This is a genomic window from Phenylobacterium sp. (assembly GCF_037189685.1).
In the GTDB taxonomy this organism is placed as follows: Bacteria; Pseudomonadota; Alphaproteobacteria; order Caulobacterales; family Caulobacteraceae; genus Phenylobacterium.
In genome coordinates this window covers 1-49,047 of the sequence record NZ_JBBCIT010000042.1, presented here as the reverse complement: position 1 = coordinate 49,047, position 49,047 = coordinate 1, and the positions used below count along the sequence as shown (strand labels likewise).

The 49,047-nt window shown below is 70.5% G+C and carries 34 protein-coding genes and 3 riboswitches; of the genes, 15 read left to right on the top strand and 19 right to left on the bottom strand.

Annotated features, from left to right (window positions below):
* The coding region (gene gdhA / locus WG212_RS21235; RefSeq protein ID WP_337189114.1) for an NADP-specific glutamate dehydrogenase at window positions 1-1,057 on the bottom strand (1,057 nt) is incomplete at its 3' end.
* A 176-nt stretch (window positions 1,058-1,233) separates the two neighbouring features.
* Between gdhA and WG212_RS21230 the strand changes: the two genes are divergently transcribed.
* The 4 genes from WG212_RS21230 to WG212_RS21215 are packed head-to-tail and all read left to right on the top strand — an operon-like array spanning window position 1,234 to window position 7,097.
* Complete coding sequence (locus tag WG212_RS21230; protein ID WP_337189113.1) at window positions 1,234-2,883, top strand: acetolactate synthase large subunit; 1,650 nt, start codon at window positions 1,234-1,236, stop codon at window positions 2,881-2,883.
* A gap of 25 nt (window positions 2,884-2,908) precedes the next feature.
* Entirely contained in the window at window positions 2,909-4,345 is a 1,437-nt protein-coding gene (locus WG212_RS21225) for an aldehyde dehydrogenase family protein (RefSeq protein ID WP_337189112.1), read from the top strand.
* Window positions 4,346-4,397: 52 nt separating this feature from the next.
* Window positions 4,398-5,231: a phosphodiesterase gene (locus WG212_RS21220; protein ID WP_337189111.1), complete on the top strand. Its 834-nt coding sequence runs from the start codon at window positions 4,398-4,400 to the stop codon at window positions 5,229-5,231.
* 3 nt (window positions 5,232-5,234) lie between these two features.
* On the top strand, window positions 5,235-7,097 hold the full coding sequence (locus WG212_RS21215) for an adenylate/guanylate cyclase domain-containing protein (RefSeq protein WP_337189110.1): 1,863 nt from the start codon (window positions 5,235-5,237) through the stop codon (window positions 7,095-7,097).
* Between the two features lie 135 nt (window positions 7,098-7,232).
* On the opposite strand, the gene WG212_RS21210 is transcribed toward WG212_RS21215, so the two are convergent.
* The 5 genes from WG212_RS21210 to WG212_RS21190 form a co-directional block, all read right to left on the bottom strand.
* Window positions 7,233-7,712: a GNAT family N-acetyltransferase gene (locus WG212_RS21210; protein WP_337189109.1), complete on the bottom strand. Its 480-nt coding sequence runs from the start codon at window positions 7,710-7,712 to the stop codon at window positions 7,233-7,235.
* 129 nt (window positions 7,713-7,841) lie between these two features.
* Window positions 7,842-11,786, bottom strand: coding sequence for a hypothetical protein (locus WG212_RS21205; protein ID WP_337189108.1), 3,945 nt, complete (start codon window positions 11,784-11,786; stop codon window positions 7,842-7,844).
* Between the two features lie 37 nt (window positions 11,787-11,823).
* Window positions 11,824-13,821 carry a hypothetical protein gene (locus WG212_RS21200; RefSeq protein WP_337189107.1) on the bottom strand — a complete coding sequence of 666 codons (1,998 nt, stop codon included), beginning with the start codon at window positions 13,819-13,821 and terminating at the stop codon, window positions 11,824-11,826.
* 2 nt (window positions 13,822-13,823) lie between these two features.
* Window positions 13,824-15,776 carry a heme-binding protein gene (locus WG212_RS21195; protein WP_337189106.1) on the bottom strand — a complete coding sequence of 651 codons (1,953 nt, stop codon included), beginning with the start codon at window positions 15,774-15,776 and terminating at the stop codon, window positions 13,824-13,826.
* On the bottom strand, window positions 15,773-17,077 hold the full coding sequence (locus tag WG212_RS21190) for a multiheme c-type cytochrome (protein ID WP_337189105.1): 1,305 nt from the start codon (window positions 17,075-17,077) through the stop codon (window positions 15,773-15,775). Before WG212_RS21190 ends, WG212_RS21195 begins: the two co-directional genes overlap by 4 nt.
* 278 nt (window positions 17,078-17,355) lie before the next feature.
* On the opposite strand from WG212_RS21190, the gene WG212_RS21185 reads away from it, so the two are divergent.
* The 8 genes from WG212_RS21185 (at window position 17,356) to WG212_RS21150 (ending at window position 30,728) form a co-directional block, all read left to right on the top strand.
* Window positions 17,356-19,098 (top strand): ShlB/FhaC/HecB family hemolysin secretion/activation protein, encoded by a 1,743-nt coding sequence (locus WG212_RS21185; RefSeq protein ID WP_337189104.1) that lies wholly within the window; start codon window positions 17,356-17,358, stop codon window positions 19,096-19,098.
* A gap of 17 nt (window positions 19,099-19,115) precedes the next feature.
* Window positions 19,116-22,844, top strand: coding sequence for a filamentous hemagglutinin N-terminal domain-containing protein (locus WG212_RS21180; protein WP_337189103.1), 3,729 nt, complete (start codon window positions 19,116-19,118; stop codon window positions 22,842-22,844).
* Window positions 22,841-26,023 (top strand): CHAT domain-containing protein, encoded by a 3,183-nt coding sequence (locus WG212_RS21175; RefSeq protein ID WP_337189102.1) that lies wholly within the window; start codon window positions 22,841-22,843, stop codon window positions 26,021-26,023. Before WG212_RS21180 ends, WG212_RS21175 begins: the two co-directional genes overlap by 4 nt.
* 39 nt (window positions 26,024-26,062) lie before the next feature.
* Window positions 26,063-27,718 carry a glycosyltransferase family 4 protein gene (locus tag WG212_RS21170; RefSeq protein WP_337189101.1) on the top strand — a complete coding sequence of 552 codons (1,656 nt, stop codon included), beginning with the start codon at window positions 26,063-26,065 and terminating at the stop codon, window positions 27,716-27,718.
* Between the two features lie 100 nt (window positions 27,719-27,818).
* The gene (locus WG212_RS21165; RefSeq protein ID WP_337189100.1) at window positions 27,819-28,271 is read left to right on the top strand and encodes a hypothetical protein; all 453 of its coding nucleotides are present in this window, start codon (window positions 27,819-27,821) and stop codon (window positions 28,269-28,271) included.
* 201 nt (window positions 28,272-28,472) lie between these two features.
* Window positions 28,473-29,936, top strand: coding sequence for a pilus assembly protein N-terminal domain-containing protein (locus WG212_RS21160; RefSeq protein ID WP_337189099.1), 1,464 nt, complete (start codon window positions 28,473-28,475; stop codon window positions 29,934-29,936).
* Window positions 29,937-29,998: 62 nt separating this feature from the next.
* Window positions 29,999-30,364 (top strand): hypothetical protein, encoded by a 366-nt coding sequence (locus WG212_RS21155; RefSeq protein ID WP_337189098.1) that lies wholly within the window; start codon window positions 29,999-30,001, stop codon window positions 30,362-30,364.
* Window positions 30,365-30,482: 118 nt separating this feature from the next.
* Window positions 30,483-30,728 (top strand): hypothetical protein, encoded by a 246-nt coding sequence (locus WG212_RS21150; RefSeq protein ID WP_337189097.1) that lies wholly within the window; start codon window positions 30,483-30,485, stop codon window positions 30,726-30,728.
* 62 nt (window positions 30,729-30,790) lie between these two features.
* On the opposite strand, the gene WG212_RS21145 is transcribed toward WG212_RS21150, so the two are convergent.
* From WG212_RS21145 to WG212_RS21135, 3 genes are read right to left on the bottom strand one after another with little or no spacing between them, the layout of a single operon-like run.
* Window positions 30,791-32,977, bottom strand: a complete 2,187-nt coding sequence (locus WG212_RS21145) for a TonB-dependent receptor (RefSeq protein ID WP_337189096.1) — start codon at window positions 32,975-32,977, stop codon at window positions 30,791-30,793.
* A 25-nt stretch (window positions 32,978-33,002) separates the two neighbouring features.
* The gene (locus WG212_RS21140) at window positions 33,003-33,185 is read right to left on the bottom strand and encodes a hypothetical protein (RefSeq protein ID WP_337189095.1); all 183 of its coding nucleotides are present in this window, start codon (window positions 33,183-33,185) and stop codon (window positions 33,003-33,005) included.
* Window positions 33,182-34,348, bottom strand: coding sequence for a PepSY-associated TM helix domain-containing protein (locus tag WG212_RS21135; protein ID WP_337189094.1), 1,167 nt, complete (start codon window positions 34,346-34,348; stop codon window positions 33,182-33,184). Before WG212_RS21135 ends, WG212_RS21140 begins: the two co-directional genes overlap by 4 nt.
* A gap of 269 nt (window positions 34,349-34,617) precedes the next feature.
* Between WG212_RS21135 and WG212_RS21130 the strand changes: the two genes are divergently transcribed.
* On the top strand, window positions 34,618-36,435 hold the full coding sequence (locus WG212_RS21130; protein ID WP_337189093.1) for an NAD(P)/FAD-dependent oxidoreductase: 1,818 nt from the start codon (window positions 34,618-34,620) through the stop codon (window positions 36,433-36,435).
* 222 nt (window positions 36,436-36,657) lie between these two features.
* On the opposite strand, the gene WG212_RS21125 is transcribed toward WG212_RS21130, so the two are convergent.
* The 10 genes from WG212_RS21125 to cobD form a co-directional block, all read right to left on the bottom strand.
* Window positions 36,658-38,619, bottom strand: a complete 1,962-nt coding sequence (locus WG212_RS21125; RefSeq protein ID WP_337189092.1) for a TonB-dependent receptor — start codon at window positions 38,617-38,619, stop codon at window positions 36,658-36,660.
* Between the two features lie 125 nt (window positions 38,620-38,744).
* Window positions 38,745-38,936, bottom strand: a riboswitch (cobalamin riboswitch).
* Window positions 38,935-39,474 carry a hypothetical protein gene (locus tag WG212_RS21120; protein ID WP_337189091.1) on the bottom strand — a complete coding sequence of 180 codons (540 nt, stop codon included), beginning with the start codon at window positions 39,472-39,474 and terminating at the stop codon, window positions 38,935-38,937. Its footprint overlaps the riboswitch before it by 2 nt.
* Entirely contained in the window at window positions 39,465-40,211 is a 747-nt protein-coding gene (gene cobS, locus WG212_RS21115) for an adenosylcobinamide-GDP ribazoletransferase (protein WP_337189090.1), read from the bottom strand. The genes WG212_RS21120 and cobS overlap by 10 nt, the downstream gene beginning before the upstream one ends.
* Window positions 40,212-40,228: 17 nt before the next feature.
* Complete coding sequence (gene cobT, locus WG212_RS21110) at window positions 40,229-41,257, bottom strand: nicotinate-nucleotide--dimethylbenzimidazole phosphoribosyltransferase (protein WP_337189089.1); 1,029 nt, start codon at window positions 41,255-41,257, stop codon at window positions 40,229-40,231.
* Complete coding sequence (locus WG212_RS21105) at window positions 41,254-42,732, bottom strand: cobyric acid synthase (RefSeq protein ID WP_337189088.1); 1,479 nt, start codon at window positions 42,730-42,732, stop codon at window positions 41,254-41,256. Before WG212_RS21105 ends, cobT begins: the two co-directional genes overlap by 4 nt.
* Window positions 42,720-43,667, bottom strand: a complete 948-nt coding sequence (cbiB, locus tag WG212_RS21100) for an adenosylcobinamide-phosphate synthase CbiB (RefSeq protein WP_337189087.1) — start codon at window positions 43,665-43,667, stop codon at window positions 42,720-42,722. The genes WG212_RS21105 and cbiB overlap by 13 nt, the downstream gene beginning before the upstream one ends.
* Entirely contained in the window at window positions 43,657-44,430 is a 774-nt protein-coding gene (locus tag WG212_RS21095) for an ABC transporter ATP-binding protein (protein ID WP_337189086.1), read from the bottom strand. Before WG212_RS21095 ends, cbiB begins: the two co-directional genes overlap by 11 nt.
* A complete protein-coding gene (locus WG212_RS21090; RefSeq protein WP_337189085.1) occupies window positions 44,427-45,413 on the bottom strand; it encodes an iron ABC transporter permease in 987 nt (328 codons plus the stop codon). Before WG212_RS21090 ends, WG212_RS21095 begins: the two co-directional genes overlap by 4 nt.
* Window positions 45,410-46,276 carry an ABC transporter substrate-binding protein gene (locus WG212_RS21085; protein ID WP_337189084.1) on the bottom strand — a complete coding sequence of 289 codons (867 nt, stop codon included), beginning with the start codon at window positions 46,274-46,276 and terminating at the stop codon, window positions 45,410-45,412. Before WG212_RS21085 ends, WG212_RS21090 begins: the two co-directional genes overlap by 4 nt.
* Window positions 46,273-47,361 carry a threonine-phosphate decarboxylase CobD gene (cobD, locus tag WG212_RS21080; RefSeq protein ID WP_337189083.1) on the bottom strand — a complete coding sequence of 363 codons (1,089 nt, stop codon included), beginning with the start codon at window positions 47,359-47,361 and terminating at the stop codon, window positions 46,273-46,275. Before cobD ends, WG212_RS21085 begins: the two co-directional genes overlap by 4 nt.
* 133 nt (window positions 47,362-47,494) lie before the next feature.
* Window positions 47,495-47,700, bottom strand: a riboswitch (cobalamin riboswitch).
* 5 nt (window positions 47,701-47,705) lie between these two features.
* On the opposite strand from cobD, the gene cobU reads away from it, so the two are divergent.
* Entirely contained in the window at window positions 47,706-48,257 is a 552-nt protein-coding gene (gene cobU, locus WG212_RS21075) for a bifunctional adenosylcobinamide kinase/adenosylcobinamide-phosphate guanylyltransferase (protein WP_337189082.1), read from the top strand.
* Window positions 48,258-48,324: 67 nt separating this feature from the next.
* Window positions 48,325-48,520: riboswitch (cobalamin riboswitch) on the top strand.
* 92 nt (window positions 48,521-48,612) lie between these two features.
* A partial coding sequence (locus tag WG212_RS21070; protein ID WP_337189081.1) for a GTP-binding protein occupies window positions 48,613-49,047 on the top strand: 435 nt, incomplete at its 3' end.

The window sequence follows — 49,047 nt, the reverse complement described above, 5'->3', positions numbered from 1 at the left end:
AGGGCATGTTGGCGCCCTCGCCCACCGCTTTGACGCCATTCTTGATCAGTTCGCGGGCGTCTTTTCCCGTCAGCTCATTTTGCGTCGCGGACGGCATCGCGATGTCGCAAGGCACGCTCCACACCGAGCCTTCCGGGATGTGGCGCGCGCCCTGGCCTTTCAAACGCGCATATTCGGAAATGCGCTCACGACCCACTTCCTTGATCTCTTTCACGAGGTCGATGTCGATGCCCTTCTCGTCCACGATGTAGCCGTTCGAATCGGAGCACGCGACGATTGTCGCCCCCAACTGACGCAGCTTATCCATCGTGTAGATCGCGACATTGCCGGAACCGGAAACGACCGCTTTCTGGCCGCTCAGCGAAAGCACATTTGTCGCCAGCATGCATTCCACGAAATACACCGCGCCGTAGCCGGTGGCTTCCTTGCGCGCGCGCGAGCCTCCGTACACGAGACCCTTCCCCGTCAGCACGCCCGCTTCGTATCTGTTCGTCAGGCGCTTGTATTGACCGAACATGAAGCCGATCTCGCGGCCGCCCACGCCGATGTCGCCCGCCGGGACGTCCACGTCGGCGCCCACGTGCCGGTAGAGTTCGACCATCAGGCTCTGGCAGAAGCGCATGACCTCGTTGTCGGACTTGCCCTTGGGGTTGAAGTTCGAGCCGCCCTTGCCGCCGCCCATCGGCAGGCCGGTCAAGGCGTTCTTGAACGTCTGCTCGAACGCCAAGAACTTCAGCACGCTTTCCGTCACCGAGGGATGGAACCGGATCCCGCCCTTGTAGGGCCCGATGGCGTTGTTGTTCTGCACCCGCCAGGCCCGCTGGACCCGGATGTTGCCCTTGTCGTCTTCCCAGCACACGCGGAAGCTGATCACCCGGTCGGGTTCGGCGATCCGGCGCAGGATCTGGGCCTTGTGGTACTGCTCCTTGTCCTGGATGAAATCGAAGATGTCCTCGGCCACTTCCTGGACCGCCTGGACGAACTCGGGCTGACCCGGGTTTCGCCGCTTCACCCCTTCGATGAAGCCGCCCAGATCGACGTGATCGCTTACCGCCATTTCCTGTCCCCCATTGCCTGCAGATCAGGCCCCGCACTCGCCTGCCGGGCGAAACCTTAGCTGCGAATCCGGTACGGGCCAGGGGCAATTGCGGACGCAACTGAGGTTGCGCGCTTTCGCCCTTCACAACGCGCTGGAATTTGCGACAACTCGCGGGTGGGATGGGGGATTGTGATATGTCGACCAAGGCTTCTGATCTGTTTGTCCAGTGCCTCGAGGAAGAAGGCGTCGAATACGTCTTCGGTGTTCCGGGCGAGGAGAATCTGGACTTCCTGGACAGCCTGTCCCGTTCCACGAAGATCAAGCTGATCCTGACGCGCCACGAACAGGGCGCGGGTTTCATGGCCGCCACCTTCGGACGCCACACCGGCAAGGCGGGCGTCTGCGTCGCCACCCTGGGCCCGGGGGCCACGAACTTCGTCACCGCCTCGGCCTACGCCCAGCTCGGCGGCATGCCGATGATGATGATCACCGGCCAGAAGCCCATCAAGAAGTCCAAGCAGGGCCGGTTCCAGATCCTCGACGTGGTCGACATGATGAAGCCGATCACGAAGTACACGCATCAGCTCGCCAGCGCCGACAACATCCCCAGCCGCATCCGCGAGGCCTTCCGCCTCGCGCAGGAGGAGAAACCGGGCGCCGTCCACCTCGAGTTCCCCGAGGACATCGCCGACGAGCACACCGACTCCACCCCCCTGCCCAAGAGCAACGCCCGCCGCCCCGTGGCCGACGAAAAGGCCGTTCGCGCGGCCGCCAAGCGGATCGAACAGGCCAAGTCGCCCATCCTGGTCATCGGCGCGGGCGCCAACCGCACCATGACCAGCCGGATGCTGACCCAGTTCATCGCGAAGACCGGCATCCCCTTCGTCTCCACCCAGCTCGGCAAGGGCGTGGTGGACGAGACCAACCCGAAGTTCGTGGGCTGCGCCGCCCTGTCGGCCGGTGACTTCGTCCACCGCGCGATCGGCGCGGCCGACCTGATCATCAACATCGGCCACGACGTGATCGAGAAGCCGCCGTTCTTCATGCAGCGCGGCGGCGCCGAGGTGATCCACATCAACTTCCGCTCGGCCGAGGTCGATCCGGTCTACTTCCCGCAGTACGAGGTGATCGGCGACATCGGCAACGCCATCTGGCAGCTCAAGGAAGACATCCTGCCGTCGTCGAACTGGGACTTTTCGGCCATGCTGTCGGCCCACGCCGCCGAAGCCGAGCATGCCGCCAAGTACGAAAACGACATGCGCTTCCCGATCTATCCGCAGTATCTGGTGAAGCAGATCCGCGACGCGATGCCGTCCGACGGCATCATCTGTCTCGACAACGGGGTCTACAAGATCTGGTTCGCCCGGAACTATCCGGCGCGGGCGCCCAACACCGTGCTGCTCGACAACGCCCTGGCCACGATGGGCGCGGGCCTGCCCTCGGCCATGGCCTCCAACATGGTCTATCCGGACCGCAAGGTCATGGCGATCTGCGGCGACGGCGGCTTCATGATGAACAGCCAGGAGATGGAGACGGCGGTCCGGCTGAAACTCAACATCACCGTCCTGATCCTGAACGACAACAGCTACGGCATGATCCGCTGGAAGCAGGCCAACATGGGCTTCAAGGACTGGGGCCTGACCTATGGCAACCCGGACTTCGTGGAGTACGCCAAGAGCTACGGCGCCAACGGCTACCGGGTCGAGAGCGCCTCGCATCTGCCCGAGCTGCTGAAGCAGTGCCTGAACACGCCGGGGGTGAACCTCATCGACTGCCCCGTCGACTACTCGGACAACGACCTCATCCTGAACCGTCAGATCAAGGAACTGAGCGCGGCGCTCTGAACGCGGCCGAGGAAGGACGAAGCACATGGCGGCCGCCCTCAGGGACTCGTATCCGCTCTATCTCGCCAACGAGGCCCAGACCCCGAACCTCGACCTCGAGGTGACGGACAAATACACCGGCAAGGTGGCCACCCGGGTGGCCCTGGCCGACGCGCGGACCATCGACGCCGGCATCGCCGCGACGGTGGAGGCGGCCGAGCCGATGGCCCGGATGCCAGCCTATGCGCGCCAGGAGGTGCTGGCCCACTGCGTCAAACGCTTCCAGGAACGGTTCGACGAACTGGCCCATGCGCTCTGCATCGAGGCGGGCAAACCGATCCGGGACGCCCGCGGCGAGGTCTCGCGGCTGATCGACACCTTCCGCATCGCCGCCGAAGAGAGCGTGCGGATGACGGGCGAGGTCCAGCCGCTGGACATCAGCCCGCGCGCCAAGGGCTACCAGGGCATGTGGAAGCGCGTGCCGATCGGCCCCTGCTCGTTCATCAGCCCGTTCAACTTCCCGCTCAACCTGGCGGCGCACAAGATCGCCCCGGCGCTGGCCGTCGGCTGCCCGTTCGTGATGAAGCCGGCCTCGCGCACGCCGCTGGGCGCCATCATCATCGGCGAGGTCCTGGCCGAGACCGACCTGCCGAAGGGCGCCTTCTCGATCCTGCCGGCCCAGCGCGACGGCGCCGACCTGTTCACCACCGACGAACGGCTCAAGCTGCTGTCGTTCACCGGCTCACCGGGCGTCGGCTGGGACCTGAAGGCCAAGGCCGGCAAGAAGAAGGTGGTGCTGGAACTGGGCGGCAACGCCGCGGTCATCGTCGACGCCGACGCCGACCTGGACGACGCCGTCGAGCGGATCATCTTCGGCGCCTTCTACCAGTCGGGCCAGTCGTGCATCGGCGTGCAGCGGATCATCATCCACGCCGACATCTACGATGAGCTCAAGGACCGCCTGGTGGCCAGGACCCGGACCCTGATCGCCGGAGACCCGCGCGAGGAGGCCACGTTCGTCGGTCCGATGATCGACGAGAAGGAGGCGCGCCGCCTCGACGGCTGGATCCAGGAGGCCGTGGGCGGCGGCGCTGCGCTGCTCTGCGGCGGCAAGCGCGACGGCGCGATGCTGGAGGCCACGCTGCTGGAGGGGGTCGACCGCACGGCGGCGCTCTATGCCGAGGAAGCCTTCGGACCGGTGGCGATCCTGTCCAGGTTCACCGACTTCAAGGACGCGATCGCCGAGGTCAACGATTCCAAGTTCGGCCTCCAGACGGGCGTCTTCACGCGCGATCTCTACAAGATGCTCGAAGCATGGGACCATCTCGACGTGGGAGGAGTCGTGATCGGCGACGTGCCCAGCTATCGGGTCGACAACATGCCGTATGGCGGGGTGAAGGATTCCGGCCTGGGCCGCGAGGGCGTACGCTTCGCGATGGAGGACATGACGGAAATTCGCAATCTCGTCATCCGTCGCCGCTGAGCTTGCGTACTTACCACGGGACGATGCGTGCGCTGCTTGGGGAGGCGGCTTGGTGTTGACGATCGCACAGATCACCGACCTCCACGTCACGACGGGGAAGGATCCGCTGAATCAACAGCGGAACGAGGAGCGCCTTCGTCAGGTGATGCGGACGATCCACGAACTGCGGCCGCGACCCGTGGCCATTGTCGCGAGCGGCGACCTGGTCGATCGCGGCGAGCCCGAAGAATATCTCGAACTGCAGCGCCTGATGTCCGACTGCGAGATTCCGATCTACTACGCCGTCGGAAACCACGACAATCGCGAAGCCTTCCTGTCGGTCTTCGGCGGACCGGGCGCCCAGACAGACCCGAACGGCTTCGTCCAGTACGCCGTCGATTTCGGCCCCATGCGGCTGGTGGTCTGCGACACCCTGGACGGCCCCAACGACGGGGAATACTGCGCAGATCGCGCGGCGTGGCTGGCCGCCACCCTGGACGCCGAACCCGACAAGCCGACCGCCGTCATCCTCCATCACCCGCCGATCCCCAGCGGAATCCAGTGGATGGATCCCGATCCGGATTCGCCCTGGATCGGTCGGCTCGCCAGCGTGCTCAAGGGCCGCGACCAGGTGCAGACGATCATGTGCGGCCACATCCACCGGGCGTTCAACGGCGTGTTCGCCGGCCATGTGCTGTCGGCGGCGCCGGCCACCTCGATCCAGCTCACGCTCGACCTCACCGAGGTCGACGTGCATGTGCCGGACGGCCGCGAAATCCTGGTCGAGGAGCCGCCGGCCTTCGCGCTGCTGATGTGCCAGCACGGCAGCCTGACCACTCACATCTGCCAGGCGGGTGACTATACGCCGGCCGTGACCTACAACTTCCCCTTCCGGAAGCTGGCCTGACCGATGGCGGTCTCGGGCAAGCGCCGGGGCCTGATCGGCGGCCTGCTCGGGGCCGTCCAGGCGCTGCGCGAGCGCAGCGGCAAGGGGCTCGCGGACGTCGCCGTCGTCCTGATCGTCTCGGTCCTCGCCGCCGCCGCGGCGCTCGGCCTGAACCGCACCACGCCGATCCGGTTCGTCGAGAACCTGACCTACGACCTGCGGCTGGCGATGGGCGCGCCACCGGCCCAGCCCGATTTCGTGATCATCAAGGTGGACGACGAGGCGCTGAACGCCATGCGCGAAGCCTCGCCCTGCCACTGCCTGTCGCCGATCGACAAGGTCTGGCTGGGGGAACTCCTGGCCGCCCTCGATTCCAAGGGCGTGAAGGCGATCGCCGTCGACTACCTCCTCGACACCTGGGATTCCCCCGAGGAGTTCGCGGCCTTCCAGGAGACGATCGCCGGCACGACAGCGCCGATCGTGGCGGCGGTGGACCCGCAGCTCAAGCCGGGCGTCGACTTCCCGGTGGCGCCAAAGCTCCATTACGCCGACGCGCGCGCGCTGATGCGCGTGGACTACGACGACGTCGTTCGCCGATACGATCCACATCCGGGCCACAACCTGGCCCTCGCCACCCAGACCGGCGTGGTCGGCGCGGGTCTAAAGCCGCCGAAGGGTGATTTCGCCATCCGCTACCGGCGCCCCGATCCCAAGGTGTCGGCCGAGAACACCGGCGCCATCGCCCCGGCCTATTCCGCCGCCTTCGTCTCCTTCCTTCCCGAGGCCTTCTTCAAGGACAAGATCGCCTTCATCGGCCGCGTGACGCGGTCGGCGTCGGCCGATTCCGACACCCTCAAGGAAGACATGCACACCACGCCCCTGCGCTTCCTGCGCGGCCACTATGACGGCACGCCGGGTGTCGAGGTGCATGTCCACGCCCTGTCGCAGATGCTGGCGGGCGACCGGGTGCGTACGCCGGGACATGTCCTGGACGCGCTGATCGTCCTCGCGGCCGCTCTCGGGGGCGCCCTCCTCGGCCGCTCCACCCAGAGGTGGTGGATCTCGGTCGGCATCGTGCTGCTGGCCATCGTGGGCGGCGCGGCCCTGGCGTTCGGGCTCTACAACTACGCCGCGATGATGATCCCGATGACGGCGCCGTCGCTCAGCTTCGCCTTCGGCTTCTTCGTGCTCAGCCGGCTGGCGGCCGCCGAGCTTCAGACCCAGCGGGCCTTCTACTCCTCCACCCTCGAACGCTATCTCGCGCCTCAGGTGATCGACCGGATGGTTGACGGCCAGGAGCAGGTGAAGATCGGCGCCGAGGAGCGCGAGATCACCGTCATGATCTCGGACCTGGAGAACTTCTCGAACCTGGTGGCCAGCCTGCCGCTCGAGACCTTCTCCGAGGTCATCAACGAGTACTTCGACGGGGTGATCGACATCCTGTGGAAGCATGAGGCCATGATCGACAAGATGACCGGCGACGGCATCATCGCGATCTTCGGCGCCCCCGTGCCGTCCGACGACCACGCCGACCGCGCCATCGCCTGCGCCCGCGAGATCGACGTCTACGCCCTGGAGATCCGCGAGCGGATGATCGCGCGGGGCATCCGGTTCGGCTACACCCGCATGGGGCTGTCCTCGGGCGTGGGCCTGGTGGGCAATTTCGGCGGCGAACGCCGGTTCAACTACACGGCCTATGGCGAGGTGGTGGTGATCGCCGCACGTCTGGAGGCCGCCAACAAGACCTTCGGCACCCGCATCCTCTTCAGTTCCGACACCCTCAAGCTGGCGAAGAACGACATCCCCATCGAGACCGTCGGCGAGATCGACCTGAAGGGCGTGCCCGTGCCGATCCCGGCCTACACCACCCCGACCGGCGAGGGGTGACCGGCGCCCACCTGGAGGCTTGCGACGGCGCAAGCGGACATCCTTGCAGACCCGCCGGCCAGGACGACGTGGCGGGAATCCGGCCGGACCGGGGCCGCACAAGGCGTGCGGGAGCGGCAAAGCGTTCTCGGCCTCTCATGCCTCGTCCGGACCTTGCCCGATCTTCCGGCTCATCCACCGCGCGTCGGCCCCATAGGAGGCGACCTTCCCGGCGAGAGCCTGCGAGACGGGCTCCTCGCGGAACCCGAGTGAGCGCCAGTAGCGCCCCGCACCCTCGACGGCGATCAGTTCCGCCGTCGGGAGGCCGTCGCGCGCCGCACGCTCGAAGGCGTGCGACACCAGCTTTTCCCCGATCTTCAAGCCACGCCCCGCAGACGAGACGGCCAGATCCTGGATGTACAGGACCTCGCTGGCGGCGTCGGCCAGGACCGAGCCCAGAGCCGGCGGCGCCTGGGCGAGCCATCCGTGGGCGACCAGATAGGCGACGAGCTGGCCGCCGCGTGTCGCCGCCAGGCAATACGAGCCCGAGAGCTTGAGACGACTGGCGAACATCGCCTCGCCCTCGCGGAGAGACGGCGGATAGGCTTCGGCCTCGATCCGGAGCATGTCCGCCATGTCTGCGAGCGCCAACGGGCGGATCGAGAGGCCTGTGGACGGGTGAGTCATCTCCAGGCGGACCTCAAGCCATCGAAGATGGGCGCGTCAACCGTCTCCACGACGCCACCAGCCGAGCCCGATGGTCAGCTACCGCGTCGCCTGTTGCAACGGGCGCGGCCCCAGCCAGGCCGTCATGTCGACGGTGTCGTTCACCCGATAGGGCCGGCCCCAGCGGTCGGTGAAGAAGCGCTCCATCTCGGCCCGGTTGAAGGGCCGCGAGCCCAGGCGGCCGAAGATCGCCATCTGGTAGCCGCTCTCGTCCACAGCCCGGTCGCGGTCCAGGCCCTTGGAGAGGGCCAGCGCCGGCGACGGCGTCCTGCGCCAGGCGATCAGCTCGGGCTTCGGCGCCGGCGAGAAGCCGTAGAAGTTGGGCTGGCTGGACGGACTGGTGAGCTGGAGCACCTTCATGCCGTTCCGGCCGTCGGCGACGTAGGCGAACAGCGAGGCGTTGGTCGAGGCGACCACCACGTCCTGCGCGTCGTTCAACGCGCCCTGCGCGTCGTACTTCTGATAGAGGCGCGGCCGCTCGGGGTTCTTCACGTCCACGATCACCAGGCCGTCACGTCCCGCCGCGACATAGGCGTAGGTCCGCGCCACATAGACCCGGCGCGCATCGACCAGCGGCGTCGTGGCGCCCTCCACCAGCCGGGGTTGATCCAAGCGGGTGACGTCGAGCGCTTCCAGGCCGCGGGCCGTGGTGACCCAGAGGTAGCGGAACTGGAGCGCCGAAGCGCGCACGTCAGGCAAGGTCACCGTCGTGACGTGACGCGGCTTGAGCGGATCGTTCAGGTCCACCACCACCAGGCCGGCCTCGGCGGCGATATAGGCATAGTGGCCGCCCAGCGTGACGTGCCGGGCGCCCTTCAGCACATTGCCGGGGTTCCAGGTGACGTCGCGCTTCAGCCGGTTGTTGCGCGGCTCCCCGTCGGCCAGCGTGTCGACGTTCACGAGGATCAGGCCCTCCTCGGAATCCGTGACCACGGCGTAGGAGTACAGCGGGTGGAACTTCTGCTCCTGGTTGGCGTCCAGGAGGCTGATGTCGGCGCCCGTCGCCAGGTCCTTCACCATCATCGCCTGCATCGCCTGGTTCCGCAGCGGAGCGATCGGCTGGTTGGTGGCCAGCGCCATGCAGGTGGCGTTCTTCGACGGCACCTGGGTGTCGTGGCCCAGGGGCGAGAACGGCGCCGAAATCACCCGCTGGGAGACGCCCTTGTTGGAGATGCTGGCCACGTCGAGAACGCGGAAGCCGCCCTTCCCTTCGGCCAGGAACATGTACTCGCCGCGAAGCTGGAGGCAGCTGGCCGCGCCCGACGTCCGGTGGTGGACGTTGGCGATCTCCTCGATGCTCTCCTCCTCGCCGCCCGACAGGCCCTTGGCGAACGCCTTCCCGCGCACCCAGTCCTTGAGCTCGCGTTTGTTCCCGTCGACGTGGGCCTTGTAGAAGTCGGGGTAGGCGTAGCGGTGCAGGTAGCTGCCGAACACCGCCTGCGGCTCGCTCCATTCCGAGACCCGCACCGCCTCGATCCCGCCCTCCAGGCCGACCCAGGCGTTCTGGCCGATGAAGTTCACGAAGTTGGTCCCCAACAGCAGGAGTTGGGCCATGATCGCGTTGTTGTCGTTCGCCGCCGAGACGTGGCAGTCGCTGCAGGTCTTGGTCTCGGCGGTGCGGACCGTGTGGGGGAAGTGCGGCGCGAACGCCTGGCTGGAGAAGCCCGACGCGGCGATCGGCGGCTGCTGGACGTAGATCCGCTCGCGGTTGACGTTGGTCGAAGACAGCACCAGGGCCGAGGACGAACGGATCGGCGCGATGGTCGAGCCCTTCGTCGTCTGGTGCTTGCCGAGCTGGTACATGTCGTCGCGCGCGACCTGGGGATTGTACGTCGCGTAGTTGCGGGTCTGCTCGCCTTCGTACTTGTGGCTGGTCGTCTTCCAGTTCGCCTCGATCGGCAGGTGGCAGCCCGCGCACGCCGTGGTCCACGAGGTGTGGCAGGCGAAGCACTCCATCTCCTCGTCGTTGTGGGCCAGGTCGCCCTTGGCCACGCCCGGCCCCCACGAGAACGGGCGCCCGTCCTGGCCGATCCTCGACATCAGCTTGGCGCGGGCCGACTTGGCGTTGAAGTCGGGCGAGGTGCTGTCGACCGTGTCCTTGGTCAGCTTGACCTGCCACTCCAGCTTGGGGTCCAGCAGCGAGCGCTGGATCAGAACCTGACGGCCGTCGCGCTCGAGCCATTCGAACCGGCGCTGGCCGTCGGGGTTCCGCAGGAGGCTGAGGTCGTTGCCGTTGGGATCGGCGGCCGGACCCGAAGTTCGCAGCGTCGGATAGGCCTGCGACGTGCCGTGGCAGTCCTTGCAGCGGATCTCCACCGCATTGGCCACCTCGCCATAGATCAGGCCGGTGCCGTGGCTGTCGTTCGAGAAGTGGCAGTCGGCGCACTGCATCCCCTTCTCGGCGTGGATGTCCATCATGTGGACCGCCTTGCCGGGGGCGTTCTGGCCCACGGGCGTGAAGTCGGGCGCGCCTTCCCGGTGGAACTTCTCGGGATCGTCGTTCGCGATGATCGCGCCGTCCTTGTCCAGCAGATTGCCGTCGCGATCGCGCTTGAAGATGGCGCGGAAATTCCAGCCGTGGCCGTGATAGTCGGCGAACTGGGTGTCCTTCAGCTTACGATTCAGGCCGAAGACGTTGCGCAGGAAGTCGAGGTCGGCCCACTTGCCCCGCGGCGCGGCGCCCTCGGGGTTGCGGTCCAGCACCTTCCGCATCTCGGCGCTGGTCGGATACGCCTGCTTCTCGGGCCACATGTGCGGCGCGTCGGCCTCGTAGTCCCACATGGTGTAGCCAAGGTAGGTGTTCACGAACATGTTCGGCTGGTGCATGTGGCAGTTCATGCACTGGGCCGTGGGGATCGCCCGGGTGAACACGTGCTTGATCGGGTGGCCCGGCTCGCCCTTCGGGATCGTCGGGTCGGCCTGGTGGCTCTCGCCGTCGCGGCCGTACTGGGCCCAGGTCAGGCTGGCGTGCGGCTGGCGGTTGTTGGCGTAGACCACATGGCACGAGGCGCAACCCGACGAGCGGTAGTCGCCCGGCTGGTCGTTGGTGCCCAGGAACCAGGTGAAGGGGTCGTTCAGGCGCGTCTTGTGGATGTTGAGCAGCGGGATCGCCGCGCGCAGGCCGGTGCCGGGGCCGCGGTTCGACTGGCGGATGTCGGGCCGGCCCGGCTCCTCCAGGCGCTGGATCTGCCCCAGCGAATTGGGCAGGCCGACCTCGGCGAACTGGCTGTTGATGTTGCGGCCGCCGCGCTCGAACACGCGGAACACGTCGCCCGGCGGCGTCACCTGCCAGGTCGGCGCGGGATAGAGGGTCGGCAGGGCGCCGCGCTGGGCCTGCTCGCGCGTCACCGTGCCGGGCGGATTCCCGGGCGAGAGCAGGCGGGCCGGCTCGCCGTGATGGGTGTAGGCCTCGCCCAGGAGGTAGTTCTTGAAGGGCAGGATGCCGTTGTTGTAGGACGCGCCGCCGAAGAACATGGCCCCGGTGGCCATCAGCGACCGCTCGGCCCGCTCGATCACTTCCATGTGGCAGGCGCCGCAGGCCTGGCGCGCCACGCGGTAGTCCGAGGGGTTCACGAAACGCACGAACTCGGGCGCTTCCTTGTTGAGCAGGGTGTAGCTGGCCTTCGGATTGGCCGAGCTGGGGAAATGCCAGCTCTGCGGATACTTCGGCAGGACGTGCGCCTTGTCGCGCAGGGCGACGTACTGGGGCGCGGTCTTCTCCAGACCCGCGGGCGCGATGACCTTGGCGTCGCCGCCATGGCACGACACGCAGCCCAGCTTCACGGCCGGCGACAGGTGCATGGTCTTGGCGTCGCTGTCGGTGTGGCACGAGACGCAGCCCTGGCTGTCGGCGTCCACTTCCGAATCGGTCATCGAGAACTTGGCCGCTGGCGCGGTCACGTATGTGCGCTTGACCGGCTTTTCGCCTTCCGCGGCCTTGAGGGACAGGGGCGCGAGCATGGTCAGCGCGACGAACGCTCCCACCCTCAACCATTTCGCCCCATTTTTCAGCATCTTGGCCCTAGTAATTCAGAATCACGTTCAGAAGGACGGAATAGTATCGCTTGTTCCGCTCGCTGTTGGCGAACAGGTCTTCGAAGCCCTTGCCCGGATCGAAGACGGCCGCCGAGGCCCGCACCACGATGTTCTGGGTCATCTTCGGCCGCCAGATGGTGGAGACGGAAGCATCCCAGCCCAGGGACTTCGGGATCGAGCCTTCCTGGCGCAGGGCCTGGACGATGGCGGTGTCGGCCATCGCCAGATGGTTCACGTTGGTGGTCAGCCGGAACTCCGGGGTCAGGTCGAAGTCTGCGCCGCCGCCCAGCAGGACGGTGCCCGGATTGCTGAAGTTCGACTGTCCCTCTTCCTTCGAGGATCGCAGGCTGTTCAGCACGCCGTTGCGGCCGTTGACGCCGATCACCCGGCCGCCGCCCGCAAAGGGTATGGTCTGCCGGATCCAGTAGCTCGTGTCGGACCCCGCGAACTGCGGATTCTCGAAGATGGCGTCGAAGCCCTTCTCGCGGTCGTCATACGGGTCGCCGTCGCCGGAGGCGTAGAGGCCCTGCAGCCGGAAGCGCGCCCACGAGAAATCGATCGAAGGTTCCGCGGCCACGAAGTAGCTGCGGATCTTGGCCTTGCGCCCGGTGAAGATGTTGTTCCGGCTCTCGCCGAACGCGTAGTAGGCCGAGGCCGTCAGGTTGATCCGGCCGATCCGGCCGTCGGCGTTGTAGCCCAGATAGGTGACGTCGTACTCGCGGCCGCGCAGGTCGCCGATCAGCGCCGGCCGGACCGGAAAGCCGTTCTCGTCGATCTGGATGTCGTTGGCCTCGCGGTTGCGGTTGTGGATCACCGTCACCTGCGAGGTCAGGCCGGGAAACGGCAGGTCCTGCCGGTACAGGTTGGCGATGGCGACATAGTCGTCACGCGGCGTCTGGGTGAGGTCGTTCAGGCCCGAGTTCGTGTCCTTCTCGACCCGTTGGAACAGGGCCAGGTTGTACTGGAACCGGTTGTTGTCGCGGTTGCCGAACAGGCGGACGCCGAGCTGGTTGTCCTGGAACAGGAAGCCGCGGAAGTCGCTGGAGAACGGCTGGATGCCGATCCGGATCGAGTCGAAGTCGTAGCGGTCCGAGACGTTCGTCAGGTGCTTGTCGACGAACAGCTCCTGCACGCCGATGAAGGCGTCGCTGCGGTGCGACTTCTTGCTGGGCTCGACGTGCAGCACCCGGCGCTCGGGCACGTCGACGTAGTTGTACTGCCCGGCCAGGGCGATGCGGAACTCCAAGTCCGGCGGCTTGTAGGCGGTCGATCCCTGGATCAGCGCGGCGCCGACGATGAAGGTCTGGGCCAGGACGAGGCTGGTGTCCTTGCCGAACACGTCGATGCTGCCCGGCCGCTCGGTCGTCTGCACCCCCACGGGAATGGGGAAGCTGCGCGGCTCCACGACCGTGTCGGAGATGCCGGTCAGGGCGAAGAACCAGTCGTGGGTCCCCTTGATGGGGATGTCGCCCTTCAGGAAGTTCTGGTTGTAGGGATCCCACCAGCGCGGCTTGGTCACCCCCAGGGCGCCGGCCAGCCGCCAGCGATCGGGGATGGGCAGTTCGTCGCGCGGAAACGCCTCGGGCGGCGGCGCCCGGACACCGCCCGGATTGTCCTGCGTGATCGGAGCGGGATAGGTCTGGATCCGGCCGGGCCGACGGCGGCCGTCCAGCGGCGCGGCGTCGGGCGGAGCTGCTTCGACGGGATTTGCTCCGGCCAGGGCCTCGGATTGCGCCGGCGCGGCGGCGGACGGCGCCTGGGCCGCGGCGTCCCGCGCGTTGAGATCGACCGACGCCGCCGCAAGCTCGACGACCGGCGCCTGCGCCAGGATGTCGTCGATGGTCAGAGGCGCCGCGGCCTCCGCGTCCCCGATCGAGACCGACGCGAGGATGTCGTCGATGGTCTGCGGCCCCGCCGGCGCGGCCTGGGCCTGGCCCGCGAGGGTCGCGACGGCGGTCAGGGCGAGGAACGGGACCGAGCGCATGCCTATTTCCCCTGGCACACGTTCTGTTCGGAGGTGTCGAGGAAGGGCGCGAACGGACAGCTCACATAGCGAAGGCGCGCCGCCGCCGGCTGGCCGACCACCAGATTGTCGGCGCGGACGGCCGTGGGCGCATTGCCCAGCCCGCCCCCCGCCCGGGCCGAGCCGTTGTGCGCGCCCAGGAAGGCGATCATGTCGTCCTGATCGATGCCGTCGCCCGATACGCCGATGGCGCCGACCAGCCGGTCGCCACGGTAGATCGGGACGCCGCCCGGAAAGATCTGGATGCCGTTCTGCAGCCGGTTCTGGCCGGGCGCCACGTCCGGCAGGAACGTGCAGCGCTGAGGCGTGTCGGTCGCGCTGGCGCCGCCCAGGAAGCCCAGGTGCTGGACCACGTTGCCGATGATCAACGCCGATTGCAGGCCCGTCGACAGAGGGCTCCATTGGCTGATGGGACGTGAGAACGGGCCGTTCGGACGCCCCACCTCGCCATCGGGATAGTAGGGCCGCGCCAGATTGCCGATCGTGCGCGCCGCGATCGCCGTGCGGCCCGTGAGTGCGGCGGGATCGTTCAGGAAGTCGCGGGTGCGCTGGACATAGCCCTGCACGTCTGCGCTGGGGTCCGCGCCGAGTTGCGCCGCAGCGAAGGTCCCCGAGAAGAAGTTCGCCGAGCGGGCCTTCTGAGCCGAGACGTCGATGCCGAACACGGGCGCGTCGGGGGAACGGACGACGCCGAGGATCTGGCCCCGGCTGTCCACCAGGGTGATCGAGACCTGGGCGCGGCTGTCCAGCGGGCGCCGGATCTGGGCCCGCGCCCGGCTCATGATCGTGAACGCTTCTTCCAGGATGGCCCGAGCCTCGGTGGCCGAGATCGACGTCACGCCGTCGGCCGAGTCGGTGCCCCCCCGGATCGGGAACCGCCCCTGCCCCGCGCCGTCGGTCATGACCATGGCGCCGGCGATGGAGAATTCCGCGGTCGTCGCCAGCCGCAGGCCGGAAGCTTCGGTCCCGTAGGTCTGGCCGGCCAGAGCGCCGCCGCCGGCGTAGTAGCCGGTCACCGGCGTGAACACGCCTGTCCCGGCCGGCAGGCTGGCGAAGGCCGGCGCGCTGGACGGCGTCGTCCGCAGCGTGCCGGCGCTGGCGTCACTGAACCGCAGCGACGTGCCGTCCACCGTCACCCGCTCGGCCCGGATGTCTTCGGCCGCGGCGAAGCCCGTGGCGGCAGCGAAGGCGATGGCCTCCTCCGCGTCGTCGTCTATGTCCAGGATATTGCGGTCGAAGCCGTAGTCGCCGTCGGCCATGACGCCCACCCCGCCGACCAGCACCCCGCCCTTGTAGAGGGGGAAGCCGCCGGGGTCTGCGGACAGCCCCAGAGGCGACCGCCGCGGCCCGGTCACCGCCGTGGCGGTGCGCGTCGTGACGTCGGAACAGGGCAGCGACGAGAACTGCACGCCGAACAGCGGCCCGCTCTCCAGGCCCACCGTGGTCGGCGCAGGCGGGAAGTGCTCCTGCACGATCTGGCTGGCGGTGCGGGTGGAGAAGGCGTTGCCGCCCGACGAGAGATAGGCCCCGGTGATCGCCTTGGCGATGGCCGCCCCGGCGGCGGGCACGACCGCACCTTGCGCGTCGAGATTGGTTCCGGACGGTCCCGGCCGCAGCGTGGCCGTATCCCGCGCCCCGGTCATGGAATAGACCGCCAGGACGTTGCCGACGCGGTCGGTGACCGCGATGACGGCCGGAAGGTTGCGCGCCCGCGCCTCCGCGATGGCCTGGGCCAGAACCTGCTGGACGTCGGCCGCCGTCAGGGCCTGAGCGGCCGGCAGATTGTAGAGCGGCGCGCTCGGCGGCGGATTGCTGGGCGGCGGGGTCGTCCCGCCGTCGCTGCTTCCTCCGCCGCCGCCTCCGCAGGCGGTCAGCGCCAACGCGGCCGAGAACACGGCCCAACGACGTACGCTCATCTGAGCGACCTCGCACCCTGGGCGACCTGGGTCAGCGCGGCGCGGAAGGCCTCAGGTCGATAGCTGTTGGGATCGCGGACCTGGGCATAGGCCCGGTCCAGGCTGGGTCGGATGCGGGCCACGGCGGCGCGGTCGGCCTGTCCCGAGGCCACCAGGGCGTTCAGCAGCGTGTCCGCCGCCATCACCGCCTGGGCGCTGCCGGCGTAGTCGGTGTACCTGCGCGCCAGTTCGCCCGCGAGAACCGTGTCGACGATGGCCAGCGTCTCCGACCGCGAGAACGCCCGCGCGGCGAAGGCGTCGGAGAGCGCACGCGACGTGGCCGCGAGCTTCGCCGCCGCCCGCAGGGATTCGGCCCGATCGCGGGTGATCGCCGTATGGAACGCCCGGGAATCCGCCTCCAGCCGCGCTGCGAGGCTCGGCGCCACGACCTTCGCCGCGGCGGCCAGCATGATCATGTTCTCGTCGTTGAACGGCGGCGCGCCCGACGGGATCGGCCGGCCGGGATTGGCCTGCCACTGGGGCCGCGCCTTGGGATCGTCCGAAATCTGGCGATGGCAGCTGTGGCAGTCGAAGAAGAGGAGCTCGGGGAACGCGCCGCGGTTACGGCCCGGCTCGCTGTAGAGCGTCAGCGCGCGCTCCAGCGCCATGGCCTGGCCAACGGCCCAGGTCTTCACGCCGCCAGCGTATCCCTTGCGCGCCACATAGTCGGCGTCGACGTCCCAATGCTGCTGGAGGGTCGAGAACAGGTCGAGTTCGAACGCCACCCGCGGGTGGCCGGCGGCCATGATCTCGTGGCTGACGAACTGTCCCGGCTTCGAACCGCTGAAGTGGCAGTCGAGGCAGACGCCGGCGCGGACCTTGGGATTCTCCAGGGCCTTCATCCCGCGCGCGACATTGTCCGCATGCGTTCCGCCCACCGCGCGGTGGCTGGCCAGCCAGTTGCGCGAGCCGCCGTGGCAGGCCTCGCACCCGACGCCGTCGGAAAGCTGGAAGCGTGCGCCCCGCAGACCGGGGGGCGCCGGGTCGGCGTGGCAGCCCAGGCACTGATTCGCCACGCCCTCGGGCCCCAGGCCCATCTTGCGGATGATCGCCTGCCCGCGGGCTTCGTAGAGCACGCGGTAGGCGCGGCTGTGGGCGCCGGCGACGCTGGAGGGGTCCTGCCAGGTGATGAGCTCGTTCTGGCGGACGTTCACGCCCGAATCGACCTGGCGGCTGTGGCAGGTCGAGCCGGCGCAGGACGCCACGCCTTCATGCACCGCAGCCGCCGCCGAACCGGGCGCCGCCGTGGCGTTACGCGTCATTCCTACGCCGAGAACACACGCAGCCAGGGCTGCGGCGACGCAAAGCGCGCCGATAACTCGCGACGCTCGTGCTCCCCCCATAGGCTCTCCCCCGGCGCACTCGGTGCAGTCTTAGCCGTCTCGCTTCTGCTTCGGTAGCCTGAATAAGGCGCATTCCGGCCAAAAGACTCGGCCGGCGCCCGCTTCTGCAGCGTCGTCGCTTGTCGGGAGTCGGCGCTTAACAACATGTTACGCGGGGGGTAAGACAACCCGACACTGTACTGTGGGGGGAGTGGGGTATGGCTGAGGCTCGCGGAGCTTTGCGGCGCGCCGGCCTTGCGCCGCGAATCGGTCTTCTCGCCCTCGCCACCACGGCGCTCACGCCGCCCGCGTTCGCTCAGGCGCAACCCCCGCAGGATGTCACCGCCCCGGGCGTGACGGCCGCCGAACTCGATCCTTCCACCCGCATCTCCCGGCCACCGCCGCCGCGCGCGGGCAGCGCCTTCGCGCCCGAGCCGCCCGGGCCCTGCCCGCTCGAATCCTCGGACGTCCAGGTGACCCTCAACGCGGTGACCTTCCGGGGCGCCACGGCCCTCGGTGACGACGAACTGCGCGGCGCCTACGCCGAGTATCTCGGCCGGAGCCAGCCGGTCTCGGTCGTCTGCGCCATCCGCGACCGCGCCGCGCGGATCATCTTCGATCGCGGCGTCCTGGCGCGGGTCGAGATCCCGGAACAGCGGATCAGCGGCGGCGCGCTGGTGCTGGAGGTGATCGAGGCCCACGTGGTCAACGTCCGCGTCCGCGGCGACGTCGGCCCCGTACAGGAAACCATCGAGCGCTACGCCGAGAAGCTCCGCGGGATGAAGCCGTTCGACATGGCCCGGGCCCAGCGCTACCTGCTCCTCGCCTCCGACACGCCGGGGGTGCGGGTTCGCGCCGCGATACGGCCCTCCTCCAGTCCGGAACGGGGCGCGGTGGACATCGATCTCACCGTTGCGCGCGAACAGCCCACCGTGTTCGGCAATGTCCAGAACACGGGGTCGAAGGCGGTCGGGCGCTGGGGCGGCCTGCTCCGCGCGGAGTTCGCCGGCTTTACCCCATACGGCGAGAGCACGGCGCTGACCGTCTTCCATACGCTCGACTCGAAGGAGCAGTGGCTGGTCCAGCTCGCCGAGACCGCGCGGTTCGGCTCCGAGGGCCTGGTGGGCCGCGCGTCCGTCACCTACGGCCAGAGCGAACCCGGCGGCGCGCTCGCGCCCGTCGATCTCCAGAGCAAGTCCCTCGTGGGCAATATCGAGACGGCCTATCCGCTGCTGCGCTCGCGCAACCGGAACCTGTACCTGACCGGCGGCCTGGACGTCGTCGATCAGAAGACGGACTTCGGCGGCGTGGCGCGACTGAGCCACGACCAGCTCAGGGTGGTCTACACGCGCGCCGACGGCGACTATCGGACCGAACTTTCAGGGCGCCCGCTGCTGCTGCGCGGAGGCGTGGCGCTTCGCAAGGGCCTCTCGATCCTCGGCGGCAGCGACAGCGGCGATCCTCTGCTCAGCCGCTTCGCGGGCAAGCCCGACGCCTGGGTGCTGAAAGTCCAGGGCGGCGCCGACATCGTCCTGGGCGAGCGGCTCACGGGCATGTTCCGGGGCCAGGCCCAGTATTCCGACGACGTGCTCGTGCCATACGAGCAGATCTCGGTGGGCGGGCTGACGGTCGGTCGCGGCTACGATCCGGCGGCTGCGCTGGGCGACAAGGGCCTCTCCGGGGCGTTCGAGCTGCGCTACGGCCCCCACCAGTTTCACCCGAAGGTGCAGGCGGCGCCCTATGCCTTCTTCGACGTGGGCCATGTGGTCAACAACAAGACCTCGCTCACCTTGGCCGAAAAGGATCGCACGCTGACGTCCGTGGGCGTCGGGGCGATCTTCCGACTGTTCAACCGCGCCAACCTCGAAGTGACGTACGCCCACCCGCTGGACGCCACCCGGCCGGGTGGCCCGCGCCGCGGCGATCGTGTCCTGATCCAGCTCACGGCGAGCCTGCTATGACGCGCAGGGGAGTAACGATGCCGACGACGTCCCGATCCGCCGCATCGTCGGCCCGACGCCGTTTTCTCCTGGCGCGCACGGCGCTGTGCGGCGTCCTCGCCAGCGCCCACTCCCTCATGCCGACGCCGTCGGCGGCGCTGCCGGTCGGCGGCCTGCCCCAGGTCAATCCGGGCGGCGGCCTGCCGACGATCGTCACGGGGGACACGCGGATCGACGTCACGCTGAACGCGCCGCGCACCGTGTTGAGCTGGAGCAGTTTCGACGTCTTCCCGAACGAGACCGTCAGCTTCAACTTCGCGTCGCGTGACGGCATCGTCCTCAACCGGATCACCGGGTTGGCGGCCTCGAAGATCGAAGGCGTGGTCGAGGGCCGCGTCGGCGGCGCCTATGGCGGCAACATCTGGTTCGCCTCCCAGAGCAGCATCATCTTCGGCCGCGGCGCCCAGATCGACGCCGGCAGCATCCTGGTCTCGCTCGGCACGCCCGACACCTCGGCGTTCCTCGACCCGTCCAACACCCTGTTCTCGTTCAAGGGCAGCGATGTCCTGCCCGGGGCGAGGTTGTGGGTCCTCTCGGACGCCAGGGTCACGGCGCACGGGGGCGTGGCGGCCTTCACAGGCCCGACCATCGTCACGCGCGCCAACGCTCTGGTGTCGGCTCCGGACGGCAGCGTGCTCTATGGCGCGGCCGACAGCTACCAGCTCCGACTCGCGCCGGGCGCGGGCGGCGATTTCGACCTGGTCGACTTCATCGTGCCGAGCGCCGGCGACGGCTCGAACGACCGCCTTCTGATCGACCTGGCCGGCGCCACACGCGCCAACGCCGTCTTCGTCGCCGCGGTCAATCCCACGACGGCGACCAAGGCCGTGGTGAACCTCGAAGGCATGATCACCGCGACGGCCGCGAAGGCCGAGGGCGGCGATATCGTGCTTTCCGGCGGCGGCGGCATCGCCAACCGCCTGCCGGGAGAGAGCCTCGCCGGCGTCGGCGAGACCGAGATCTTCCTGAACCAGGCCAGCGCGTCGCGCGACCTGAACATCCGCAATGTGGGCCCGGTCAGCCCGCGGCCCTGGCTGCGTCCCCTGGAAGAGCTCAAGGACCCCACGACCCTGAGGGAGGACACCGATCCCGACTTCTGCGAGTTGCGCGGAGACTGCCCGGGCAACGGGTTCGGCAACGGCAACGGCTTCGGCAACGGGTTTGACAGCGGAGCGCCGCTCGACGCGGTCGTCCTCGACAGCGCCCTGGTCGCCGCCCTGTTCGACCCCACGGCGATCTCCGCCATCTCGACCGGCCGTGACGCGCGGATCGCCGCCACCGCCAGCATCGAGCTCGGCCGGATCACCGCCAATCGGGATGTCTCGATCACCGGCGCCTCGGTGGACGCCAACGGGCTCGTCGCCGCCGGCGCGCTCAACGTCGTCTCGACCGAAGGCGACGTGCTCCTGGCCGGTGTCGGCGTCACGCGCGAGGGCGCCATATCGGCCAAGACCGATGTCCAGATCGGCGCCGTGACGGCGCCGCAGAGCCTGAACGTGACGGCGGGGCGCGACATCGTCCTCGGCGAAGGCGACTCGACCGTCTCGGGCCTCATCTCGCTCAACGCGCCGCAGAACGTCACCGTGAACCTGGCTTCGGCGCGGATCGACAGCATCACGGCAGGCGCCAACGTCAACCTGCGGGGCGGCGCCCTCGAGGTGAACACCATCACGGCGCCGAGGGTGAACGGCCAGGCCGAGAGCCTGAAGCTGGGGACGGTGACGACGTCGGGCGACCTCTACATCGTGTCCGCCAACGGCGACGCCGCGGTGGGGTCCGCCACCGCCGGCGACGACATCTACATCCTCGCCACCAACGGTACGGCCTCGCTGGGCGAAGCCACCCTGACCGGCGCCGCGCCCGACGAAGTGGGCGTCGGGTTCGTGGGCAATCCCGATACGGCCGGGAACGGTCGGGTGGTCCACGTCGAATCGTCGAACCTGGACGCCCGGCTGGGGCTGGGGACCGGCGGCGTCACCGGAGCCACGGCGGTCACGGTCAGGGCCGGCCAGGACGCGATCGTGGAGGTGGTGCGCGAAACCCCCGGCCTCGTCTCGGTCGTCGCGGCCCGCGACGCCACCCTGCGGGCGCCGACCGTCCGGCTCGACTCGGTGACGGCGGGGCGCGACCTCTCGCTCGGCAGCACCACGGGCGACTTCGAGCTGACGACGGCGCTTTCGGCGGTCCGCAACATCTCGGTGAGCGCCGCGGGCGCGCTGCGCCTGGGCGACGTGCGCGCCGACTCGGGCTCGGTCACGCTCACGGGCGCCAGCGTGACGGCGGGCGCCGTCTCGGCCAGCGAGGACCTGACGCTGCGCGCGCTCAGCGGGGGCGTGACGACGACCAGCTACCGCACCGGCCGCGACCTGATCCTGCAGGGTGCGACACTGTCGCTCGGCTCGGCTATTGCGCCGGTAGCACGAGATCTTTCAATTACTTCCCTCGGTAATTTCACCTCGACAACACCCCTCTCCGCAGGACGCGACGTCACGATCGACGTGGCCGGCAAGGCGACCCTGGCGCAGACGACCGCCGCCGGGGTAGTCCGCATCGCCGTGGGCGACCTCGACCTGACGGGCCTCGTCACCGCCCCGCGAATCCAGATCGAATCCCGAAGCGGCGCGATCACGGTGGGCGGAGCCGCGGGCGGCGCCGGCGGCTTCGTGCTGGACAACAACGACTTCGGCCAGTTGCGCGCCTCCGACGAGGTGAGGGTCTATGCCGGCCTGACGACCGGCGGCTCGCGGGGCGACCTCACCCTGCTGGACCTGACGGTCAGTCCTTCGGCGACGCCCAGGGTGACCTTCCTGGTCGGCTCGTCGAACGTCGCCCGCGTGAACGGACTGGCCGCACCCTCGTCCAACGGCGGCGTGCTGCGGATCGGCGATGCGGTAGACCTCAACTGGCGCCCGGATTCCATCCTGATCACAGGAGGGCTGGGCGCCGCGACCTATCAGGGCGGGAACTACACCAACATCCGCGCCTTCGACGAGGTGCGGCTGGCGGCCCGCGAAGACATCCTGATGGGGTCGCCGCGCTTCATCTCCCTCATCCAGAGGACGCCGGTCGAGGGGATCGATCTCGCCGCGGGCATGCCCGCCGGGGTGGCGCCGCAAGGCGCCGAGCTGCTCAAGGTGTACGTCTCCGCCGGCCGCCTCGAAGTCTCGGCCGAGAACAAGGTCGTCCAGCAGAACGCCGCCCCCTCGGGCACGGCCCAGTCCGTCGGCCTCTTCTTCACGGGCCAGTTCCGCCCGGCCCTGATCATCGATCCGCCCAAGGTGGTGGAGCTGTGGGGGGCGTTCGCCGGCCCCGACGGCAGGACGCTCACCGGGCCGGATGCGAACGACGCCCTGACCTTCGTGGTCCTGGACGCATCCGGCGTCGAGATCTCGAAGCCCGATGGCGCAGCCTACCGCTTCAACAGCTGCGATGTGGGCACATCGATGTGCCCCCTGCTCGCTTCGGGCGGATCGGGCGACGGCGGCTCGGGCGTCAGCGACGGTATCCTGAGGATTCGGGACGCCCTGTCCGGAGACAACGATCTCTCGGCCGAGGGCCTGCTGGACGCCCTCTCCTCCGAGAACCTGATCAACCCGCCAGTCATCCTGGGCGTGGCGTCGCCCAGCCCGGACGAGATCGTGACCGACCCCGTGACGACGGGCGCGGGCAGCGAAGAAATCTGGCGCAAGCGTAGGCAGAAGAAATGACCGGCAAGAGCTTCGCCCCAACTCCGACGGCTCTGGCCGCGTCGACCCTCGTGGGAGCTGTCCTGGGCGCCGTCGCCATAGTCGCGATCCTGCCGGCGCCGGCCAAGGCGCAGACGCGGGCCGACCTGATCCCGTTGGGCCAGAGCGCCGCCAGCGGCGCCGTCTGCCAGGCGGTCCGCGACTATGACGATCCGTCCGTCCAGGCGGCCGGGCGGCGCACCTGGAACATCCGGTGCCGCGGGTGGGAAGGCAGCCTGGGTCGCCTTTACGTCATGCCTCGCGCCGACGACGTCCAGGTGGTGGAATCGGCGCTGGCCACGCGGGCGTCCTGCGAAGCCGGGAAGAGCGAGGAACTGGCCGGCCTGGGCGCCGTCACGCGCCGGGCCTGTCGCAGCGTCGCCGGCCAGGCGCCGTATCTCGCCTATGCGTCCGAGCGGCGCGGTGGCTACTACGCCGCGGAAGGCCCCGCCCAGATCGCCGACATCCTGGAGACCGGCCTGAAGGTCGTCGCCGGCGCCATCAGGCCCCCCGCCGCCTCCGACGTGCAGACCTCGGCCGCCAGCGCCGAGATCGCGGCCGACTTCGGCGGCGCCACCGGCGGCCTCGCCCGCTCGCAGGCCGCGGCCGCCGCCGATCCCTCACGCCTCAGGGCGCGCGCGTACGTCCAGAACAACGAATGGCGGTTCGAGCAGGCCGAGACGGACTTCCAGGCCCTCGTCGCCGACGCCCAGGCCCGCCGGGCGCCCCCGGCCGAACAGGCCGAGGCGCTGCTCAACCTGGCGCTGAACGTGTCCAACAATGGCCGCTTCGCCGAGGCCGACCGTCACTTCCGCGAAGCCGAGCCGCTGGTCGCCGCCGCCAACGATCCCTTCCTGTCCTCCCAGGCCAGGACCTACCGCGCCCTGCACCTGCGCAACGCGGGCCGATTCGCGCAGGCCGTGGAGGCCGGCCAGGCCGCCCTGAACGCAAACCAGGCTGTGCGCGCGGCCCAGGGGCTGGGTCCCACGGGCCCGACGGCGACGCGCGAGGCCGGCGGCGATGTGGCCATCGGCGCCGAACTGTCCCAGGCTCTGAACCGTCGCCCGGCAGGCCGCGATATCCTGGGGGGCAGCCGCGTCTCCCTGTCCGACCGTCTCGCCGTACAGGACGCCCAGGCGCTGGAAGTGGTGGGATCTTCCCTGGCCGCCCAGGGCGATGGCGCCGGCGCCCGCGCCGCGCTCAATCGCGCCTCCGCCCTCCTCACGGGCGCCGAGGCCAGCGGCGCGCTCAACATCTGGCTTCGCGCGCGGATCGAGGCCGATCTCGCCGAGCTCGACCTGGACGACGGCCAGCCCGGCCGCGCCGTGGCCCGCTATCAGGGCGCCATCCGGACGGTCAGGCTCCGGCACGCCGCAACCGCCGCCGAGGGCGGCCTGCTCCTGGACCTGGGTCGCGCCCAGATCGCCGCTGGCCAGGAAGACGCCGCCCTCGCCTCATACGCCCGCGCATTCGAGCTGTTCCAGCAGCAGCGCGGCGCCCTGGGCGCTTCGGCCGATGACGCGGCACCCTATTTCGACCTGCTGCTGCGCCGCATCAGATCCGACCCCGCCCGGTCGGACGACTACAAGGCCCGTTTCTTCAACGCCGCGTCCAGCGTGGTTTCGAACGCCACGGCCCAGACCGTCTCCAAGCTCGCGGCCCGCGTCGCCTCGGGCGACAGCGCCGTCACGGGCCTGGTCCGGGCCCTGGAGGACACACGACGCGAGCTCCGCGTCGTCGAGGCCCAGATCGCCGGCCTCCAGCCGGGGGATGCGACCGGCCGCGACCGAGCCGACCTGGAAAGCCGCCTCTCGTCGCTCCAGCAGCAGGCCGACGCCCTGGAAGCTCAGCTCCTGGCCGCCAACCCGCGCTACGCCCAGCTCGTGTCGTCCCAGGCCGCCCTGCCCGACCTCCAGAAGGCGCTGGGGGATCAGGAGGTGTACGTCAAGATCCTGCTGCTCGACGATCGCGGCTATGGGCTGCTCGTTTCTCCTACAAAAGCAGAACCTTACGCGATCGACTTCAATCGGGGGACGGCCGGCGCCTCGGTGCGCCGCCTGCGCGCCCCGTTCGAGGCCGAGGACACCCTGCCGCCATTCGATGTCGCCGAGGCCTACAGGTTGTTCCAGGGACTGTTCGGCCCCGTGGCGACTGATGTCATGGCGGCGCGCCACCTGATCTACGAGCCCGACGGCGCGCTGATCGCGTTGCCGGTGGCGGCTCTCGTGACGTCCGACCCGGCCGCCGTGGCGGCCACGCCCGGACGGAACGGCGAACCCGACTATCGCAAGGTGGCGTGGCTCGGCGCGAAGGTGGACTCCGCCCTGGTCCTCTCGGCGGCCAGCTTCATGCAGTCGCGCGCGTTCGCGCCCTCGCAGGCCAAGCAGAGCTTCCTGGGCTTCGCGGATCCGTTGACGCCGGGCCGCGCCGACACCCGCGCCTACTCCTCCGTCGTGCGCCGGGGCGTCAGCCTGCGCACCGAGCGCGACATCTCCGACATCTGCGAAAACACGCGTCTGGCGCTGTTGCAGATGCCGCCGCTGCCCGACACGGCCGACGAGGTTCGCGCGGTGAGCGCCAGCATCGGCGGAGCCAGCGACGCGCACGTCGTCGTCGGCGGCGCCTTCACCGACGATTCCCTGAGGGCGCGGAACGACCTCTCCGACTACAAGGTGCTGTACTTCGCCACCCACGGCCTGCTTCCTCAGCCCTCAGCCTGCCTGCCGGAACCTGCGCTCATGACCTCGGTCGGATCGGGCGATTCGGACGGGCTGCTCGACACCAGCGAAATCCTGGATCTGAAGCTGGACGCCGACCTCGTGGTGCTGTCGGCCTGCGACACCGGCGGCGCGGGCGCCGACCCGTCCGCCACGGGCCTGCAGGGCGGCGGCGAGGCGCTGGGCGGGCTCACCCGCGCCGTGATCTACGCCGGCGGCCGCTCGCTGATCGTCTCGCACTGGTCGGTGGACTCGGTGGCCACCGTGAAGCTGATGACGGGCATGTTCTCGGCCGAGGCGACATCACAGGCCCAGGCGCTCACCCGTTCCCAGCTCACGCTGCAGCAGGACCCGGAATTCTCGCACCCCTACTATTGGGCCCCCTTCACGATCGTGGGCGACGGCTCCCGTCCGCTACCCGCGGCCGGCGGGTCTGCGGACTGAGTCCCTGGCGCCGGCAGGCGCCGGGGCCGTGAGCGCGGCATGACGAACGCAGCGATCCTGTTCAGCACCGAGCCGTACGACGCCGCGATTCCCCATCCGATGGGCCGCAACTCGGCCGGCGAAGGCTTCCTGCGCGGCCTTCTTGCCCATGCCGACGTGGACACCTTCCATTTCTGGAACGCCCGGGGACAGGAACAGTCCGAACTCGACGCCCTGGTCGCGCGCCTGGGCGGGACAAGCCGCCCCATCCGGTGGTTCGGCAGGGCCGACCGGCGTCAGGTCGCCGAGGCGGGCGCCCTCTACATCCCCACGCCCGAACTGCGCGGGGAGGCCTGGGCGCGTCGGGCTTTCGGAGGGGCGGCCTATTCCCTGACCGGAGTCACCCATTCGATCGCCGAAGCCTATATCCTCGACGAGATGGCGGGGCTCCTGCTCGCGCCGCTCGAACCCTGGGACGCCCTGATCTGCACATCAGATGCCGGGCGCAAGGCCGTGGAATCCTTGCTGGAAGGCGTCGCGGACTATTTCCAGGAAAGGTTCGGCGCCACGCGCATTCCGCCGGTCCAGCTCGTCACCATTCCCCTGGGCGTCCATACCTCGGACTTCCGCCTCGATCCCGAAGCGCGCCGTGGCTGGCGTGAGGCGCTGGACATCCCCCAGGACGCGCCGACGGCCCTCCACATGGGCCGCTTCAGCCTCACCACCAAGATGCATGCGACGCCGATGGGGCTTGCGCTCCAGCAGGCCTCGCAGCGCCTCGGGCGGCCGGTCTACTGGGTGCTGTTCGGAGGCGCCCGAAAGGTCGAAGAGGAGCAGGCCTTCCGGGCCGCGGCGGCCGCCTTCGGCCCCGACGTCCAGATCCGCCTGGCCGGCGACACCGGCGCCGAGACCCGCGACAGCATCCTGTCGGTCGCCGACGTCTTCCTGTCGCTGTCCGACAACCTTCAGGAGACCTTCGGGCTGACGCCGGTCGAGGCGATGGCCGCAGGCCTGCCCTGCGTCGTCAGCGACTGGGACGGCTACAAGGACACGGTCCGCGACGGCGTCGACGGCTTTCGGATTCCCACGATGCAGCCCCGGCCGGGCCTGGGGGCCGATCTCGTCTACGCCTATGCCCAGCGGATGACATCCTACGAGGACTACGCCGGCGCCACCGCGCTGCTGACCGCGGTCGACGTCGGCCGGACGGCGGACGCGTTGACCGCCCTCTTCGGAGACGCCGACCTTCGCGCGCGGATGGGGGCCGCCGGACGGGCGCGAGCCCGCGAGGTCTTCGACTGGCGCGCGGTCATCCCCCAATACCAGGCGCTCTGGGCCGAACTTTCCCGCCGCCGGCGCGCCGCCCCGCCCATGCCCGGCCTGGAGAATCCCTACCGTCCCGATCCCTTCCGGATGTTCGCGGGCTATCCGACCCGCGCGCTGGGGCCATCCGACATCCTGTCGCTGGCGCGGCCATTCGCGCCCGGAGAGGCCGCCTTCCTCATGGAGACGCCCGGCCTGCGGAACCCGGCGGCCCGCCTGCCGTCGAACGCCGAGTTCGAGGTCCTGATGGCGGCGCTCGAGCACGGCCCCCGTCCCGTGGGCGAACTGCTCCGCGACACCCCGCCCGACCGCCGCCCGTTCCTGGAGCGCGGTGTCCTCTGGCTGGCGAAGTTCGGCTTCGTGCGTCTGGACATCGCGCAGTTGCGTAACTGAGGGCGTCAGGTCGCGTCGTTCAGGTACCGTTCAAGAGCACGATGTGCTAGTGGCCGGACTGGGGCGTCCACGATCTACCAAGTCGTACGGGAATGAGCTGATGCGTAGACTTCTCTTGGGTGCGGTCCTGTCCGCAGCGTGCGGAACCGCGGCCGTCGCGGCCGACTACATCGTGGTGAACTCCACGGATCCCGCGATCAAGCGCGGCCAGGCGTTCGACGCCGGGGCGCGGGTGCCGCTGGGCGTGGGAAAGACCATCACCGTGATGCGGCCCTCGGGCGAAGTGACCACCCTGAGAGGGGCGTCCAGCGGCGCCACCCTGCCCGCCGCCCGCGTGGCGGCGGCCGACGCCGCCCGGTTCGAGACGCTGCGCGCCCTGGTCGAGCCGCCTCCGGTGGGCCGGACGTTCGGGGCTCGGCGCGGCGGCATCTGCCCCGCCATCGAAAGCCTCACGACGTTGGACGATATCGTCCGCACCGCAGAATCGAGCGGCTGCAAGACCGTGGCCCGGCAGGCCCTCGACGCCTATCTGGAGAAGTCCGACACGCCTTGACGTCGGAAATTCCATATTTTCCAGTATATACAGCGAAATAAGAGAACTTCATGACGTGAAGTTCGGCGGCGGACCTTGGGAGTTCCGCCGCCTCTCTCTACCCGATGACTCCGTTCGACCGTCCTGAACGGTCCGGTGTTCATCCCCCGGAAACCACGTCCGTTAGGCTTGCCGGAACACCGGCTGTGACGTCTTGCGCGGATGCGCAGCAGATTCGCCGCTCGCTCTCTGGAGGCCGCCGCCACGGCGGTCCGGGCCCTGCTCCATCTGGCGGGGATCGCGGCGGCCTGCGCGCTCTGGCCCCTCGTCGCGCAGGCCAACGACCTCCCCGACGACGACATCCTGGCGCCCGAAGCGCCTGCGCAGGCCGTGATCGAGGCATCCCTCGACAAGACCCTGGCCCTGCGCGCCGACGGCCCGGTCGGACGCATCGTCGTCAGCCAGCCCGAGTTGCTGGAAGCCGGCCAGGCGGGAGCCCGCGAGATCTACCTGATCGGCCGTGAGCTCGGCACGACCAACCTCCTCGTCTACGACACCGGCGGCCGCCTGACCCAGACGCTGGACGTTCGCGTCGGCTATGACGCCCAGGCCGTACGCGACACCTTGGCGCTCGCCCTCCCCGACGAGGAGATCGCCGTGACCGCCCTGGCGTCAGGCCTTCTCCTGGAAGGCCAGGTCTCCTCCCCCGCCGCAGCCGAGGCGGCGCTCAAACTAGCCCAGGCGACCGCGCCGGACGCGGTCGTCTCCCGGCTTGCGGTGCGCAATGCGACCGTCAGGATCGATGTCCGGATCGTCGAGGTCAGCCAGACGCGGCTGCGCGAGGTCGGCGCCGGGATCTCCCTGGACGACGGTCATACCGCCATCGCCGCGCGAACCGGGAGAATCAGCCCGACACCCGCCGTCCTGAACGCCGCCCTGGACACCCATCTCGGACAGCATCGCCTTCAGGCGGCGCTGCGCGCCCTTGAAGCCTCGGGCGAGGCCCGCCTGCTGGCGGAACCGACCCTCGTCGCACACTCGAAGGAAGAGGCCCAGTTCCACGCCGGCGGCGAACTCGCCATTCCCGTCCCCGACGACGGCGAGAAGGTCATCATCGAGTTCCGCCCCTATGGCGTGGCGTTGAAGATGAGGCCCGAAGTCCGTTCCAACGGCTCCATCCGCCTCGAGATCCTGGCCGAGGCCAGCGAACCCGACCCGCAGAACGGCGTCTCGATCTTCGGCGTCGAGGTTCCGGCGCTGATGGTGCGCCGCGTCGCGACCACGGCGGACCTGCGGGACGGCGAGACCTTCATGCTGGCCGGCCTGTTCCAGGAGGATCGGCGTGAGCAATCGCTGTCTTCACCTGGGTTGGCGCGGGCGCCTCCGCTGGGCGGTTTCCTGCGCACGGTTCAGACCCGCGACGCACGCCGGGAACTGGCGATCCTCGTGACTCCCCACCTCGACGACCCGGGGTCGTCCGCACAGGCGGTTCGCGTCGCCGCCGCCACGCCTGTCGGGACCCCGCCTGTCGAGACGCCGCCCGCCGTGGCGTCGACGCTCCTGGCGGAGCCCGATCCCGCGCCCCGCCGGCAGGCCCGGGGCCTGTTCGCCGAGGTGAAGGCGATCCTCGCGCCGCCCGCCCGCTGGATCGGCGGCAAGGTGCGGAGCTTGTTCCGCCGCACCTGACCTGTCGCGCCTGCGCGGGACTCGTGGGAAGCTCCAGGCCTTCATCGCATGACGAGGCCGCCATGATCCGAGGTTCCGCCGCCGCGTTGCTGGTCTCCGTCTTGGCCGTCGGGCCTTCGATGGCGGCTGGGACGCCGATCCGCCTGATCTCGGGTGGCGCGCGCCCGGCGGACGCGCCCGCGATGCGCTGCGCCGTGGGACAGGACGCCGCCGGCCGGCCGGAGGCCGAGTGCCTCCTGGCCGGTGGCGGTGAGACCAGCCGGGCGCCGGCAGGTTTCCGGATTCTGATTCAGGCGCAGCCCCAGGCGCGCGCCTGCGCCACCTCCACGGCGCCCCAGGACGTTCTGATGACGGGCGCCGCCGCGCCGGATTCCGCGCGGCAGCCCACCGTGGTCCACGCCTGGACCCGCGAGCCCTGCACGCCCTGAGAGGAAGACCTCGGGCCGCAGCACAGCAGACGAAGCCGACGGGGGAAACCGGCCACCCGGACTCGCCGTCCCCGCGAACCCCATTGCCGATCCGCGCGGAGCAGGATGAACTCCGCACATGGGACGCCTTAACCTTACCGGATTGTTGACGTGGCTCGCGCTGGCCGTCCTGGTGCTCGTCCTGATGAGCTTCGAAGACCCGTTCCGGATGGCGTTGGCCGCCGCGCTTGTCGCCTCCATGGATCCCGTTCGCCGGCTCGTCCTTGCCTTCGCCCCGACGGACGCTCCCAGCGCCGGTCACGAGGCGGCGGTCGGGGATGGATGGCCCGCCGCCCGGCGGACCGCCACGTTCCCCGGCCGGTGACGGGCGCGCGCCCGGCGTGAAGGTCCGGCGGCCTTGACCGCCGGCCCTCGTCAGGCAGGGCCTCAGAAATCGACCGACGCGGAGAGCTTGTAGGTGCGCGGCGCGCCTTGGAGCAGCTGCGGCACGAACTGGTCGAAGGCCGACGCCCAGTATTTTTCGTTGGTCACATTGTCGATATTGAAGCGAAGGGTGACGGGCCGGTCCGCCAGCACGGCCACGTAGCGTACGCCCAGGTCCAGTCGGGTCCAGTCGGGAATCTGCAGCGTGTTGGCGGCGTTCACCTGCTGCTCGCCGGTGTGGACGATCCGACCCGTGAGGGTCAGCGCCGGTATGGCCGGCAGGTCCCATTCGACATTCGCGTTGAGCAGGTAGTCGGGCACGCCGGGCGCCTTGTTCCCGTCCTGGGCCGGGACGCCCGTGTCCCGCAGCTCGGCGTCGAGGATCGAGGCGCCGGCGATGACCCGCAGGCCGCGGGCGACTTCGCCATCGACGGACAGCTCGATCCCCCGATTGCGCTGCTCGCCGAAGCTGTCGAAACGCAGGAAGCCGGGCGTCGACGGGTCGGGGGCCGTGTAGCTGCGCGGCTGTCGGGTCTGGAAGACCGCGACGCTGGCGTTCATCCGGCCGATCCGCCACTTGGCGCCCAGTTCGTACTGGGTCGACTTGAAGGGCGACAGCGTCTCGTTGGCGTTGCTGACCGGCAGCGTTCCGCCGGTGACCGGATCGGTCCCGCTGACAGGCGCGACGCCGCCCTGGACGAGACCCTCCACGCGGTTGGCGAACAGGGAGACCCCTTCGGCTGGCTTGAAGACCACGCCCACCACCGGGGTCAACGCGTCCGACCTGTAGCGGCTGGTCCGCAGGGTCGTGAAATAGTCGTAGCTCCTGAGTTCGATCTCCTGCCAGCGCAGACCCGCGGTCACCAGCAGCCGGTCGTCCAGGAAGCCCAGGGTGTCGGAGACGAAGAGGCTGCGCAGCCGGGTGCGGCTCACGGGGTCGGGATCGTCCAGATCCCCGCCCACGAATCCCGTTCCCGGCCGGGGAATCTGCGGCGTGGCGTACAGATTGGTGGGGAATCCCGCAAAACCGCCCAGGAAATCGTAGGCGTTGCGGTTCACCTGCCAGAGGACCGAGCCTCCGGCGTTGACCTCGTGGGTGACCGCCCCCGTCGTCCCGCGGAGCCTGACACCGGCCTGTGCGGCCTCGTTGTTGTCGGTGCGGGGCACGAAGAGCGCGCCGCCGGTCGCGGCGCCGGTCGTGGCGTTGGTGACGGTGATGCTGTCGTAGACGCCGTCCTCCGAACCGTCGCGTGCGCCGGCCGAGACGTACAGCATGGTGTTCTCGGACACGTCCCACTCGGCCTTCACCACGCCGAACACATCGCGCAGCGTCGTATAGGTGAAATCCTGGGCGTAGTTGGCGTCGGATGAGGGGACCTTCGGGATCACCGTCAGCCCGCCGAGTTGCACCTTGGGCCGCAGCCGGCGCACCTTCACGCGCTGATAGGCCAGATCGGCCGACAGGCGGACCGTCTCCCCCCGATAGTCGAAGGCGCCGCCCAGAACGTAGGTGCTGCGGAACTCGTCGTCGATCGAGACGTCACCGCCTCGCGCCGCGCCGTTGACGCGCACCCCGAACTCGCCCCCCTCCCCGAACCGGCGGGCCACGTCGAAGCTGGCGCCGACGTGCGCGTCGGAGGTGTAGCCGGCCGTGAACCGCGCCAGGTCGCCCGCGCCGGCCCGCTTGGGCAGGAGGTTGACGCTGCCGCCGATCGCGCTGCCGCCGGGAGCCGCCCCGTTCAGGAAGGCGCTGGCGCCGTTCAGAACCTGGACCGACTCGTAGAGTTCCGGCGCCACGAGCTGACGGGGCGCAAGGCCATAGAGGCCGTCCAGGCCCACGTCGTCGCCATTCAGCACGAAGCCGCGGATGACGAACTGTTCGGCGGCGTTGCCGAAGCCGTAGGTGGTGCGGATCGACGGGTCGTTCTCCAGCACCTGGCCCAGCGTCTGGGGCTGCTGGTTCAGGATCAGGGCGGCGTTGTAGCTGCGGATCGAGAACGGCGTGTCCTCGGCCGCCTTGTCGCCCAGGACGCCGAGGCGCCCGCCGCGCGTGACCTCGGTCTGGTTCGCCTTCTGGGCGGTGACGATCAGTTCCTCGACGCTGGTGTCCTGCGCCAGGGCAGGATGGGCGGCGGCGAGTCCCAGGACGGAGGCGGCGATCAGCAGCCGGGTGCGTGAGATGTGGGGCACGAAGGTCTTCCTCAGGTGAAACGGGTCAGCGACGGCGGGCGCGCAACGCCCAGGCGGTCGCGGCGACGGGAACGGCGAGAGCCAGCCAGGACGCCACGTCGCGCAGGCCGTCGCCGGTCAGGGCGACGACGAGGCCGACCACGCTGGCGACACCGATGGCGATGGGGGCGGCGAAGATCGCCCAGAGGCTGCGCGGGCCGGGCTTCATCCGACGGCCTCTTCCGCTGCCGCGCCGGCCTGGATCTCGCGCACACGCCCGGCGGTGGACGGTCCCTTGCCCAGCCAGAGATAGAGACCGGACCCCAGCACCACGATGGTGAAGACGTCGAGCACCGCCCAGAGGATCTTCAGCGGCAAGCCGCCGTAGTCGCCGAAATGCAGCGGCTGCGAGATGAGCAGCGCCTGGGCGTACCACGGCATCGGCCGCACGTCGGTGAGCGCTCCGGTCTCCCCGTCGATGAGCGCCGGCGTCAGCAGCCGTTCGGTCAGCGGCGTGCCGCCCTGGAAGAACACCGCGTAGTGATGCTTGCTCGAGAACGCCCCGCCCGGAAAGCCGATGAACTGCGGGTTCGCGTCGGGCATCGCCACCCTGGCGGCCGCCATAGCCCTGTCCAGCGAGCCGTATCGGGACGGCGGGAGCGCCGGGCGCCCGTCGTAGGCGCGGGTCATCTCCGCCAGTTCCGAGAGCTGCCAGACCTGGACGATGGGCGTGGCCAGGGTGTTGATCACCCCCGTGAAGCCGACGACGCTCGCCCAGGCCAGGGTCACCGCGCCCAGGAGGTTGTGGTAGTCGAGCCAGCGGACCCGGGCGCTCTTGCTGGCGCGCACCGTTCCGAACGGAAGCTTGCGCATGAACGGCGCGTAGAGGACCACGCCCGAGACGATGGCGGCGACGAACAGCAGCCCCATCACCCCCAGGAAGAGCATTCCCGGCAGGCCGAGGAACATGTCGGTATGCAGCTTGAGCAGCACGTACATGACACCCTTGGGCTCTTCCTCGCCCACCGCCTCGCCCGTCGCACGGTCGAAGAGCTGGATGGTCATCCGGCTTTCCGGCGCATCGGGGGACGGCCCGGTCGTCACGGTCATCAGCGGCCGGTCGTTGTCGAAGGCCATGAAGAGCGGGACCTCACCCGGTCGCGCCGCCAGCGCCTTGGCCAGCATCTCGTCCAGGGACTTCAGGGCGGGATCGTCGCCCGACGAGGCCACGCCGCCTCGCGCGAACGCCGGGTGATGCTCGCTGAAGGAGTCGATCTCGTCGTGGAAGATCAGCGGCAGGCCCGTGACGCAGAGCATCAGCAGGAAGGCCGTGCAGACGATGCTGGTCCATTTGTGGATCAGGAACCAGCCGCGGAGGGCGCCGGTCGTCATGAGCGGCCTTTATCGCAATTGCGAAGCACTCGCACTGATAGGCGCGGGACGCCTCCGTCACAAGACCGTCAAACCGCTCCGGCGGAGGTGGCCGTCTCGTGTGCCCGCGATGCCACAGGTCCAGATCGCAGGGCCGGGCGTCGCCAGCTCCGCTCGACCACGGCCTTCCCCTGCGACAGATTTCAATTTGAACATATGGTATGGGCCTGCGGCGGATACACTCCCCCCGACGACAGGGCGCTCCAGCCCTTGCGAACCAGGACATCCCGATGGACGGAAACACCGCCAGCCCGCCCCGCAGCATCGACAAGCAGGCCCTGCTCGCCAGGTACCGGGCTGAACGCGACAAGCGCCTGCGCGCCGATGGAAACGCCCAGTACCTGGAACTGAAGGGCAGCCATCTCGCCCACTATCTGGACGATCCCTACACCCCGTTCGCAGAGCGCGAACCGAAGACCGACCACGTCACCTTCGCCTTCGTGGGCGGCGGATTCGCCGGCCTCGTCACCGGCGCGCGCCTGGCCGAAGCCGGCGTCACCGACGTCCGGATCGTCGAGAAGGGCGGCGACTTCGGCGGCACCTGGTACTGGAACCGCTATCCCGGCGCGCAATGCGACACGGCCTCGATGGTCTACATGCCGCTGCTCGAAGAGACCGGCCACATGCCCAGCGAGAAGTATGCGCACGCGCCCGAGATCCTGGCCCAGTGCCAGCGGATCGGCCGCCAGTTCGGCCTGTACGACAACGCCCTCTTCCACACCGAGGTCACCGACCTCGCCTGGGACGACGCGGCCAGGCGCTGGGTGATCTCCACCAATCGCGGCGACCGCTTCACCGCCAGCTTCGTCGGCCTGGGCACCGGGCCCCTGCACGTTCCGAAACTGCCGGGCATCCCCGGTATCGAGGACTTCCAGGGCCACAGCTTCCACACCAGCCGGTGGGACTACGACTACACCGGCGGCGACCCGCTGGGCGCGCCGATGGACAGGCTGGCCGACAAGCGCATCGCCATCATCGGCACGGGCGCCACCTCGGTTCAGGCCGTCCCCCACCTGGCCAAGACCGCCGGCCGGCTCTACGTGTTCCAGCGCACCCCCTCGTCGATCGACGTCCGCGCCAACGCGCCGATCGATCCGGACTGGTTCTCAGAGATCGCCACGCCGGGCTGGCAACAGCGCTGGCTGGAGAACTTCACCGACAACCAGGCTATGGGGAACGCCGCCGAGGACCTGGTGCAGGACGGCTGGACCGACCTGTCGCGCCGGATCCGGGCGAAGATCGCCGACCTTCCGGCCGAGCAACGCAACCCGATGGGCATGCTGGCCGCGTTCGAGGATTCCGACTTCGAGAAGATGGAGGAGATCCGGGCCCGCGTGGACACCATCGTCGAGGATCGCGAGACCGGCGACCGGCTGAAAGCCTGGTACCGGCAGCTCTGCAAGCGTCCGTGCTTCCACGACGCCTACCTCCAGGCTTTCAACAACCCGAACGTCACCCTCGTCGACACCGATGGCAAGGGCGTGGAGCGGATCACCGCCAAGGGCCTCGTCGCGGGCGGCGTCGAATACGAGGTCGACTGCATCATCTACGCCTCGGGTTTCGAGGTCGGCACGGAATACCGGCGTCGCGCCGGATTCGATGTGTCGGGCCGCGACGGGCTGAAGCTCAGCGAGGCGTGGGCCGAGGGCATGAAGACCAGGCACGGCATCCACGTGCATGGTTTCCCCAACCTGTTCTTCGTCCAGCCGACCCAGGGCGCCAACCTGATCTCCAACATTCCGCACAACCTGACCGAGGGCGGGCGGACGATCGCCACGGTGGTGAAACACGCCCTGGACGCCGGGGCGCGTGAGGTGGAGGTCTCGAAGGCCGCCCAGGACGCGTGGGTCGAACTCCTGCTCCAGGGGCCGGGGCGCATGATGATGGGCGCCGCCGACTGCACGCCGGGCTACTACAACAACGAGGGCCAGGACCCGGGCCCTGCCGCCCGGCTCAACGTCGGCTACCCCGCCGGACCCTCGGCCTACTTCCGCTACATCGACGCATGGCGGAACTCGGGCGACTTCGAGGGCCTCGAATTCCGCTGACCGGGCTCCGGCCGCGCGGCCCGCGCGACCGGACGAAGGCCTGCGCCCTCTGGGGGTCGGCCTGCGCCTGCGGCCTGGCGGCGGCGGATGGCGAAGGCTGCTGGCGCGAAGATCTCACACCGCCTCCCCTCCTCGACCCCGCAAGCGACTGCCGCCATCCGCTTTGCCTGCCCGACTTGCCTGCCCGCTTTGCCTGGGTGAGGCGCCCGCGGCGTCGCCGGCCTAGAACCTCGCTCGCACGCCGGCGAACGCCCCGCGTCCGGCCGTCCCGTAGTTGAGGATGGTCTCGTAGTCCTCGTCCAGGAGGTTCTCGACGCGCCCGAAGATCTCGACCCGCTCGCTCACCGGCCAGGACGCGCGGACATCCACCACGGTGTAGGCCTTGAGCGCCACTGTGTTCGCGTCGTTGTTGAAGGTCTTGCCCACGTGGCGGACGGCCGCAGAGGTGGAGACGCCGATCGGCCATTCGTAGGCCGCCGAGAGGTTCCACATGTGCTCGGGCCGCCGGACCAGCCGCTTACCGGCGTTGGCGCCCGAGGCGTTCTCCGCGTCGGTCCAGGTGTAGTTGCCCGAAACCGTCAGCCCTTCGACCGGCGTCACCTCGCCCGCCAGTTCGACGCCGCGCGCCCGGGTCTTCAGGATGTTGCGATAGTAGCCGAACCGCACCGTCCCGTTCACGCGGCACAGGGGATCGGTCGAGGCCGCCGTACAGGAATTGAAGCGGATCTCGTTGTCGGCGTCGCGGTCGAACCAGGTGGCCGACACCCGCGCCCGATCGAACAGCCGCTGCTCGACGCCGGCGTCCCAGCTCTTCACGCGCTCGGGCGACAGGCCGGTGTTGCCGAAGTCGCTGTACAGCTCGAAGACGCCCGGCGCGCGGAACCCCTCGCCCCAGCTCGCGCGAAGCACCGTCGCGCCGTCGTTCAGCGACCAGGCCGCGGCGACCTGGCCCACGACGTGGCCGCCGAAGGTGTCGTGGTCGTCATACCGCAGGCCCCCGGTGAGCGTCAGGCCGGGGGCGACGCCGGCCTGCATCTGGCCGTAGAGGCTGTCGACGCCCACCTTTCCACGCACATAGGCCGGGTCGGGGATTGCGGGCGTCGGCGAGCGCGTCCGCATCCGCGCCGTCTCGCTCTCGGCGCCAAAGGTCACCGTCCAGTCCTCGCGGATCGCGAACACGCCCTGATATTCGAATCGCCGGTTCTTGCCGGCTGCATCGAATGTGAGCGGCTGAGTGGTCGTGCGCAGGGGATTCAGATTCTCCCGATCGGTATCCGTATAGGCAAAGGCCACCCGGTTCTTCAGCCGCCCGTCCAGGAAGGCGGCGTTGAGGCCGGCGTAGGCCACCAGTTCCGCCGTGCGTCCGAACTCCGGGGTGTCGGCGCCGACCGCGTCGAAATCGTTGCGGCCCCGCGAATACACGGCCCGCACCTCCGCCGAGACCGCCTCCGCCAGGGTCACCCGAAGCCGGCCGGACGCCCCGGCGTTGATGTAGCCGTCCCGCTCCCGCCCCAGCCGATAGGCCGAGAACCCGTCGGTGGTGTAGTACCCGCCGGCCAGCCGCCACGCGATACGCTCGGTGAGCCCGCCCACACCGGCCCGCAGGTAGGCGGTGTCGCGCGCGCCGGCCTCGACGTTGACCGAAGCCTCGAAGGCCTCCTCCGGCTCGCGGGTGACGATGTTCACCACGCCGCCGATGGCCTGGCTGCCCCACAGGGTCGACTGGGCGCCGCGGAGCACCTCGATGCGAGAGATGTCGCCGATGAGCAGGTTGCCGGCGTTGAAGCCGCCCTGGGTCGAGGACGGATCGTTGAGCTTCACGCCGTCGATCAGCACCACGGTATGCTGGCTCTCGGCGCCGCGGATGTTCAGGCTCGTGGACGCGCCCGGCCCGCCGTTGCGGGTGAAGCTGACGCCCGGCGTCCGGGCCAGGAGGTCCGCCGCCGTCGTCGCCTGACTGCTCCGGATGACCGCATCGGTCAGCACCGTCACCGACTGCCCCACCCGGTCGCGCGCCTGCGCCGTACGGTTGGCGGTCACCACCACTTCCGCCACACCCGTGGCGCCCGCCCGCGCCGCGACATCAGGGTCGGGCGCATCCTGCAATTCGGCCGCCCATGCGCCCCACCCTGCTCCCGCCGCCGCCAAGGCGAACGCCGATCCGATGAAAAGGGCCTTGCCCATATCCTGTCCCCTCGTCTCATGGCGCGCGGGGACGGCGTCCTGGCGTACGCCGGCTTCGGCCGCGCGCGCGACCGCACCACGTCGCCTCTCGGGGAAACCCGCTCGCCCGGCGCACCTCGGCCGGTCGAAGGACGACTGCGTCGGGCAGGTCTCCTGGCTTGCGGGTCAAGGCCGGTGCGCGTCGCCTTCCCAGGCCCCTGAGGGGCCCAGTGGCGTCTGACGCGCGGGCTCGCCGCCTACAGTTGCGAGGGCAGCCGGGGCGTTGGACCCCGTTCCCTATTCTCCCCTTGCGGGGAACCTGACGCAGCCGTCGAGCTACCGCCGGCGCCGGCCGCGGTCAATCTCCCGTTGGGTCACCTCGGAGTCGTCACCCGGGCGCCATTCGAACAAAGGCCCCTCGAACGCCTCGGTCCCGCGGCCGATGGCGGCGATGGCGGCCACCATCCGTCCGCCCCGGCCGAGCGCGGCGTCCGCCAGGGCCACCATCAGCGGATTGGGCGTGGCGGCGGGCGACAGCGCCCGCAGGGCCTGGGCCAGTTCCGCTTCCCGTCCGGGCTGCGTGGCCTGGCAGGCGACGGCGTAGGCGGCCGCGGTCGATCGGCTGACGCCCGCGTAGCAGAAGACGGCGAGCGTCGCGGTGTCGCGGCCGAAGGCCAGGATCTGCCGGACGATGGCCGCATCCGGCGGCGTGAACCCGGCCCGGGCATCGGCGATGTCGTTGAACCGGAGTTCCAGGCGCCGACGGCCGCCCTGGGGACCCGGGCCTTCCGCGGTCGGGGACCGCAGCACCAGCAGGTCGGCCCCTACGGTGAACGTCGGATCCGCATGGCGTTCCGGCCCGACGATCAGGCGCATGTCACGACCGCCACGACGCCCAGCAGGCCGCAAACCTCCGCCGCCTGCTCCACGGCGCCCAGGACATCCCCGGTATGGCCGCCGAGCCGGCGCCGGGCGGTCGCGATCACGACCGCCGCGCCGAGCGCCGCGCCGAATAACGCCGCGAACGCCACGGCGGGACCGAGCATCGCCAGCGGCCAGGCCGCCAGGACCAGGGAAAAGGCCAATTCCCAGGTTCGCACCCCCGCCTGCGCCGGTGTCCAGCGGGTGGGTCGTCCCTCGGGCGCATAGGGTGTGACCCGCATGGCCGTCACCGCCGCCGCGCGACCCAGGCCGTGGACGGCGACCAGCGCCCAGAAGCCCGTCACCGGCGTCAGCGCCGCCAGGCCCGCGGCCTTCAACCCCAGCACCACGACCAGGGCCAGGACGCCGTAGGTCCCGATCCGGCTGTCCTTCATGATCTCGATCCGGCGGGCGGGCGTGGCGCCCCCGAACAGGCCGTCGGCCGTGTCGGCCAGGCCGTCTTCGTGCAGCGCGCCCGTGGCCAGCAGGCCCGCCGCCAGCGCGAGGACGGCGGCCACCGCGGGCGGCCAGAGCTGAGCCGCGCCCAGGAAGACGACGCCGGCCATCGCCCCCACCAGCTGGCCCACCAGCGGAAACCAGCGGGCGCTGCGCGTCACCCAGTCGGGCTCGAAGGCCGACAGGCGCGGCGACGGCAGGCGGGTCAGGAACTGCGCCGCAACAACGAGAAGCACGACTTCCCGACGCAGATTCAAAGCTCTCCCCCCAGGACCTCATCTAGACTGGCCACGTCGGTCAGCAGGCGTGCGGCGGCGCGCACCAGCGGCAGCGCCAGCAGGGCCCCGGTGCCTTCGCCCAGCCGCAGCGACAGGTCCAGCAGCGGTCGCGCCTCCAACGCCTCCAGCATCCGGGCATGTCCCTTCTCGGCCGAACGGTGGGAGAAGATCAGGTAGTCCGCCGAAGCGGGCTCCAGCCGCACCGCGGCCAGGGCGGCGGCCGAACCGATGAAGCCATCGACGATCACGGGCCGCCGCACGGCGGCCGCGCCCAGGACCGCGCCCGCCATCATGGCGATCTCGAACCCTCCGAACTCGGCCAGCACCTCCCGCGGCGCGGTGGCGGGCGTCCGCCGCGCGGCGGCCTCCAGGGCGGCGGCCTTGCGCCTCATCCCCTTCGCGTCGTGGCCGGCTCCGGCGCCGATACAGTCGGCCAAGGGGGCCGGCGCCAGGCGATGCATGAGCAGCGCGGCCGACGCGCTGTTGCCGATGCCAATCTCGCCCAGCAGCAGCACCTCGAATCCGCCCTCGGCGAGGCGGTCGCGGGCGATGGCCGCCCCGCGCGCCAGGGCGGACTCCACCTCCCGAAGGGTCATGGCCGGCGCGACGGCGGCGTTCGCCGTGCCGCGTCCCACCTTGGCGTCCAGCAGGCCGGGATACGCCGGAAGGTCGGCCGCCACGCCGGCGTCGACCACCAGCACCTCGGCCCCTACGGCGCGGGCGAAGGCGTTCGCGCTGGCCTTGCCCGCCAGCAGGGTGGCCACCATCGCCCGGGTCACCTCGGCCGGATAGGCGGACACGCCGGCCTCGGTGAGGCCGTGGTCCCCCGCGCAGAGCAGCAGCAGGGCCTTGTCGGCGCAGACCTCGGCCGAGCCGCGGATCAGCGCCAGTTGCAGGGCGAGCGCCTCGATGCGGCCCAGCGAGCCCGGGGGCTTGGCCTTGCCGTCCAGCCGCGCCTGCACGGCGGCGGCCAGGATCGTGTCGGCCGTCGGGACCACGTTCATCCGCCCGTCCCCACGGCGGCGGTCAGGCCAGCCAGACGGGCCAGCCCCGGGATGTCGAGCGCGCCGGCCAGCACCTCGGCGATCTCGTCCAGGGCCGCGTCCACCACACCGCCATAGTCGCCGACCCGGCTCTCCGCGCCGAACATCGCCAGGAACGCGGCCCGAGCCGCGCCGGCGGCGAACAATCCGTGGACATAGGCGCCCATGATCCGCCCATCGGGCGACACGCAGCCCCAGTCCGCGTCCGCCGGTCCGTCATCGATCTCCAGCCAGGGCGCGGCTGCGCCCGTGGTGCGGCCGACGTGCATCTCGTAGCCTTCGAATCGCGCGCCGAGCATCGCCCCGCGCACCGGGCGCAGGACCTTGTCGCCGGTCAGCACCGTCTCCACCGGCAGAAGGCCCAGGCCATCCGCCGCGCCGGGCGGTCCTTCCACGCCCGCGGGGTCGCTCACGCGCCGACCCAGCATCTGGTAGCCGCCGCAAACCCCCAGCACCCGACCGCCGCGCCGCACGTGGGCGGCGAGATCCACGTCCCAGCCCTGTTCGCGCAGGAATCCGAGATCGGCCAGCGTCGCCTTGGTGCCCGGCAGGACTACCAGGTCCGCGTCTCCGGGCAGCGCGCGGCCCGGCGGCACGAACCTGAGGTCCACGTCCGGCTCGGCCCGCAGAGGGTCGAAGTCGTCGAAATTGGCGATCCGCGACAGCATCGGGACCGCGATCGTCACCCGTCGGCGTTCCCCGCCCCGGGCGTGTTCGAGCGCCACGGCGTCCTCGGCCGGCAGGCGCGCGGCGGCCCCGAGCCACGGAACCATGCCGAAATCGGCCCAGCCCGTGCGCGCCGCGATGTCGGCCCGCCCGGCGTCGAACAGTCGAGGATCGCCCCGGAACTTGTTGATCAGGAAGCCTTTCACGCGGTCCCGGTCCGCGCCGTCCAGAACCACCTGCGCGCCCACCAGGCTGGCGATCACATGGCCACGGTCGATGTCGCCCACCAGCACGACGGGGACGTCCGCGGCATGGGCGAATCCCATGTTGGCGATGTCGTTGGCCCTCAGGTTCGTTTCCGCCGGACTGCCGGCGCCCTCCACGATCACCAGATCCGCCTCGCCCTCGAGCCGGCGGAAGCTCTCGACCACGGTGGGCAGGAGCGCGGCCTTGCGGTCCTGATAGCCGGCCGCCTTCCAGGTTCCGGCCATCCGCCCCCGCACCACGAGCTGGGCGCCCACGTCGGACTGCGGCTTGAGGAGGACGGGGTTCATGTCGACGGTGGGGACCGCACGGCAGGCCAGCGCCTGGAGCGCCTGGGCGCGGCCGATCTCGCCGCCGTCGGCGGTGACCGCGGCGTTGTTGGACATGTTCTGCGGCTTGAAGGGGCGCACCCTGAGCCCACGGTTCGCGAACAGCCGGCAGAGCCCGGCCACCAGCACCGACTTGCCCACGTCCGACCCGCAGCCCTGGAGCATCAGCGCGGCCATGCGAACGCTCCGATCGCCAGCGCGGCCCACAGCAGGCCGCAGGCCCGCACATAGACCGAAAGTCCGCGGCGCAGGTCAGCGGATGTGGGCTCCGGCCCGTCGCCGAACGCCGGCCGGTCTTGGACCTCGCCGTCGTACGACGCCGGGCCGCCCAGGCGGACCCCCAGCGCGCCGGCCATCGCCGCCTCGGGCCAGCCGGCATTGGGCGAGGCGTGCTTGGGCGCGTCCCGCCACATCATGCGCCAGCCGCCAGGGCCCGCCAGGGCCACCGCGACGCCGGCGAGCCGCGCCGGGATCAGGTTCATCAGGTCATCCGTGCGGGCGGCCGCCCAGCCGAAGTCGCGCCAGCGGGGTTCCCGGTGCCCGATCAGGCTATCGGCGGTGTTCACCGCCTTGTAGGCGAAGAGGCCCGGCAGGCCGGCCAGGGCGAACCAGAAGAGGGGCGCGGCCACCCCGTCGTTGAAACTCTCGGCCAGGCTCTCCAGCGCGGCGGCGGCGACGCCGGCCTCGTCCAGGCTCCCCGTATCCCGCCCCACGATCATGCCGACGGCCCGACGCGCGCCCGACAGGTCGCCGGCCTCCAGCGGTCGCAGGACGGCGAGGACGTGGTCGTACAGGCTGCGCTGCGCCAGGCCGATCGAGCCCGCCACGGCGGTCAGCACCATCCCGACAGGCCAGGATACGAAGCCGAACCCCCATTCCAGGGCCCAGCCCAGCGCCGCCGCGCCGCCGCCCGTCAACAGCACCGTGGCGACTCCCAGGGCCCGCCGCGTCGCGTCGGTCCGATCCGGCCGGTTCCAGGCCCGCTCCAGGGCCGAGATCGCCGAGCCCACCCAGACCACAGGGTGCGGCAGACGCCGGTGCAGTCGGTCGGGATAGCCGACGGCGGCGTCCAGCCCGGCGGCCGCCAGGACCAGGAGCGGGTCAGCCGGCACGCCGCAACACCTCGATCAGCGGCCCCTCCGCCCCCTCGACGATCACCGCCTCCACCCCATAGGCCGCACGCAGGACCTCGGGCGCCAGGCAGGCGGCCGGCGGCCCGTCGGCGACGATGCGGCCCTGCGCGAGCACGACGACGCGGTCGGCGACACGCGCGGCCAGGGACAGGTCGTGCAGGGTGACGACCACGCCGGCCCCCTGCTCCGCAAGCCCGCGGAACAGGGCCAGCGCATCGAGCGCGTGGCCGGGATCCAGCCCCGTGAGCGGCTCGTCGGCGAGGAGCCATGCGGGCCGCCCGGCCAGCGCGCGGGCGACGAACACCCGGGCGCGCTCGCCGCCGGACAGCGTCGTCACCACCCGTTCGGCGAAGTCGCTCACGCCCGCCGCGCGCATCGCCGCCTCCACCGCCGCCTGGTCCTCACGCCCCAGGCCCCAAGGCCCGGTGAAGGCGGTGCGGCCCAGGCCGACGAAGGTCCGCACCGTGACCGCCCAGGCCACTTCGGGCGTCTGGGGCAGGAAGCCGATCCGGCGGGCCCTTTCGCGCGGCTTCATCGCCAGCAGCGGCGCGCCGTCCAGGTCGACGGCGCCGGCGTCGGGACGCCGCAGGCCCGCCAGCGTCTCGAGCAAGGTCGACTTCCCGGCGCCGTTGGGGCCGACGATGGCGGTGACCGCTCCGGCCGCCAATGCGAGGCTGACGTCGCGCAGGATCGGCGCGCCGCCCAGCGCGACGTCCAGGCTCCGGGCGCCGAGCCCGCTCATGCCAGCCTCCGCCGCATGCCGATGAGGATGGCCAGGAAGAAGGGGCCGCCCAGGGCGGTCATGGCGACGCTGAGTTTCACCTCGGTCGCCGCCGGCGTCAGCCGCACCAGGATGTCCGCCGCCAGGACCAGGATCGCCCCGCCCAGGAAGGAGGGCAGCAACAGCGCGCCCGGCCGGGCGCCCACGAACGGCCGCAGCAGGTGCGGGGTCACCAGCCCCACGAACCCGATCACCCCGGTGACCGCCACGCTGGAGCCCACCGCCAGCGCCACCCCCGCCGCCAGCAGAAGGCGGGCCCGGCCGAGGTCGACCCCCAGCGAACGCGCGCCCGTCTCGCCCAGGGTCAGCGCATCCAGCGACCGCCCGAGCGTCAGCAGCAGCGCGCATCCCGCCACCACGCCCGGCGCGGCCAGGCGGACCTCCTCGACGCTGCGGTCGGCCAGCGAACCCATGAGCCAGTTGACGATCTCGTTCACCGACCAGGGATCGGGGGCGAGATTGAGCGCCAGCGCCACGCCGGCGCCGGCGATCGTCTGCACGATCACGCCCGCCAGGATGAAGGTCACGAGGCTGGAGGTCGCGCCGGCCAGGACCAGCAGCACCACGACCCCCGCCCCCGCCCCGATCATGGCCGCCGCCGGCAGCACCCAGGGCGCGCCGCCCGCCAGTCCGAAATACAGGGTCATCACCGCCCCGAACGCAGCCATGGCGGACACGCCCAGCACGCCGGGATCGGCCAGCGCGTTGCGCGTGTAGCCCTGCAAGGCGGCCCCCGAGAGGCCCAGCGCGCCGCCGACCAGGATGGCCAGCAGCGTGCGCGGCGCCCGCAGCCCGAAGACGATCGCCCAGCGCGGATCGTCGGCCGCCGCCGCCCAGGCCGACCACGGCACCCACACCCGGCCCGCGCTCAGGCTGGCGAAGGCCAGGACCGCGAGCAGGCCCGCCGCCGCGGCGTAGACGCCCCATCTCGGCCAGGCGGTCATGTGGCGCGCGCGTCCAGATTTCGTCGCGCCGCGGCCAGCGCGCGGGCGGCGTCGATCAGCACCGGTCCTCCGCAATAGAGCAACTGGTCCGGAAGCCGCGCCTGCCGCATCCGCCCCTCGAGCGAGGCCAGGGCCGGATGTGTCATCACCCGGTCCGCCCAACTCCGCAGGCCGGGCGACGGCTCGCCCACCAGGAGCACCTGCGGCGGGTCGGCAAGCAGGCGTTCCAGCGGCACGTTGCCCCACGACCTCAGGCCATAGCGGCGGGCGACGTTCTCGAAGCCGGCCAGGGTCATCAGTTCGTCGGCGAGCGTGCCCGGCCCGGGGCTGAAGCCGTTCGGCTGATAGACCAGGGCGGTCAGCGGCGGCGTTCCCGAGGCGGGCCTCGCGGCCCTGAGCGCCGCCTCGATGCGGGCGGCGAGCGCCGCGCCGCGCTCCGGGCGGCCGACGAGGCGGGCCACCCGCGCCACCTGTTCCAGGCTCTCGGCGACGGTCTTCGGCGTCGCGAACCGCTCGGTCCGTACGCCCAGCCGCTGGAGCGCGTTGCGGGTCGCCGGCGCGGAATGGCGGCTGGCCAGCACGAGGTCCGGCCGCAGCGCGATCACCTCCTCGGCGCTCTCCCAGGTGAAGGGCAAGGTCCGGGCCAGCGGCGCGATGGTCGAGCTGCCGGGATCGCGGGCGTAGTGGCTGAGGGCGGCGATCTGCTCCCGGTCCGCCAGGTGCACCAGGATCACGTCCAGGCAGGCGTTCAGCGACACGACGCGCCGGGGCGCGACCGGCCCTGGGACCGCGCCCGCGGCGATCCCGGGCGCGAGCCCCCCCGCCACGGCAGCGGCCAGCACGTCGCGGCGCCCCCAGCTCATCGCATCACCTGCCGCAGCGCCTCGTCCAGCCGCCCGAGGTCCTCCCGTCGCGGCAGGCCGAACCGCAGCCAGTCGGCCCGATAGGTGAACGGCCGCGTCAGGACGCCGGCCCGGCAGAGACCGTCGAAGACGGCCCCGGCATGGCCCACCGACGCCAGCCGGAACAGGCTGGTCCCGCCCAGCACGGTGAGGCCCCGCCGGACGAGCAGATCGTCCAACGCCTCCGCCTGGAGCCGCAGCCGCGCCTCGGCGTGCGACCGCCACGCCCGATCGGCGTAGCCCTGGGCTCCCATGACGATCGCCTCCGCGCTCACCGGCCAATCCCCCTGCAGGCCCCGCAGCCGTCCCGCGATCTCCGGCGGCGCGATCACGAAGCCCAGCCGCAGCCCCGGCAAGCCATAGAACTTGCCGAACGACCGCAGGACGACAAGCCGGTCCGAGGTGAGGTCAGCCACGCTCAGGCCGGGCTCGGTCTCCACGAAGGACTCGTCGACGATCGTCCAGAGCCGACGCGCCGTCCGCCGGGCGATCAGGTCCGAGAGGGGGTCGCGGCCGAGCGCGCGCCCGTCCGGATTGTTGGGATTGACCAGCGCCAGCACGAAGGCGGCCGAGGCGCGCACGCGTTCGGCCGCGATCCGGTAGACGCGCGTCGCGCCGGTCCGCCAGGCTGACTCGTGGCCGGAATAGGTGGGCGAGACGATGTCGACGTCCTCGGCGTGCAGCGCCCGCGGCAGGAGACGCAGCCCCGCCTCGGCGCCGCCGGTCGCCACCACCCGCGCCGGATCGGCGACCCCGAAAGCGCGCGCGGCGGTCGCCTCCAGTCCGGCGAGCTGCGCCGGGTCCGGCAGCCGGGCCAGGACATCCCCGGGCGCCCGCGATCCCGGCCAGGGCTCCGGATTGATCCCGGTAGAGAGGTCGAGCCACGGCGCAGGCGCCTGCGGATAGGCCCTCATGGCGGCCGACAGGCGCCCTCCGTGCGCGGCGGCATGGGCCGCAAAGGCCCCTTCCTCGCCGACCCTCCCGTCCCCGATCCGGGCCTGCGCGGCGGCGACCGCCCGGCCCGCGCCGGCGGGGGCGTCCGTCATTCGATCCGGCGCGTGCGGCCGCATGGCCATCGCCCGTCCCTCCGAGGCCGCCCGCACGGCCTGCCGGGCCGCGGGGCGTGGTTGCCTGCCGTTGCGCGGGACCTCCCCGTCCACTCGGCACGCCCCGGCCGGGTGAAGAACGACGGCGCCGGGCAGGTCTCCTGGCTCGCGGATCGTCGCCGGTGCGCGTCGTCTTCCCGGATCTGGCCAAACGAGGCCCGAGGTCCAGTGACCTTTGACGCGCGGGCTCACCGCCTACAGTTGCGGGGACAGCCGGGGCCTGAGATACCCCGTTCCCTTTTCATCCTCTTTCGAGGAACCTGACGCGGGATCGGGGTTAGAGCGTGCGCTCCGGACAGTCAATTGCGCCCCAGAAGCTGACGTTCGTGCTGGGCGGGGCGCGCTCGGGCAAGAGCGCCTACGCCCAGGCCGGCGCGGAGGCGGCCGCCGCTCCGGCGATGGCGACGCCCGTGATGATCGTGACCGCCCAGGCGTTCGACACCGAGATGTCCGACCGTATCGCGCGCCACCGGGCGGATCGCGGCGATCGCTGGCGCACCGTGGAAGCGCCCCTCGACCTGGCCGCCGCGGTGGATGCGCTCGGCCCGGGCGACGTCGCGGTGATCGACTGTCTCACCCTCTGGCTCACCAACCTGATCCTGGGCGGGAACGACGTCGAGGCGGCGCGCGACGGCCTGCTCGCCGCGCTGGCGCGCACGCCGGCCCGGCTGTGGGTGGTGAGCAACGAGGTCGGCCTGGGCATCGTGCCCGACAACGCCCTCAGTCGGAGATTCCGCGACGAGGCCGGGCGACTGCACCAGGCGCTCGCCGCCCAGGCGGACGAGGTGGTGATGCTGGTCGCGGGCCTTCCCCTTGCCGTGAAGCCCCGTTCCTAGCCCCCTTCGATCCGGCCCGCGATCGTCGGGGCCGACAGCGCGCCTTGACCCCCTGGGGTCATGGGCTTAGGCCTTGAGCCGTCGAGGTATGGGAACCGAGAGGTTCCCGGGAATGCGGTGCGGCTCTCCGGAGCCAAGGCCGCGGCTGCCCCCGCAACTGTGATTGCTCGTCAATCGCGCGGCGAACGCCACTGGGTCCGTCCCGGGAAGGCGCCGCGTCGAGAGCAAGAGCCAGGAGACCGACCTCGACGGATACGAAACCCGGGTGCGGAGGGCGCCTGACGGATCGTCGCGGCGCCGGCTCCCGGCGCGCCGCACGCCGTCATGCATCGTCCGCCCCTCGCTGGAGATGCGCATGGCCAAGATCCCCACCACCGTCGTCACCGGCTTCCTGGGCTCGGGCAAGACCACCCTCGTCCGCAGCCTGCTGGAGAAGGCCAACGGCCGCCGCCTCGCCGTCATCGTCAACGAGTTCGGCGACGTGGGCATCGACGGCGACATCCTGAAGGGCTGCGGGATCGAGGGCTGCGCCGAGGAGGACATCGTCGAGCTCGCCAACGGCTGCATCTGCTGCACGGTGGCCGACGATTTCCTGCCGACCATGACGAAGCTCATCGACCGGCCCGATCCGCCCGAGCACATCATCGTGGAGACCTCGGGCCTGGCCCTGCCCAAACCCCTGGTGAAGGCCTTCACCTGGCCCGAGGTGCGCACGCGCGCCACCGTGGATGGCGTGGTGGCGATGATCGACGCCGACGCGGTGGCGCGCGGCCGCGTCGCCGCCCGCGCG

What these genes read in the sequence shown, in the direction of transcription:
- WG212_RS21180 (WP_337189103.1), top strand. Translation starts at nt 19,116, where the DNA reads ATGCCGACGACGTCCCGATCCGCCGCATCGTCGGCCCGACGCCGTTTT.
- WG212_RS21230 (WP_337189113.1), top strand. Translation starts at nt 1,234, where the DNA reads ATGTCGACCAAGGCTTCTGATCTGTTTGTCCAGTGCCTCGAGGAAGAA.
- WG212_RS21095 (WP_337189086.1), bottom strand. Translation starts at nt 44,430, where the DNA reads ATGAGCGGGCTCGGCGCCCGGAGCCTGGACGTCGCGCTGGGCGGCGCG.
- WG212_RS21170 (WP_337189101.1), top strand. Translation starts at nt 26,063, where the DNA reads ATGACGAACGCAGCGATCCTGTTCAGCACCGAGCCGTACGACGCCGCG.
- WG212_RS21160 (WP_337189099.1), top strand. Translation starts at nt 28,473, where the DNA reads ATGCGCAGCAGATTCGCCGCTCGCTCTCTGGAGGCCGCCGCCACGGCG.
- WG212_RS21225 (WP_337189112.1), top strand. Translation starts at nt 2,909, where the DNA reads ATGGCGGCCGCCCTCAGGGACTCGTATCCGCTCTATCTCGCCAACGAG.
- WG212_RS21105 (WP_337189088.1), bottom strand. Translation starts at nt 42,732, where the DNA reads ATGGCCGCGCTGATGCTCCAGGGCTGCGGGTCGGACGTGGGCAAGTCG.
- WG212_RS21120 (WP_337189091.1), bottom strand. Translation starts at nt 39,474, where the DNA reads ATGCGCCTGATCGTCGGGCCGGAACGCCATGCGGATCCGACGTTCACC.
- WG212_RS21185 (WP_337189104.1), top strand. Translation starts at nt 17,356, where the DNA reads ATGGCTGAGGCTCGCGGAGCTTTGCGGCGCGCCGGCCTTGCGCCGCGA.
- cobD (WP_337189083.1), bottom strand. Translation starts at nt 47,361, where the DNA reads ATGACGGACGCCCCCGCCGGCGCGGGCCGGGCGGTCGCCGCCGCGCAG.
- WG212_RS21135 (WP_337189094.1), bottom strand. Translation starts at nt 34,348, where the DNA reads ATGACGACCGGCGCCCTCCGCGGCTGGTTCCTGATCCACAAATGGACC.
- WG212_RS21140 (WP_337189095.1), bottom strand. Translation starts at nt 33,185, where the DNA reads ATGAAGCCCGGCCCGCGCAGCCTCTGGGCGATCTTCGCCGCCCCCATC.
- WG212_RS21130 (WP_337189093.1), top strand. Translation starts at nt 34,618, where the DNA reads ATGGACGGAAACACCGCCAGCCCGCCCCGCAGCATCGACAAGCAGGCC.
- WG212_RS21215 (WP_337189110.1), top strand. Translation starts at nt 5,235, where the DNA reads ATGGCGGTCTCGGGCAAGCGCCGGGGCCTGATCGGCGGCCTGCTCGGG.
- WG212_RS21090 (WP_337189085.1), bottom strand. Translation starts at nt 45,413, where the DNA reads ATGACCGCCTGGCCGAGATGGGGCGTCTACGCCGCGGCGGCGGGCCTG.
- WG212_RS21190 (WP_337189105.1), bottom strand. Translation starts at nt 17,077, where the DNA reads ATGACGCGTAACGCCACGGCGGCGCCCGGTTCGGCGGCGGCTGCGGTG.
- WG212_RS21125 (WP_337189092.1), bottom strand. Translation starts at nt 38,619, where the DNA reads ATGGGCAAGGCCCTTTTCATCGGATCGGCGTTCGCCTTGGCGGCGGCG.
- WG212_RS21200 (WP_337189107.1), bottom strand. Translation starts at nt 13,821, where the DNA reads ATGCGCTCGGTCCCGTTCCTCGCCCTGACCGCCGTCGCGACCCTCGCG.
- WG212_RS21195 (WP_337189106.1), bottom strand. Translation starts at nt 15,776, where the DNA reads ATGAGCGTACGTCGTTGGGCCGTGTTCTCGGCCGCGTTGGCGCTGACC.
- WG212_RS21175 (WP_337189102.1), top strand. Translation starts at nt 22,841, where the DNA reads ATGACCGGCAAGAGCTTCGCCCCAACTCCGACGGCTCTGGCCGCGTCG.
- WG212_RS21150 (WP_337189097.1), top strand. Translation starts at nt 30,483, where the DNA reads ATGGGACGCCTTAACCTTACCGGATTGTTGACGTGGCTCGCGCTGGCC.
- WG212_RS21155 (WP_337189098.1), top strand. Translation starts at nt 29,999, where the DNA reads ATGATCCGAGGTTCCGCCGCCGCGTTGCTGGTCTCCGTCTTGGCCGTC.
- WG212_RS21210 (WP_337189109.1), bottom strand. Translation starts at nt 7,712, where the DNA reads ATGGCGGACATGCTCCGGATCGAGGCCGAAGCCTATCCGCCGTCTCTC.
- cobT (WP_337189089.1), bottom strand. Translation starts at nt 41,257, where the DNA reads ATGAACGTGGTCCCGACGGCCGACACGATCCTGGCCGCCGCCGTGCAG.
- WG212_RS21165 (WP_337189100.1), top strand. Translation starts at nt 27,819, where the DNA reads ATGCGTAGACTTCTCTTGGGTGCGGTCCTGTCCGCAGCGTGCGGAACC.
- WG212_RS21085 (WP_337189084.1), bottom strand. Translation starts at nt 46,276, where the DNA reads ATGAGCTGGGGGCGCCGCGACGTGCTGGCCGCTGCCGTGGCGGGGGGG.